The sequence below is a fragment of the Pseudoalteromonas sp. 2CM28B genome, from assembly GCF_023161935.1.
This window is the reverse complement of sequence record NZ_JALNTH010000004.1, coordinates 288,358-346,028: the sequence shown is the minus strand read 5'-3', so window position 1 is coordinate 346,028 and position 57,671 is coordinate 288,358. Positions and strand designations below refer to the sequence as shown.

48 protein-coding genes and 1 pseudogene (2 of these 49 only partly in view) are annotated in these 57,671 nt (G+C 41.8%); 36 read left to right on the top strand and 13 right to left on the bottom strand.

The window, feature by feature from the left end:
- From nqrE to cyoE, 10 genes are all read left to right on the top strand, one after another.
- On the top strand, positions 1 to 220 hold the 3' portion of the coding sequence (gene nqrE, locus MTN96_RS08330; protein ID WP_004587139.1) for an NADH:ubiquinone reductase (Na(+)-transporting) subunit E. 389 nt of this gene lie to the left of the window's left edge; the window shows 220 of its 609 coding nt (coding positions 390–609); its start codon lies off the left edge, out of view; its stop codon occupies positions 218 to 220.
- 18 nt (positions 221 to 238) lie between these two features.
- A complete protein-coding gene (gene nqrF, locus MTN96_RS08325) occupies positions 239 to 1,468 on the top strand; it encodes an NADH:ubiquinone reductase (Na(+)-transporting) subunit F (RefSeq protein WP_004587138.1) in 1,230 nt (409 codons plus the stop codon).
- Positions 1,469 to 1,566: 98 nt separating this feature from the next.
- Positions 1,567 to 2,598: an FAD:protein FMN transferase gene (locus tag MTN96_RS08320; protein ID WP_248531180.1), complete on the top strand. Its 1,032-nt coding sequence runs from the start codon at positions 1,567 to 1,569 to the stop codon at positions 2,596 to 2,598.
- A 162-nt stretch (positions 2,599 to 2,760) separates the two neighbouring features.
- Positions 2,761 to 2,973, top strand: a complete 213-nt coding sequence (nqrM, locus tag MTN96_RS08315; protein ID WP_004587136.1) for a (Na+)-NQR maturation NqrM — start codon at positions 2,761 to 2,763, stop codon at positions 2,971 to 2,973.
- A 1,174-nt stretch (positions 2,974 to 4,147) separates the two neighbouring features.
- Positions 4,148 to 4,567, top strand: a complete 420-nt coding sequence (locus MTN96_RS08310) for a hypothetical protein (protein WP_055016845.1) — start codon at positions 4,148 to 4,150, stop codon at positions 4,565 to 4,567.
- Between the two features lie 310 nt (positions 4,568 to 4,877).
- Positions 4,878 to 5,831, top strand: a complete 954-nt coding sequence (gene cyoA / locus MTN96_RS08305; protein ID WP_154945878.1) for a ubiquinol oxidase subunit II — start codon at positions 4,878 to 4,880, stop codon at positions 5,829 to 5,831.
- A 2-nt stretch (positions 5,832 to 5,833) separates the two neighbouring features.
- Positions 5,834 to 7,822, top strand: coding sequence for a cytochrome o ubiquinol oxidase subunit I (gene cyoB / locus MTN96_RS08300; RefSeq protein WP_004587446.1), 1,989 nt, complete (start codon positions 5,834 to 5,836; stop codon positions 7,820 to 7,822).
- Complete coding sequence (cyoC, locus tag MTN96_RS08295) at positions 7,819 to 8,454, top strand: cytochrome o ubiquinol oxidase subunit III (protein ID WP_248531179.1); 636 nt, start codon at positions 7,819 to 7,821, stop codon at positions 8,452 to 8,454. Before cyoB ends, cyoC begins: the two co-directional genes overlap by 4 nt.
- Positions 8,454 to 8,810, top strand: a complete 357-nt coding sequence (gene cyoD, locus MTN96_RS08290) for a cytochrome o ubiquinol oxidase subunit IV (RefSeq protein ID WP_004587444.1) — start codon at positions 8,454 to 8,456, stop codon at positions 8,808 to 8,810. The genes cyoC and cyoD overlap by 1 nt, the downstream gene beginning before the upstream one ends.
- Before the next feature lie 9 nt (positions 8,811 to 8,819).
- Positions 8,820 to 9,704, top strand: coding sequence for a heme o synthase (gene cyoE / locus MTN96_RS08285; RefSeq protein ID WP_248531178.1), 885 nt, complete (start codon positions 8,820 to 8,822; stop codon positions 9,702 to 9,704).
- A gap of 55 nt (positions 9,705 to 9,759) precedes the next feature.
- Here cyoE and MTN96_RS08280 read toward each other — a convergent pair whose 3' ends face one another.
- Positions 9,760 to 10,353, bottom strand: a complete 594-nt coding sequence (locus MTN96_RS08280) for an FMN-binding negative transcriptional regulator (protein WP_248531177.1) — start codon at positions 10,351 to 10,353, stop codon at positions 9,760 to 9,762.
- Entirely contained in the window at positions 10,353 to 10,928 is a 576-nt protein-coding gene (locus tag MTN96_RS08275) for a GNAT family N-acetyltransferase (protein WP_248531176.1), read from the bottom strand. The genes MTN96_RS08280 and MTN96_RS08275 overlap by 1 nt, the downstream gene beginning before the upstream one ends.
- Positions 10,929 to 11,030: 102 nt before the next feature.
- On the opposite strand from MTN96_RS08275, the gene MTN96_RS08270 reads away from it, so the two are divergent.
- Complete coding sequence (locus MTN96_RS08270) at positions 11,031 to 12,491, top strand: PLP-dependent aminotransferase family protein (RefSeq protein ID WP_248451676.1); 1,461 nt, start codon at positions 11,031 to 11,033, stop codon at positions 12,489 to 12,491.
- Position 12,492: 1 nt separating this feature from the next.
- Here the strand turns inward: MTN96_RS08270 and MTN96_RS08265 are convergent, their stop codons facing one another.
- The 4 genes from MTN96_RS08265 to MTN96_RS08250 form a co-directional block, all read right to left on the bottom strand.
- Entirely contained in the window at positions 12,493 to 13,158 is a 666-nt protein-coding gene (locus MTN96_RS08265; RefSeq protein ID WP_248531175.1) for a hypothetical protein, read from the bottom strand.
- Positions 13,159 to 13,291: 133 nt separating this feature from the next.
- Entirely contained in the window at positions 13,292 to 15,244 is a 1,953-nt protein-coding gene (locus MTN96_RS08260; RefSeq protein WP_248531174.1) for a phytase, read from the bottom strand.
- 11 nt (positions 15,245 to 15,255) lie between these two features.
- Complete coding sequence (locus MTN96_RS08255) at positions 15,256 to 16,230, bottom strand: metallophosphoesterase (protein WP_248531173.1); 975 nt, start codon at positions 16,228 to 16,230, stop codon at positions 15,256 to 15,258.
- Between the two features lie 63 nt (positions 16,231 to 16,293).
- Positions 16,294 to 18,588, bottom strand: coding sequence for a TonB-dependent siderophore receptor (locus MTN96_RS08250; RefSeq protein ID WP_248531172.1), 2,295 nt, complete (start codon positions 18,586 to 18,588; stop codon positions 16,294 to 16,296).
- Positions 18,589 to 18,873: 285 nt separating this feature from the next.
- Here MTN96_RS08250 and MTN96_RS08245 point away from each other — a divergent pair, with 285 nt between their 5' ends.
- Both MTN96_RS08245 and MTN96_RS08240 read left to right on the top strand, forming a co-directional pair.
- Positions 18,874 to 19,791, top strand: a complete 918-nt coding sequence (locus MTN96_RS08245; RefSeq protein WP_248531171.1) for a GGDEF domain-containing protein — start codon at positions 18,874 to 18,876, stop codon at positions 19,789 to 19,791.
- On the top strand, positions 19,775 to 20,773 hold the full coding sequence (locus MTN96_RS08240) for an AraC family transcriptional regulator (protein WP_248531170.1): 999 nt from the start codon (positions 19,775 to 19,777) through the stop codon (positions 20,771 to 20,773). Before MTN96_RS08245 ends, MTN96_RS08240 begins: the two co-directional genes overlap by 17 nt.
- A gap of 22 nt (positions 20,774 to 20,795) precedes the next feature.
- Here MTN96_RS08240 and MTN96_RS08235 read toward each other — a convergent pair whose 3' ends face one another.
- From MTN96_RS08235 to ettA, 3 genes are all read right to left on the bottom strand, one after another.
- On the bottom strand, positions 20,796 to 21,704 hold the full coding sequence (locus MTN96_RS08235) for a histone deacetylase (RefSeq protein WP_096042099.1): 909 nt from the start codon (positions 21,702 to 21,704) through the stop codon (positions 20,796 to 20,798).
- A gap of 62 nt (positions 21,705 to 21,766) precedes the next feature.
- Positions 21,767 to 22,123 (bottom strand): PilZ domain-containing protein, encoded by a 357-nt coding sequence (locus MTN96_RS08230; RefSeq protein ID WP_096739995.1) that lies wholly within the window; start codon positions 22,121 to 22,123, stop codon positions 21,767 to 21,769.
- A gap of 119 nt (positions 22,124 to 22,242) precedes the next feature.
- Positions 22,243 to 23,916 (bottom strand): energy-dependent translational throttle protein EttA, encoded by a 1,674-nt coding sequence (ettA, locus tag MTN96_RS08225; RefSeq protein ID WP_029773845.1) that lies wholly within the window; start codon positions 23,914 to 23,916, stop codon positions 22,243 to 22,245.
- 331 nt (positions 23,917 to 24,247) lie between these two features.
- On the opposite strand from ettA, the gene MTN96_RS08220 reads away from it, so the two are divergent.
- The 9 genes from MTN96_RS08220 to MTN96_RS08180 all read left to right on the top strand — a co-directional run bounded on the left by MTN96_RS08220 (position 24,248) and on the right by MTN96_RS08180 (position 34,805).
- Positions 24,248 to 24,895 carry a porin family protein gene (locus MTN96_RS08220; RefSeq protein ID WP_096739993.1) on the top strand — a complete coding sequence of 216 codons (648 nt, stop codon included), beginning with the start codon at positions 24,248 to 24,250 and terminating at the stop codon, positions 24,893 to 24,895.
- 221 nt (positions 24,896 to 25,116) lie between these two features.
- Positions 25,117 to 26,064, top strand: a complete 948-nt coding sequence (gene metA / locus MTN96_RS08215) for a homoserine O-succinyltransferase (RefSeq protein WP_004587433.1) — start codon at positions 25,117 to 25,119, stop codon at positions 26,062 to 26,064.
- On the top strand, positions 26,054 to 27,127 hold the full coding sequence (locus MTN96_RS08210) for a homocysteine S-methyltransferase family protein (protein ID WP_029773846.1): 1,074 nt from the start codon (positions 26,054 to 26,056) through the stop codon (positions 27,125 to 27,127). The genes metA and MTN96_RS08210 overlap by 11 nt, the downstream gene beginning before the upstream one ends.
- Before the next feature lie 8 nt (positions 27,128 to 27,135).
- Positions 27,136 to 29,766, top strand: coding sequence for a methionine synthase (gene metH, locus MTN96_RS08205; protein ID WP_248531169.1), 2,631 nt, complete (start codon positions 27,136 to 27,138; stop codon positions 29,764 to 29,766).
- A 153-nt stretch (positions 29,767 to 29,919) separates the two neighbouring features.
- Positions 29,920 to 30,588, top strand: a complete 669-nt coding sequence (locus MTN96_RS08200; RefSeq protein WP_248531168.1) for a DUF4238 domain-containing protein — start codon at positions 29,920 to 29,922, stop codon at positions 30,586 to 30,588.
- Between the two features lie 29 nt (positions 30,589 to 30,617).
- Positions 30,618 to 31,058, top strand: coding sequence for a hypothetical protein (locus MTN96_RS08195; protein ID WP_248531167.1), 441 nt, complete (start codon positions 30,618 to 30,620; stop codon positions 31,056 to 31,058).
- A gap of 50 nt (positions 31,059 to 31,108) precedes the next feature.
- Complete coding sequence (locus tag MTN96_RS08190; protein WP_248531166.1) at positions 31,109 to 31,864, top strand: hypothetical protein; 756 nt, start codon at positions 31,109 to 31,111, stop codon at positions 31,862 to 31,864.
- A gap of 185 nt (positions 31,865 to 32,049) precedes the next feature.
- Complete coding sequence (locus tag MTN96_RS08185) at positions 32,050 to 32,547, top strand: (2Fe-2S)-binding protein (RefSeq protein ID WP_064386863.1); 498 nt, start codon at positions 32,050 to 32,052, stop codon at positions 32,545 to 32,547.
- Positions 32,544 to 34,805 (top strand): xanthine dehydrogenase family protein molybdopterin-binding subunit, encoded by a 2,262-nt coding sequence (locus MTN96_RS08180; RefSeq protein ID WP_248531165.1) that lies wholly within the window; start codon positions 32,544 to 32,546, stop codon positions 34,803 to 34,805. The genes MTN96_RS08185 and MTN96_RS08180 overlap by 4 nt, the downstream gene beginning before the upstream one ends.
- A gap of 66 nt (positions 34,806 to 34,871) precedes the next feature.
- On the opposite strand, the gene MTN96_RS08175 is transcribed toward MTN96_RS08180, so the two are convergent.
- On the bottom strand, positions 34,872 to 35,069 hold the full coding sequence (locus MTN96_RS08175) for a CsbD family protein (protein ID WP_002958133.1): 198 nt from the start codon (positions 35,067 to 35,069) through the stop codon (positions 34,872 to 34,874).
- Between the two features lie 272 nt (positions 35,070 to 35,341).
- On the opposite strand from MTN96_RS08175, the gene hrpB reads away from it, so the two are divergent.
- The gene (hrpB, locus tag MTN96_RS08170; RefSeq protein ID WP_248531164.1) at positions 35,342 to 37,768 is read left to right on the top strand and encodes an ATP-dependent helicase HrpB; all 2,427 of its coding nucleotides are present in this window, start codon (positions 35,342 to 35,344) and stop codon (positions 37,766 to 37,768) included.
- A 94-nt stretch (positions 37,769 to 37,862) separates the two neighbouring features.
- Complete coding sequence (locus MTN96_RS08165) at positions 37,863 to 38,327, top strand: nuclear transport factor 2 family protein (RefSeq protein ID WP_248531163.1); 465 nt, start codon at positions 37,863 to 37,865, stop codon at positions 38,325 to 38,327.
- An 82-nt stretch (positions 38,328 to 38,409) separates the two neighbouring features.
- On the opposite strand, the gene MTN96_RS08160 is transcribed toward MTN96_RS08165, so the two are convergent.
- Positions 38,410 to 38,625 carry a hypothetical protein gene (locus tag MTN96_RS08160; protein ID WP_248531162.1) on the bottom strand — a complete coding sequence of 72 codons (216 nt, stop codon included), beginning with the start codon at positions 38,623 to 38,625 and terminating at the stop codon, positions 38,410 to 38,412.
- Positions 38,626 to 39,501: 876 nt separating this feature from the next.
- Here MTN96_RS08160 and MTN96_RS08155 point away from each other — a divergent pair.
- The 8 genes from MTN96_RS08155 to MTN96_RS08120 all read left to right on the top strand — a co-directional run bounded on the left by MTN96_RS08155 (position 39,502) and on the right by MTN96_RS08120 (position 51,474).
- Complete coding sequence (locus MTN96_RS08155) at positions 39,502 to 41,229, top strand: DUF4856 domain-containing protein (RefSeq protein ID WP_248531161.1); 1,728 nt, start codon at positions 39,502 to 39,504, stop codon at positions 41,227 to 41,229.
- Between the two features lie 85 nt (positions 41,230 to 41,314).
- A complete protein-coding gene (locus MTN96_RS08150; protein ID WP_248531160.1) occupies positions 41,315 to 42,589 on the top strand; it encodes an imelysin family protein in 1,275 nt (424 codons plus the stop codon).
- Positions 42,590 to 42,597: 8 nt separating this feature from the next.
- Positions 42,598 to 44,832, top strand: a complete 2,235-nt coding sequence (locus tag MTN96_RS08145; protein WP_248531159.1) for a TonB-dependent receptor domain-containing protein — start codon at positions 42,598 to 42,600, stop codon at positions 44,830 to 44,832.
- 10 nt (positions 44,833 to 44,842) lie between these two features.
- Complete coding sequence (locus tag MTN96_RS08140; RefSeq protein ID WP_096739979.1) at positions 44,843 to 45,883, top strand: sterol desaturase family protein; 1,041 nt, start codon at positions 44,843 to 44,845, stop codon at positions 45,881 to 45,883.
- A 110-nt stretch (positions 45,884 to 45,993) separates the two neighbouring features.
- Positions 45,994 to 47,901, top strand: coding sequence for a DUF1800 family protein (locus tag MTN96_RS08135; protein ID WP_248531158.1), 1,908 nt, complete (start codon positions 45,994 to 45,996; stop codon positions 47,899 to 47,901).
- A gap of 9 nt (positions 47,902 to 47,910) precedes the next feature.
- A complete protein-coding gene (locus MTN96_RS08130; protein ID WP_248531157.1) occupies positions 47,911 to 49,251 on the top strand; it encodes a DUF1501 domain-containing protein in 1,341 nt (446 codons plus the stop codon).
- Between the two features lie 256 nt (positions 49,252 to 49,507).
- Positions 49,508 to 50,221, top strand: a complete 714-nt coding sequence (locus MTN96_RS08125) for a DUF1499 domain-containing protein (RefSeq protein ID WP_055252973.1) — start codon at positions 49,508 to 49,510, stop codon at positions 50,219 to 50,221.
- A gap of 203 nt (positions 50,222 to 50,424) precedes the next feature.
- Positions 50,425 to 51,474 carry an NAD(P)-dependent alcohol dehydrogenase gene (locus MTN96_RS08120; RefSeq protein ID WP_248531156.1) on the top strand — a complete coding sequence of 350 codons (1,050 nt, stop codon included), beginning with the start codon at positions 50,425 to 50,427 and terminating at the stop codon, positions 51,472 to 51,474.
- 69 nt (positions 51,475 to 51,543) lie between these two features.
- Here MTN96_RS08120 and MTN96_RS08115 read toward each other — a convergent pair whose 3' ends face one another.
- A complete protein-coding gene (locus MTN96_RS08115) occupies positions 51,544 to 52,746 on the bottom strand; it encodes an MFS transporter (RefSeq protein ID WP_004587418.1) in 1,203 nt (400 codons plus the stop codon).
- A gap of 370 nt (positions 52,747 to 53,116) precedes the next feature.
- On the opposite strand from MTN96_RS08115, the pseudogene MTN96_RS37280 reads away from it, so the two are divergent.
- The 3 genes and pseudogenes from MTN96_RS37280 to MTN96_RS08100 all read left to right on the top strand — a co-directional run.
- Positions 53,117 to 53,887, top strand: a pseudogene (locus tag MTN96_RS37280) (PAS domain-containing protein); the annotation flags it as partial.
- Positions 53,888 to 53,935: 48 nt separating this feature from the next.
- Positions 53,936 to 54,418, top strand: coding sequence for a methyl-accepting chemotaxis protein (locus tag MTN96_RS37275; protein WP_232510987.1), 483 nt, complete (start codon positions 53,936 to 53,938; stop codon positions 54,416 to 54,418).
- A gap of 98 nt (positions 54,419 to 54,516) precedes the next feature.
- The gene (locus MTN96_RS08100; protein ID WP_248531155.1) at positions 54,517 to 56,646 is read left to right on the top strand and encodes a TonB-dependent siderophore receptor; all 2,130 of its coding nucleotides are present in this window, start codon (positions 54,517 to 54,519) and stop codon (positions 56,644 to 56,646) included.
- 42 nt (positions 56,647 to 56,688) lie between these two features.
- Here MTN96_RS08100 and MTN96_RS08095 read toward each other — a convergent pair whose 3' ends face one another.
- Positions 56,689 to 56,862, bottom strand: a complete 174-nt coding sequence (locus MTN96_RS08095) for a DUF2986 domain-containing protein (protein WP_085065494.1) — start codon at positions 56,860 to 56,862, stop codon at positions 56,689 to 56,691.
- A gap of 215 nt (positions 56,863 to 57,077) precedes the next feature.
- Here MTN96_RS08095 and MTN96_RS08090 point away from each other — a divergent pair, with 215 nt between their 5' ends.
- Positions 57,078 to 57,671, top strand: partial view of a dipeptidase gene (locus MTN96_RS08090; RefSeq protein ID WP_248531154.1) — the 5' portion only. Its footprint extends 894 nt past the window's final position; only the first 594 of its 1,488 coding nucleotides appear in the window; the start codon lies at positions 57,078 to 57,080; its stop codon lies off the right edge, out of view.

Here is a 57,671-nt window from a genome sequence, read left to right as displayed (position 1 = left end):
ATCATTCATGGTTGAGCGTAACTATAACTTCGGCGAGTCTGTTGTTTATGGTGTTGGCGCTGGTGTTGGTTGGGCGCTTGCAATTACATTACTTGCAGGTATCCGTGAGAAAATGAAATATTCAGACGTGCCAGACGGCCTACGTGGTTTAGGTATTACCTTCATCACTGTTGGTTTAATGGGTCTTGGCTTTATGTCATTCTCTGGTATTTCACTGTAAAGGTAGCGAGGATAAATCATGAGTTATGAGATTTTCTTAGGCGTTGGTGTTTTCATCGCTATCGTTGTACTACTAGTTTTAGTTATCATTGGTGCTAAATCTAAGTTAGTTGCAAGCGGTGACATCATCATCGGTATTAATGGCGATCCAGACAAAGCCATTAAAACATCAGCAGGTAGCAAGCTTTTAGGCGCGCTATCTGAATCAGGTATTTTCGTATCATCTGCGTGTGGTGGCGGTGGCTCTTGTGGTCAGTGTCGTGTACACATTAAAGAAGGTGGTGGCGATATCTTACCAACAGAACTTGATCACATTTCTAAAGGTGAAGCCCGTGAAGGCTGTCGTTTAGCGTGTCAGGTAAATGTTAAAAACGACATGGAAATTGAACTTGAAGAGTCAATTTTCGGTGTTAAAAAATGGGATTGTGAAGTTATCTCTAACGATAACAAAGCAACGTTCATTAAAGAGCTTAAGCTACAAATTCCAGATGGCGAATCAGTGCCTTTCCGTGCGGGTGGTTACATCCAAATCGAAGCGCCTGCTCACCATGTTAAATACGCAGATTTCGATATTCCTGAAGAGTATCGTGGCGACTGGAATCACTTTGGTTTCTTCGACCTGGAGTCAAAAGTAGACGACGAAACAATTCGTGCATACTCAATGGCTAACTACCCAGAAGAAGAAGGCATTATCATGCTTAACGTGCGTATTGCTACGCCGCCGCCAAGAAACCTAAGCCTACCATGTGGTAAAATGTCATCGTACATTTGGTCACTTAAAGCAGGCGACAAGGTAACTATTTCAGGTCCATTTGGTGAGTTCTTCGCTAAAGACACCGACGCTGAAATGGTATTCGTAGGTGGTGGTGCAGGTATGGCACCAATGCGTTCACATATCTTTGACCAACTTAAGCGTTTAAACTCTAAGCGTAAGATTAGTTTCTGGTATGGTGCACGCTCTGAGCGTGAAATGTTCTATGTTGAAGATTTCGACGGCCTAGCAGCTGAAAACGATAACTTTGTATGGCATACCGCATTGTCTGATCCACAACCAGAAGATAACTGGGAAGGTTACACAGGCTTTATCCATAACGTACTTTATGAAAACTACTTGAAAGATCATGAAGCGCCAGAAGATTGTGAGTTCTACATGTGTGGTCCTCCAATGATGAACGCGGCTGTTATCGGCATGCTTAAAGACCTAGGTGTAGAAGACGAAAACATCTTACTAGATGACTTCGGTGGCTAACACCCATATCAAAACAGCTTAGTTTTGGTTAAAATACGGGCCTCGTCGCACTTTGTGCTACGGGGCTTTTTTTATTTTATTTTACATGGGCTAATTTAATGAACAGAGTAAGCAGTTCTCAAGGCGCTATCAGTATTTTTTTATTAACTATAATGCTATTTATCTCTGGCTGTGGGGCTGATAAAACACCTCAGGAGGTATTTTTAGAAGGCAAAACGATGGGCACCACCTATCATATTAAATACTTTGCCGACGATAAAAGCGTTGATGCCACTAAATTACAGCAGCAAATAGATACGCAATTGAAAGCGGTTAATCAGTCTATGTCTACGTATATCCCCGATTCTGAAATTAACACATTTAATAAATTACCCGCCAACCAGGTTATGCCAATTAGTGAAGACTTTAGGGCTGTGGTGAGTGAATCGATTCGTTTATGTAAGTCGACCAAAACGCTCGATGTAACGATGGGCCCGTTAATAGATTTATGGGGCTTTGGACCTGATAAAAAACCAACTAAGCGCCCAAGTGATGAAGCACTTGCTGCAATGATTGAAAAAATTGGTGTAGATAAACTTAATCTTACTGAGCAGGGCCTTGCTAAAACAGTTGATGGTTTAGAGCTGTCGTTTTCGGCCACAGCGAAAGGGTATGGCATTGATAAAGTAGCGCAATTACTTGAAAGCCAAAATATTAGTAACTACATGGTAGAAATAGGTGGGGAGCTGCGCATTGGCGGTGAAAAGCCAAATAACCAAGATTGGAAAATCGCGATAGAGCAGCCAGATGCGCCACCAGGCGAGCGAAAAGTTCACCGTGTATTAGCGCCCAGTACGAATGGCATTGCAACATCAGGTGACTACCGTATTTTTTATAAAATGGATGGCGAAACTTACACTCATTTAATTGACCCAGTAACAGGCATGCCAATCAAACATGACTTAGTGTCGGTTACTGTATTACATCCTAGTGCAATGACCGCAGATGGCTTAGCAACCGCATTAACGGTTATGGGAATGGACGATGCTAAAGCATACGCTGAAAAGCACGATTTACCTGTGTACTTAATGGCTAAATCAGACAAAGGCATTGTGACTTACGCGAGCACTGCATTTAAACCTTATTTGTAATATAATGGCGTTTAGCTAAAACTTTATTAGTGCTAAACGCATATTACAACCGATTTTTTGAAATAGACTTCTCTCGCATCTATGTGGGTTTTGGGTGTATAATTTAGCGGTCGCTCAACAATGTTTGAGCATAATTTATTGCTGATCAATAGGGGCTAAGCAATGTCACTTTTTCTTCTTACATTTGGTTTATTAATTTTAATCGTGATAGCTATGGCTGTTGGTATGATCGTGCAAAGAAAATCTATGGCAAGTAGTTGCGGTGGATTAGGCTCGGTAGGTATTGATAAAGCCTGTGATTGTGACGATCCATGTGATAAGCGTAAAAAGCGTATGGCTAAAGAGCAAGCCTGGAAAGAAAACCAAATTATTTAAGCAGTAGCTTAATGATAAAAAGCGCCTTATGGCGCTTTTTTTGTACCTGTATATTTAGTGCTCATATCTTCTTTTAATTAAACACAACCTTAATGTATTAGACCAAGGTCTATAGTTTAGTTTTTTTCACCTATTAGGTTTATTTTTCTCGTTTGTCAAATTGGAGCTAACACTCTAAAGTTTAACCATAGACACAGAGCAAGGCTCCAGTCATAAGCTTGAGGCATAAAAGTTAGCCTCGCTTAAAAGAATCTTTATATTGTGTGTGAAGATGTTGTCAGTGTGAAAGGCAACTCAAGTTCGGTGGATTCACTTCCATAAATAACAGCTTGAGTTGTTTTTATTCTCTACAATTGCCACGCAGTGTAAACCAAGAATCTTTATATTGTGTGTGAAGATGTTGTCAGTGTGAAAGGCAACTCAAGTTCGGTGGTGACTTAGCTTGAGTTGTTTTTATTCTCTACTATTGCCGCGCAGTGTAAACCAAGAATCTTTATATTGTGTGTGAAGATGTTGTCAGTGTGAAAGGCAACTCAAGTTTGGTGGTGACTTAGCTTGAGTTGTTTTTATCTCCTACAATTGCCACGCAGCGTAAACCAAAAATCTTTATATTGTGTGTGAAGATGTTGTCAGTGTGAAAGGCAACTCAAGGTCGGTGGTGACCGGTTTTGAGTTGTTTTTATTCCCTACAATTGCCACGCAGTGTAAACCAAGAATCTTTATATGTGTGTGAAGATGTTGTCAGTGTGAAAGGCGGCTCAAGTTCGGTGGTGACTGAATTTGGGCTGTTTTTGTTTGTGCGGCTTTATTTTTAACTTCATTAATCCCCCTTATCTCTACTCCTCAAGCTTCCTAAATATAAAATATTTATAAACTAAGTCTTTATTTTTATTATGTTATTTTTTATTAACAAAATAGCTGCGAAAGCTTAACGCAAAACTTTATATTTTTTGTTGAACCGAAAACTGTCTTTGTTATACTCAGCATCGAACTTTCAGTAAGTTTTGAAAGTTTGTTTGATACGGATCAATTCTCACTAGGTAAATGTGTGCTAGCCGGTTTGATTGTATTTAGCACCTCGTTTTAGGGCTTACAGCAGCAATGTTTTTTAATTTTTCCGTTGCGCGCTTTATTACTCTAATTTTGTTATTAGTCATTTAGTAGGTTAATGTCTTTGAACACACTTTCTTTGCATCATACAAATACGGCTTTTGCTTCTAGCAAACCGCAAACGTGTGAGCGCTTGAATAAAGCGGGCAAGGGCGTGTGTGTCGCTATAACATTATTAGTGTTTAATACGGTAATGCTGCTAAGTGGTGCATTAGAGGATGCCTTTCAGCTTGAAGCGTTGTTTAGCAATGGCTCTATTGTTGAGCCTGTTTTGCTGCACATTACGCAATTTTTAGCTCATCCGATCATATCTAGTCAGTTACTCATTGGCCTTTGCTGGTTATTGTTCCATATTTTTCCGGCGCGTCGTGCTGGAATAATCCTTCGTAAAGCCGCTTTCGCTTTTCGCGAGGCAAAAGTACACCAACCTGTGTCCGCTGCACATGGTTGTCGTGCTCCACCTAGCTTTACAGGTTGTCTGTAAGGCTTCACTTGTTGCTGGTTTTAATTATTTTTTCTTGCTGTAAATAATTAAAGTTTGCATTAGCAATGTAGCCGCGTGTTTTAAACACGTCAGCCAACCAACACTCACCCAAGTTAACTTTTATTACGTTATATAAATGCGTTTAGAAGCTGGGTTTGTTGCTAGGTATTTTTTGCATCCACTTGCAGCGGGTTCAGTCCCCTTTATTTTTATAATTTAGTTCTAGTTAACTTGGGTTTTTATTGAAAAATCGTTGCTTAATTTTTATTCAAAGCAGCAAATTAAAACTCTAGGTTTGTAGGATACTCCCTTGTTAATTCGTAACCTTTGTAATATTGCTTTAGCTAGTACGGTGCTGGCGTTGTCAGGCTGTAAAGGCGGGATACTCGATCCAAAAGGCCAAATAGGTATTGATGAGAAAAACTTAATCATCATTGCTACTGTCCTTATGCTGCTCGTAGTAATCCCCGTTATTGTGATGACTTTGTATTTCGCATGGAAATACCGAGACACACAAGATCATGAAATTTATGCACCAAAATGGGCTCATTCAAATAAGATTGAAGCCGTTGTTTGGGCTGTTCCTATTGTTATCGTTATTATTTTAGGTGTTATTACCTGGCAGTCTACCCAAGACCTAGACCCCTATAAACCTATTGAAGGTAAAGGCGAGCACCTCACTGTAGAGGTGGTTTCATTAAACTGGAAGTGGCTATTTATTTACCCAGAGCAAGGTATTGCAACGGTAAATGAATTGGTATTTCCGGCAAATGTGCCGGTGGAATACAAAATCACTTCAGAAAGCACAATGAACTCGTTTTTTATTCCTCAGCTAGGTAGTCAAATTTATTCTATGGCAGGCATGGAAACCAAGCTTCATTTAATCGCAAACGAGCCGGGCACATTTAAAGGCTTTTCTGCTAATTACAGTGGCGCAGGTTTTACCGGTATGAAGTTCAATGCCATTGCCACCCCAACACAAGCTGATTTTGACACGTGGGTAACAAGCGTTAAAGCCAATGCTAATAACCTCACTCATGCTAATTACGTTGAGCTTGCAAAAGCCAGTGAAAACAATCCTGTTGCCTATTATGGCAAGGTCGACGACGGCCTATTTCATACCATTGTTATGAAGTATATGCAGGCACATGGCGATATGAACAAAAAACATCAAGCGATGAGCGATCATGGGCAAATGAGCAAAAAGCACCATGAAATGAATGAACACGCAATGCCTTCATCTCACAGCCAGGGCGAGGAATAATAATGTCGTTTTTAGGTAAACTTTCACTCGACGCAATTCCGTTTCATGAGCCAATTATAATGGTTACCATGACGGTGATAGCGATTGCCGGGCTTATTATTGCCGGGCTTATTACTAAATATAAAAAGTGGGGCGTGCTTTGGCACGACTGGATCACCTCTGTTGATCATAAACGCTTAGGCGTAATGTACATCTTTTTAGCATTAATAATGCTGTTTCGTGGTTTTTCTGATGCCATTATGATGCGTGCGCAGTTAGCACTTGCTACTAGCGGTGCACCTGGTTATTTGCCTCCTGAGCATTACGACCAAATATTTACAGCGCACGGCGTTATCATGATCATATTTATGGCTATGCCATTTATGATTGGCCTAATGAACATTGTATTGCCACTGCAAATTGGCGCACGCGATGTCGCTTTTCCATTTTTAAATAACTTAAGTTTTTGGTTTACTGCCAGCGGTGCCATTTTAATTAACTTGTCGCTTGTATTTGGTGAGTTTGCAAAAACAGGTTGGGTGGCGTATCCGCCGCTTTCGGAGCTGACCTTTAGCCCTGGGGTGGGGGTTGATTATTATATTTGGGCCTTGCAAATTTCCGGACTCGGTACGCTTTTAACTGCAGTAAACTTTTTAGCGACTGTGTTTAAAATGCGTGCCCCAGGTATGACCCTAATGAAAATGCCAATTTTTACATGGGCATGTACATGGGCAAATATCTTAATTGCAGCATCTTTCCCTATTTTAACTGCTGTGCTGGGCATGCTAACGCTTGACCGTTACCTTGATTTTCACTTTTTTACCAATGCAGCGGGCGGCAACGCCATGATGTACATCAACCTGTTTTGGGCGTGGGGTCACCCTGAGGTTTATATTTTAGTACTGCCTGCTTTTGGTATATTTTCTGAAATTATCTCAACCTTTGCCGGTAAACGTTTATTTGGTTACAAATCGATGGTGTATGCCAGCGGTGCAATCTCTATTTTAGGTTTTATTGTTTGGCTACACCACTTTTTCACCATGGGGTCGAGCGCCAACGTTAATGCGTTCTTTGGGGTAATGACCATGGTTATTGCCGTCCCTACTGGCGTTAAGCTATTCAACTGGTTGTTTACCATTTACCGCGGCCGTTTACGTATCAGCGTTCCTGTACTTTGGACATTAGGCTTTATGGTTACCTTTACAGTAGGCGGTATGACCGGCGTACTACTGGCTATTCCGGGTGCCGATTACGTGTTGCATAACAGTTTATTCTTAATTGCGCATTTCCATAACACAATTATTGGTGGCGCTGTATTTGGCTACCTTGCAGGTTTTGTATTTTGGTTCCCTAAAGCAATGGGCTTTAAGCTTAGCGAAAAATGGGGTAAAGCGTCTTTTTGGTGTTGGATAGTTGGTTTCTTCGTGGCGTTTATGCCGTTGTATGTACTTGGTTTCTTAGGTATGACACGTCGCTTAAACCACACTAATAACCCAGATTGGAACATGTGGTTATACATTGCAGCAGGCGGTGCTGTCATTATTATGTTTGGTATTATTTTCCAAGTCGTGCAGCTATTTGTCAGCTTTAGAGATCGCGAAGCACTTGACGATACAACCGGCGATCCGTGGAACGGCCATACACTAGAATGGGCAACTAGCTCACCTCCACAAGTGTATAACTTTGCCACTATTCCTCACGTTGATGACATTGATGCCTGGACCGAAGCGAAAGAAAAAGGCCAAGCGTATCAAACAAAAGCAAGCTACAGCCCAATTCATATGCCTAAAAACACAGCATCTGGGGTGTTAATTGCAGCAAGCTTAACTGTATTTAGCTTTGCCATGATCTGGCATATCTGGTGGTTAGCTGCCGTTGGTTTTGTTGGCGCAATTGCCTTATTTATCAAGCGTTGTTACACCAGCGATGTTGATTACTATATACAACCTGATGAAATCGCACGTATTGAAGCTGCGTATAATTCTAGTGGAAATAAGGAGCTAAGCGCGTGAGTACACTATCTGCGAATGTAGAAACTGCCCATTTAGACTCAGTTTCGCACGATGATCATGCACATGAGCATCACGATACCTCTGGCGATACAATCTTTGGCTTTTGGTTATACCTAATGACCGATTGCCTATTATTTGCCTCGTTTTTTGCCACTTACGCCGTGCTGTTTATGAACACAGCCGGTGGTGTATCAGGTAAAGACATTTTTGAACTCGACTTTGTCGCTGTAGAAACAGCGGCGCTACTCATTAGTAGTATTACTTTTGGCTTTGCCATGATTGCCGCACAAGGGCAAAAAAAGGCAGTAACACTCACCTGGTTGTTTATTACCTTTTGTTTAGGTGCTGTGTTTATAGGCATGGAAATTTACGAATTTCACCACCTAATTGTGCATGGTAATGGTCCACAGCAAAGTGCCTTTTTAACCTCATTCTTCTCGTTAGTAGGCTTACATGGTTTACACGTAACTGCGGGTCTAATTTGGATGAGTATTATGATGATAGAAGTGGCTAAACGTGGCTTAGGTAAACAAACAGTGACACGCTTAAGCTGCCTAAGCCTATTTTGGCACTTCTTAGACATTGTTTGGATTTGTGTATTTACCGTTGTTTATTTAATGGGAGCAATGTAATGAGCCACAGCGAAGCGCACGCGTTAAAGCAAATGCAAAACGAGCACCATGATGAGTCTCATGGCAGTGTTAAAACGTACTTAATAGGCTTTGTGCTATCAATAATTTTAACCGCCATACCGTTTTACATGGTAATGGAAGGCGACTTTTCAAAAGTAACTACGCTTTGGAGCATTGTTACTTTAGCTATTGTACAAATTTGGGTGCACTTAAAATACTTTTTACACCTTAATTTTACGACAGAAGATGGTCGTGCAAGTACCTTCTCATTTTTATTCAGTGCCCTAATTATCGTCATGGTTGTTGGGTTATCGGTTTGGATAATTTACGAATCTAACGCAATGATGATGTACTAGGAGTTGAAGATGTTTCGTCGTTATTTATCAGTGACTAAGCCAGGCATTATTATGGGCAACCTTATCAGCGTTGCAGGCGGTTTTTTACTTGCCTCGCGCGGGGTTATAGACCCATGGCTAATGGTTGTTACGCTTATTGGCTTGTCACTTGTGGTTGCATCGGGCTGTGCTATCAACAATGTAATTGATAGGGACATAGATGTAGCCATGGCACGTACTCGTACGCGGGTTACAGTAACAGGCGAAATGTCGGCCTTTGCTGCACTGAGTCACGGGGTCTTATTGGGTGTTGTAGGGTTTGGTTTACTCATTGCTTACACCACACAAGCCGCGGTATTTTTTGCAGCGTTTGGCTATGTCATTTATGTTGGGGTTTATAGCCTTTACATGAAGCGCAACTCTGTTTATGGCACGTTTGTGGGTAGTCTTTCTGGCGCAGTGCCCCCTGTTGTAGGTTACTGCGCTGTAACCGGGCAGTTCGATATAGGTGCATTAATACTATTAGTTATGTTTAGTCTGTGGCAAATGCCGCATTCATATGCCATTGCTATTTTTCGCTTTAAAGATTACCAAGCCGCAGGTATTCCCGTATTACCCGTAGCGCAAGGTATTGATAAAGCGAAGCGCCATATTATACTTTATATTGCTGTGTACGCTTTAGTTGTCATGCTATTACCAATAAGTGGTTACACTGGCGCCGCCTTTATGGCTGTGGCGTGTATTACCAGTTTTTGGTGGTTACTTATGGCACTGCGTGGCTATCGCCGTAATATTAATTTAACGAGCTGGGCACGCCAAGTGTTTGCTTTTTCTATTATAAATATTACAGCACTCAGTATTGCTATGGCCGTTGACTACCACAGCGCAGCGCCACAACTGCTTACACTGATATAATTTTTTAAAGCTTTATATTTCCAAAGTTAATCCAAAGGCTCGAAAGGGCCTTTTTTCATGTTTGAAATAAAGCGGCAATAGAGTGTTTATGAGCTTGCTTTAGGTTTTCTTTTATTTGGGCTCTAATTTCTGCTGATTTATTTTGGCTTAGCTTAAAGTTTCCACTCCAGTGAGTGGGAGTAAACTCTATAAAGCTTAATTGTTGATACATTGCTTGGCGACTGCGTGTAGGCATATCATTAATATTCCACATGGGCTTAAAGGTTTGCTCAAAATGGGTTGTTAATTGACTCATTATCTTTTCTTTCTCGCTGTCGCTTTTAATAATCACTACCTTTGAAGTGACTTGTACTGATGAGTAAAGCCAGCTTGGCAGTGTTTTATTATTACTATACGAGGGAGATAGATAGCAGCTAGCACCATTAAAGTGTAATTTTACAGAGCGTTTATCACATTGTGTTAGCGGGTTATGTTTAGATACGTGTGCAATGAATACATCACGAATGGGATCATATAGTACAGGTACATGGCATATATTATTTAAATCACTTTGCGAGCTGGGCGTTAAAATACTCGCTAGCGGAAATTGCTCAACCAATGCCTGCAAACGTTTAATATCATGCTCTTGAAAATGCGAAGGTGGGTACATTAGAGCTTCTCCTCTAGTTGCAATTTTATGTTCGGCCATTGCTCATCAACTATGCTAAATTTTGCTGTGTTTCTATAGCTACCATTGCTGAGCTTTCTATCTTTATAAGCGAGTCCTTCAAAACGTGCACCTAAACGTGCAATAGCATTACGTGATTTTTGATTATATTCATGAGTATTAAATGTAATTCTCACTAAATTAAGATCATCAAATGCGTATTTGAGCAGTAAAAATTTAGCATGTGTATTTATGTAAGTTCGCTGCCAGTCATTACTAATAAAGGTGTGGCCTATTTCAGCACTCAGGTTGTGTTTATCTAATTTAAATAATCGTGTTGTACCTACTACTTGCTGTGTATTTGTGTCAATAATCGCAAAAACAATCTGTTCGTCTTTATTAAATTGCGCCTGTGTTAAAAACCACTCTTTTAGCGTTTCAGGGGTTTTTGTGTAGTTAACTAGTACCCATTGCCATACTTTAGGGTGCTTACCTGCTTTGTATAATCCATTTAAGTGTCTATGGTTTAGTGGTTCTAAAACAACCTTGTTTGTTTTATGTATATGCTGAGTGAACATTATTCGCTCCATTTTTTGCTATTAAAGAGCAATAAATGTACGCTTATTTGGTTTAGTAAAAACAACCAGAATATAACTTTTACCTATACCAGTTAGAAATACATGCAGCCACTTAATATAGAATTTAATAAGCAATATAAGGCAAAGTATTTGCAGCTAGCGCAAGCTATTCGTACTGCAATTATTGAAGGTGATATTGCGGTTGGCGCTAAGTTAAGTTCAGCTAGAGAGATGGCGAAAGCTTATCAATTAAATCGCCATACAATAATGAATGCTTTACAACTATTAGTGGCTGAGGGATGGTTAGAGTCTCATGAGCGTAGTGGTTATAAGGTAACGCAAACCTTACCTATCCAAGGCAGCGCTAATACTAAGCAAGTGCCAGTCTTAACACCTAAAGCCTATAAATTTGCCAAAGAGTTAGCAGTTCCAGCTCCTGCAATGAATTTAAATAATTATAAGTATAATTTTGCAGGTGGGCTTCCCGATCTTAATAGCTTCCCATATAAAGAATTTAAACGCTCCTTAAGTCATGTTTTTAACCATGTAGATACCAGTAAATTTCATTATGGTGATATAAGCGGTGTGAGTGAGTTAAAAGTGCAAATAAGCAATTACTTATATAAAGCGCGTAACTTAAAAACAAGCGACCTACTCGTGTGTAATGGCTCACAAGAAGCACTATTTTTAATCTCGAAAGCATTTATTAGCACTAACGATTTTGTTGCTGTAGAAACGTTAGGGTATCCACCAGCCCGTAAAGCTTTTGCGGCATGTGGCGCACAATTAGTAGATATAAAACAAGATGAATACGGTTTATGTATTGATGATTTGAAAGCGCAACTTAGCCGCTTCTCAATTAAAATGCTGTACTTAACACCGCTGCATCAGTACCCGACAACTGTGACTTTATCGCCTACACGGCGTATGCAAATTTATCAGTTATGTTACCAACATGGCGTAATGATTATAGAGGATGACTATGACCATGAGTTTCATTACCAATGTCACCCGTTACAACCAATGGCAGCGGATGACCCTGCGGGTATAGTAATTTACCTTTCTACATTCTCTAAAATTATGTTTTCCGCAGCCAGAATCGGTTACATTTGCGCTGCCCCTGCTGTTATCGCACAGCTTAATGCGTGGAAGCAGTTAATGAATCATAAAAATGATGTGGTTATGCAATTAGCTTTAGCGCACTTTATGAAAGAAGGTGCGTTTGAACGTCATTTAAAGCGAATGACTAAGCTATATAAGCATAGGTATGAAGCTATGGATAACTCATTAAGAGCACTGCAGGTGAAAGGTTTACCTATTGAGTATAAAAAGCCCGATGGTGGGATGGCAATGTGGGTTAACTTAAACATAGATACGGCTAATATTAAAAAGCATCTACACAAGCGCAGTATTTATTTGCAAACAGAATCAGAGTTTTATTTCTGCGACTCTTATAGAAGCTTAAAACCTAAACACTTTAGTTACTTGCGTCTAGGCTTTGCTGGCCAGTCAGTGGAAGTCATGCAAGAAGGTATAAACATAATTGCTGAGTATGCTTATTAAGCTATTTATTTAAACTTTCTGCTTCGTAAAACAAAGGTTTTAGGGTGCCGCAGTTTATAAATTTATACGTTAACTCATTCTGGCTAGGAAGGAGCGTTGAGGTTCTAAACTTTTGCATACAGGCATTTACCAAATCTACAAAAATTAAGTGGCTGAAACTAGGTGCTTGGCTAATTTTATGTATGTAAATTCGCTCTGTGCTACCTAGGTCTATCATGTCGTATTCTTGCCACTGGCTAGGTTTAGCTAAATTTTTTAATTGGCGAGCATATAGCTGTTTACTCATTTCTATAGTTCTGTTTGTGTAAATTAGGCTGCCTGCTTTTTTGTAATTGCCCTCGTACACATCTGCGGTAATGGTTATTTCTTCACCGCGCATTAAGCGTTGAATATTAAAAGGTTTGGGCTTTAGCGTTATAAGCTCTGCGTTGCGCACAATATCTAAAAAAGCCACATCGGGGTTTTTAATCCTATACACCACTTGTACATCGTGCGGTAATTTATAGCCAGGTAAGTTAAACGCATAAATTCCTGAACCTTTATTCACCAGTGCTATTGCATGCTCAGCCTTGTATTTGGGGTTGAGCGGGGGCAATTCTGCTGCCTCTTCCTCAGCAAAAGCGTATCCGCTTATAGTAATGAGCAACAAAGTAAGAAGTAAACGCATAATAATCTCAATTAATTTATGAGCTTAAAGTGTAGTATATAGCTTTAATAACTCTAAATTTAATAGGTTTATTTTAAATGCACATAGTAAAAAGGCTCGTAAGAGCCTTATTGCGTTTAAATATGGTAGGTTTTTACTTAATCGCTTTTTTAACTTCACGCCAGTCAATAATTTTAAAATTTTGTGGTTGTAGTGGCATACGGTTGTAGCCGTCTTGCACTATAAGCATGCCTTCAGGATAGCCTGGTAAAGGTTTTGCTGTAACGGTTAAGCCGTCCGTTTCACCTGCGCCGTCAATGCCTTTATCTAGATTAGCAATCACGTTAAATTTACCTGCAAAGCTTAGGCTAGGCTGTGTATCATCTGATATTTTATAGAGCACATAGCTATTATCGCCTTGGCTTGATACCACTAAATAACGAGTATCATCAGCATGATAGATTTCCATGCCTTCAACATCTGCCACAAGTTGCTCATTTACACCTTGTAGCATGAGCGCTTTGTTACCAGCTCTGGGTTCAGCACCGATATACCAAATGCCTTGATCTTCTTCGCCGGCAAATAATTGGCCTAGTTTATCATCGGCACTACAGCCTTCTGGTTGGCTTGGTAGGGTAAACTCTCTAACCAGTTTACCGCTTAAGTTACCTTGCCCACCGGTGAGTTTATATTGCTGGAATAAACCTGATTTATCATTAACAAATACGTATTGACCAGATTCAGACGAATACATACACATACCGTAAATCTCGGCTAGGTTTGTGGCTACTTCTGTTACATGGTTTACTTTGTTCTCGCTATCGACAGTAAACACGCTAATACTGTTAAGCGTGCGGTTGCTGGCTGTGATCCAAGTCTGGGTTTCGTTGTTTATACCCTGATGCTGGCGTACATCAACATTATTTAAACGCCCAACATTAAGTGATTGTACTTTGTTGCCAGCAAGATCATAAACCATTAAGCCGCGGCGTTTATCTGTGCCTAAAATTAAGCTGCTTTTAGCGTCGTGTTCATTTATCCAAATTGCCGGGTCATCCGCTGCATCACCAAATGCTGCAACTGGCGTTGTTTGTGCGCTGGCATAAATGTGAGTCATAGCGACTTGGTTTTGTGAAGTAACTGTTTGCGCTGTGTAGTTAACGTTTGCTTGAGTATAGGCTCCTGTTTCATCATCAATTAAAACTAGCTGCGCTTGATTGTTATTGATCAAACTCGCTGCAACAGATTCAATGGTGTGATCGCCAGAAAGTGACCACTGACTTAGTTTTTCAGTATTTTCGTGGTAAGCATAGATCATATTGCCATCAGTGGCAGTAAGCCATAAAGTACCATCTTGTGATACTGATAATGCCCCGATTTCAGCTTTTAATTCACCGTAAGGCTCAACTAATGCCACTGGCTGTTTATTGGCATCGGATTCAGCATCAGCATTGATAGCCCAAACGCCGAGTTCAGCTTCGCCCACATACAAGGTTTTTGTTTCATCATTAACAGCACAGCCTGAAGCCTCAGTGACTGCAGAGAACTCACGTACTGCAATATTTTTAGCTTGTTTAGTGGCTAAATCATAAATAATGGTTTCGCTGATCAAGCCTCGAACATCCGGCACAAATGCTGAGACAGTCTTGTTATCAGTGTTTTTAAATAAACACACGGCATCAGGCTGAGCTTGAGGCGGGGTAATACGAGAGAGTTCATTTATCTGCCAAGTTTGACCATTTTTTTCAAGCTTAAAGATGGCGACGTTGTCTTGGCTTTTATCAATGCTTGAGAGTAAAAATTGCTGCGCTGATAATTGTTTTAGTGAAATTGACTCAAAGTTACCGGCGAGCAGTACACTGCTTTTCTCATTGTCGGCAATTAATAAACCTTGGCTTTCACTGGCAATAAGCCATTGATTAGTACCAAGTGCAGCGGCTTTTGAGCCTTGCATGTTTTGTTGTGGGCCGAATAATTTAGTTTCAATATATGGCTTTGCCATAGCTGTATTATTTTGCGTATCGTCATTACTTGTACAACCGCTTATTGCAGTTATTAGGAGTGCACTGCCAAGCACCGCTGAAATTGTATTTAGTTTAAAGTTCATTATTTTATCCTTTACTTATCTATGTGCTTTTCAGTGCTAAAACGTACTTCACCAAGGTGATTAATTGCGCTCATTTTTAGCGTTTCACCATTGATAGATACACTTAAAAAGCCAGGTGTTGCTTCTGCGTAGCGGGTAAATTCACGCTGTTTTACAAAACGTGCTTCGCTTCCTCCGCCAGAGACAAAGTGAGCAACCTTGCTATTTTTTGGTTGGTTGTATTGCAAGTCGTGCTCGTGCCCTGCGATATAAGCGTGCACGTTATGACGCTCCAAAATAGGTTCTAAAATGTCGCGAAGCCCTTGGTTACGGCCAAAGCGTTTACCACTTGAATAAAGCGGGTGATGGCCTACCACAATTTTCCATTTTGCTTTACTGCCGGCAAGTTGGGTTTCAAGCCAAGTAAGCTGGGCTTTATAGCCTTGCCCTTGGGTTGAGCGGTATTTATCACGGTCTTTATATTCAGGCTGAATCGGATTGGTATCTAAAAAAACCATTAACACTTGCTCGTTGTTTTCAAGCGCAAATGTTTTACTGTAGTACCTTGCAGGTAACTGCCAACGCTGGCTTTTTTCTGTGTAGTCAATTTGTACTTGGGCGTTACGCAAGTAATCGTGATTACCTAAAACAACATACCAATCTTCAAATGTGTGAGGGCCGTGGTATATGTTCTCAAAGGCTGATTGCCAAAGCGGATCGTTGACGCTTGCTACCCCATTTGGGTAAAAGTTATCGCCAGTTGAGACGATAAAGTCAGCATCGGTTTGGTACATGGCTATTTCTAATTGGTGAGCCACTTCTTTTTGATAAAAGTGGCCGTTGTGCCCCCAATCACCAATTACCATAAAGTTAAGGCTATCAGGTAGCGTATTTAACTTAGCTATTTTTTGCTGTTGATAAAGCTCATCTTTATAAATAACAGGCTCGACAGCACTGAGCGCTGATGAGCTCAGTAGGGCGGCCATTATGAAAGACAATTTAAACATGTTCTAACTCCAAAAGGCACGTAATAGCAAGCGATTACGTGCCTAATATGATGATGCCTGCTATTAAAATGCGTAGCGCAACATTACTTGAATGACTGGGCCTGCTTCTTCAGATTCAAGCTCGTACTCATCAAAGTCACGATTGTTTTGGTCATCAAGTGAGTCAAATTTGTTAAAAACTTCATCTTTACTGGCATCAAGTAAGTTTGAACCCACTAGGCGAAGGGTTACGTCATCCCAGCGCTTTTCAACGAAAAGCTCTAAATCAGCACCGTAAGAGGTTGTTACTTCTTCCCCTACAAAGCGTCCGTATGCATCACCTTGGTTACGGTAAGTTGCGCCAAATGATGCACGCAGTATTGGTAGATCTTGGATAAAGCCAATGTTATAAACATAATCTGATTGGTCGTTAAATTTACGTTTGCCAAAACTGTCTTCAACTTCACTGTCGAGCCAAGAGTAGTTTAAGAAAATACCAGTATTTGGCATGTTGATTGCGCTCAGTGGCGTTGATAAATCAAACTCAATACCTTGTACTGTGCCATCGCCAGTATTTTGTGGTTGCAGTACAAATGTACCTTCGCCTTCTGAGCCTTCAACACCTGTGCTGGCAATTTCAATTAGGTCGCTAACGTCACGGTAAAATACGTTTACACCGACAACGCCACTTTTACCTAAACGGTATTCGTAACCTAAATCGATACCCCAAGAAGATTCTGGCTTAAGATTTGGGTTACCTAAAAAGTCATTATCAGCGAGTTCTTCTTCAAGTAGAGCCGGTGTCATGTAATCAAAATCTGGGCGGCGCAAGCTACGAGCAACAGAGGCGCTGACTCGGCCGTTATCACTTACACTGTAACGAAAGTGAGCTGAAGGTAAGAAAAAGTCATAATCATTTTCGGCAGTAACGCCTTCATTGGTATCGGTAATGCTTGAGTCAGTTGACTCCCAGCGCACACCCATCTCCCATGAGAACACATCTGCTTCGTGTTTGATTAATGCAAATAAGTCAAAACGGTCTTCTTCAAGCGTATTAACGCCTCCGTCTACTGCTTCAAATTCATTGTTAAATTGCGCTAACGACATTGGCGTCTGGTTATATTGATCCCAGCCAGTAAGTGTTTGCTCACTTTCATCTTCAGCTTCAAAAATTGCTGTGTCGCGCTCTTTTCCTTGAACAAAAGCACCAAACTGAACTTCTTTTGAGTCACCTAGCAGTAAGCTATGTTGCCATTGTAATGACCATTCTTTATCGTCAATCTCAACAGTTTCTTCTGCTTCCTCAAAAACCATTGGGAGCTCAGATGTATCAAGCTCAACTTCTTGCTCGTAAACTGACTCTTCAAAGCTGGCATAGCCTACTTTAAACTTGCTGGTACCGCCTAATAACGGTAATTCATAACCTGAGTTTATGTTGTAGTTGGTTTGGTCAATGTAGGAAACATTTGCGTTGTCTGAAAGCAAGTTGCCACCTTCAACAAGCGATCCTGAGGTTGCAGTAGGGTCGTCGTATTCAAAAGAGCGTTCGTCTTCGGTACGGTTTGTATCAACCCACATGGCGCTAATATCAAACTTGCCACCGTTATCAAATACCTTTTCAAAGCTGGCATTTAATGATGTGTCATCGCCATCACGGGTATCAGATTGATCTTCACGGTTATCAAAATCATCAGTTGCGTAATTAGGGTTATTTTCAGGGCTATCGCCATAACGTATGCTTGATTTTTGTTTTGGGTTATAACGACCTTGAAAATTAGCGCCTAGTAGTAAACGTCCACCTGCAAACTCAGTACCGTAAACGCCCGCAAAGCTTTCTTTTAGTTCACCATCATCATAGCGTAAGCCGCCTGCACGAATGTAACCGCCGTCTAAGCTGTAGCCATCGCGAAGTACAATGTTAAGGGTGCCCGCAATTGCATCGGCAGAGCGGTTGGCACTTGATGAACGAATTATTTCTACACGCTCGATTAATTCTGCTGGAATACGGTCAACAAAAAATGAGCGATCAGCACCAGCGCCTGGAACTTCTTCGCCATTGATCAGTACTTTTGTGTAAGCAGGGCTCAAACCGCGCATACGTGCGCCGTCAGACTCAAGCACATCTGATAAAAACGTCACACTCGGTACACGCTTTAGTGCATCACCTGCTGTTAGTGGTTCAAAACGCTGAAAGTACTCTTGTGAGTATTCAAGTGTTGGGGCTAGTTCTTGTGAGCGGTTGCGATAGCCTATTTCGCCATAAACTACTAACTCTTCAGATATTTTTACATCAGTTGTGTGTTCTTCTTGTGCTGCATGTACTGCTAAATTGCAAAGTGATAGCGCTGTTACCAGTGCTTTAAGTTTAAAGTGTGCCATGTAATTTGCTCCTGTTGCTGCTTGGTTTGAAAGCAAACTAATTAAATTAAATGACGCAAATGTGACAACACCCTATTTAGATCAGCAGGTTATTAAGGTTTTAAAAGCTTTACCTTGGCGTGTGAGCTAATCGCACTCCCAAGCAATATAGCGTTAATGGGCCATGTGCAGCTTATAAGTAAGTGCTTATCATTTAGCTGTCACATCATTGAGCTAATATGACCCTGCTACAAAAAATGCACTTCGGGTAGCATAAATACATACGCAATTTAAATAAGACAAACTATGCGATTTAATCCCTTTATTAGCCATCGGCTTTTAACAAACAGTATTATAGCTATGGCGTTATTAGCCATATTTTTATGTGCCTATTTAGGGGAGCTCAAAGAGCTGCAACACATACAATGGCTCGATATTATTGGTGAGGGCGGCATAGTGATTATGACCCTAACTTGGATTGTCGCCTTACTTATTTCGCGCCCGCCGGGCAAAGTTACTCGTTATTTGGTGCTTGGGCTTGGTTTATTTATGTTCTCGGCCACGCTCGATTTGCTCGATGAGTGGTTAATGCAACCTGCGCAGCAGTGGCTAAGCTGGATAGAGTCACTGCCAGCCCCCGTTGGGATGCTACTAACCAGTTTAGGTTTATACCATTGGCACCAAGAACAATATGTTTTAAATAAACAGCTAAGGCGCCGTGAAGCACATTTACGTGAACACGACAAAGTATGCCCCGTTACCGGCGTTTATACAGCCGAATACTTACAAAGCGTTTTAAACACGCAGCTTAAGGCGCCGCAGCCAGTTTTATTAGCCGCTATTGATATACGCGACTTCGCTAGTTTTAATAATGAGTTTGGTTTTAGCGAAGGGGATCGACTGCTACGCGAAATAAGCGAGCTTATACTAATGAACTGTCGGTTAAGCGATGTGGTATGTCGTTATGCGGGAGACTGTTTTATGGTGCTAATGCCAGCCACATCAAAGCAGGAAGGGCAAGAGCTTCTTAGGCAAATAACAGCCGCATTAAAACATTGTGCTTTTAAAGTAGAAGGCTCTGGGCTTGCTAAGTTTCAGTGTGTGACTACCCACATCATACAAGCGCAAAAAAGCGATACAGCTCACATGCTAATGCAACAATTGCACAGCGGCCTACAACTACAAAAACAACAAAGAGCCACCAGCAGTGAACAGTTATGTTAGCTTAACTGACAAGTATTTAACCGCACAGGGGCTTATAACTGCCGTTGTAGAGCTTGCGCAAAGTAGGGGGGTTGCCTTACATAAGTTGTTACGTGGCACCGGGATTTTTGAGCAAGATTTACTCAGCGTTGAGCATTGCTTTAGTTTAGAGCAGCAAGTTAAATTACTAAGTCAATTTAAACGCCTAATGAACACCCCCGACAGCGGTTTTTTACTAGGTAGTCAATTAGTTAACGATTCAAGTAGCGCAGCACAAAGTGTATTGTACAGCGCTAAACTAGGAGCGGCTCTGTTACAAATACAGCGAGCGCGTTTACAGCTTTGCCCTTTGTTTTTTAGTCAGCACTATGTAAGTAATCAGCAATTTTATATTTTTTTAAATGCTGCTACAGGGCTTGATGACGACCTACATAACTACATTTTAGAAATTTACAGTGCTGCGTTTTATAGTTTATTAAAGCGTTTAAGCCCGCACTATCCGCAATGTGAGTTCGACTTTAGCTTTAAGCGACCGCGACATATTCATCAGTACGAGCAACATTTAGGTTTAAAGCTGCGCTTTGAGCAGCCAACGACTCGTTGGGTAATTAGCAAAACATTGCTTCGCCAAGCTAACCCGTACGCCAGCGAATTACGCTTTATGCAAGCACGCGCTCAATTGGCTGTAAAATCACACGAAAAATACACCTTTATAGAGGCTGTTTGGCGCTATCTACACACTTACAACGAGGCAAGTTTAGAGCAAACCGCCCAGTATTTTGCCATGAGCCCAGCCACGTTTAAACGAAAACTAAAATGCCATAATATGCGCTTTTCGAGCTTAGTTGATGAGCAAAATAAACATAAAGCCATTTATTTACTTACCTTGCGCGCTAAGTGCAATGAGCATGTTGCTGAGCGTTTGGCATTTTACGATATTCCTAACTTTAGGCGGGCATTTAAACGTTGGACAGGGCTAACCCCAAGCCAGTTAAAAGTATAAAGCGCACAGGTTAATACTTCTTTTAAAACCCCGCAGCCTGCTCAATTACTATTGCATGGCGCTGCGCTAAACGCGTATGGTCTCTGTCGTAGCCGCCACCAATAACACTGGCAATAGCGGTGTTATGTTCAAGGCAGCGCTTAAATACTAAATGGTCACGCTGTTTAATGCCGTCCCAGCTTATATCTAGTTTGCCTAAGCCATCGTCTTGCCAAATATCTACACCGGCATCGTATAGGACTAAATCGGGGTTGAGCTCTTTTAGTAAAAACTGCAGCGTATCATCCACAACGCCTAAGTATTCTGCGTCTTGCATATTGTTAGCAAGGCCTATGTCTAAATCGCTGGGGGATTTTCTAAACGGGAAGTTTTTTTCGCAGTGTATAGAGCATGTATACGCATACGGCTGATGTGCAAGCATTGCAGCTGTGCCATCGCCTTGGTGTACGTCTAAATCAAAAATGAGCACGTTGGTCACTTCACCGCTTTGTATTAATGTTTGCGCGGTAAAGGCTAAGTCGTTCACCATACAAAAACCTGAGCCAAAATCAGTGTGTGCATGGTGTGTACCGCCTGCTAAATGACAGGCTAAGCCATGCTTTAATGCTAAGCGTGCAGTTTGTAACGTGCCTTGTGGGGCGGTGAATGTACGGTTCATTAGCGGTTGCGACCAAGGTAAGCCAATGCGGCGCATGGCTTTTTCGTCTAGGCGGTTATGCCATAAATCGTGAATGTAGTTTTCGCAGTGTACCAGTTCAAGTGGCTCGGGGGAGCCCAAAATAGGCTCTACTAAATTATTACCTGCAATGCCTAAACCTTTAACCTGCTCATATAAATGAGCAAATTTACTCATTACAAATCGGTGCTTAGGGTCAAAGCTAAACGAATAATTACTGTGATAGACCAAAGGTAAGTGAGGGTTTAGGCGCATAACCGTATCAATAATAAAGTTTGCGCTATGGTAATAAACTTAACTAAGGGAGTCTATTGCCGTTATTCAATCAACGAGGCAAGCTCGCGATGAAGTAATTGTTCATCGGCTAAATTAAGTTCAACTAACCGTTTTAAATAGGTAATGCTGTTTATATCTATATGGTGGCATTTTAGGCCGATGTGTTGATCTTCTATGTGGCAAATAAACACCTCCATTTTTATTTCTATATCGCTTTGTGGCAAGGTAAAGCGCAAGGTGGCTTCGCTATTTTTTGTGCCACTAAACGCCGCGCATTTAGTAATGAGTGCGCCATGTAAAGATACATCGAGTAATTTGCATGGGTAGCTCTCTCCTGCAAATTCTAATTGAGCCGCGGTTGAAAAAAGAATACGCGAGAACTGACGTCGATTTTCCATAAAACGAGTTGCCTTTATTGTAATATTTAAATCAAGCATAGCGGGAAATAGCCCATAGCGATAAAAAATGGCATAAAAAAACCCCGCATAAATGCAGGGTTTGTTATATTAATTAACAATTAACCAATTTTTTTGTACTTAATACGCTTAGGTTGTGCAGCTTCTGCGCCTAAGGTCTTTTTAAGCCACTCTTCGTATTCAGTGTAGTTACCATCGAAGAAGTTAATTTGGCCTTCGTCGCGGTAATCTAAAATGTGCGTTGCAATACGGTCAAGGAACCAACGGTCATGCGATATACACATTACACACCCTGGGAACTCTAAAATAGCGTTCTCAAGGGCGCGAAGTGTTTCAACATCAAGGTCATTGGTTGGCTCATCCAGTAGTACTACGTTACCACCCGCTTTTAAAAGCTTAGCAAGGTGTAAACGGTTACGCTCACCACCTGATAAGTCTTTTACAAACTTTTGCTGATCGTTACCTTTAAAGTTAAAGCGGCTAACGTATGCACGGCTTGGGAACTCAAAGTTACCAATTTTTAGCACGTCTTGTCCGTCAGATATTTCTTGGAATACAGTTTTGCTTTCGTCCATGTTGCCACGGAACTGATCAACTGTTGCAAGCTCTACAGTTTCACCTACGCTAATGCTGCCGCTATCAGGTTGCTCTTCGCCGCTTAGCATTTTAAATAGGGTTGATTTACCCGCGCCATTGGCACCAATAATACCCACAATCGCGCCTTTTGGCATACTAAAGCTTAAATCGTCGATTAATACGCGATCGCCAAAACTCTTACGTAAGTTATTAACTTCAAGCACTTGGTCACCTAAACGCGGACCAGGTGGAATAAATAGCTCGTTAGTTTCGTTACGCTTTTGGTAATCAGACTGCTGTAGCTCGCTAAACTGCGCCATACGCGCTTTAGACTTAGCTTGACGACCTTTAGGGTTTGAACGCACCCACTCAAGCTCTTGAGCAATTGATTTTTGACGTGCTTTTTCAGATTTTTGCTCTTGTTGTAAGCGCGCATCTTTTTGCTCAAGCCAAGAAGAGTAGTTACCTTCCCACGGAATACCTTCACCACGGTCAAGCTCTAGTATCCAGCCAGCTACATTATCAAGGAAGTAACGGTCATGCGTTACCGCCACAACAGTGCCTTCGTAATCATGTAAGAAGCGCTCAAGCCAAGCAACCGACTCAGCATCTAAGTGGTTAGTAGGCTCATCGAGAATAAGCATATCTGGCTTTTCGAGTAATAAACGACAAATAGCAACACGGCGGCGCTCACCACCTGAAAGGTGCTCAATTTTAGCATCCCATTCAGGTAAACGAAGTGCATCAGCAGCGCGTTCTAAAACGTTATCGATGTTGTGGCCATCGTGCGCTTGAATAATCGCTTCAAGCTCGCCTTGCTCTTTTGCTAGGGCGTCAAAGTCAGCGTCTTCCATTGCGTACTCGTTGTACACTTCGTCAAGGCGGTTAAGGGCATGTTTTACTTCGCCAACAGCTTCTTCAACTATTTCGCGTACTGTTTTGCTTTCATCCAGTACTGGCTCTTGCGGTAAGTAACCAATTTTAGTACCAGGTTGAGGGCGAGCTTCACCTTCAAAGTCTTGGTCAACACCGGCCATAATGCGAAGTAATGTAGATTTACCAGCACCATTTAAACCTAGCACACCAATTTTAGCGCCAGGGAAAAAGTGCAACGAAATATCTTTTAAAATTGTGCGCTTAGGTGGCACAACTTTAGATACTCGACTCATCGAGAATATAAACTTATCAGGTAAAACCATGGAGGAAAGCCTTCAAATAATAATAAAAATTTCAATGTTGTATTGTAGTGGCTCACAGGTGAAACAGTCAACGAATGGCGTATAGAACAATACGCTAATCTAAACGGTACTTTATTTTCTTGCCCATTTAAAACACCACTATGACAGGATTTCTATTGTGTAAAATTCTGTAATCTATTGTTTTATATTGTTCAAACACATTTTATTTTTAACAAAAGTGGTACAGTATATTTACAGACTGTAAAGTATAAGCAAATTATACAGGCAGACCACTCTTAGTCGTTGTAAAACATCGCATAATCAAATATTACAAAGGTTTAAAGGAATGAACATGAAAATAGTTACAAAGTTAGGGGCATTACTTTTAGGTTTATACTCATTTTCGAGCCAAGCAGACATACTCCAGGTAAATGGTTATTACCAAGGAGTAGGGGTAGGGTCTACGCAAATTGATGTATACGAGAGTGATAGCATACGATTTACAACACTTTACGGCCAGTTTGGCTATCAGTTTTCGCGATACTTTGCGATAGAAGGTCGTGTAGGTTTTGGTTTAAATGACGAATCAACGCCTCTAAATGGGCTTGTTTATACTCAAAACCCGCTAGATGGTTCGTTAACCTCAGAATCTATTAAGAGCGAAATTGACTCAAGCCTTGATTTGCAAACAAGTATATTTGTGAAAGCTAATTATCCCATTTCAATTCGGGCAGATGTGTTTTTATTTGGTGGCTATGGTAGAAATAAATTAAGTTACAATGAAGGTGAAATAAGAAACCTTGCAGAATCAATAACTGGCTCAGATACAAATTCTACGTTAATCACTGAGCAAAATTATGACGAAGGCGGTGTAACGTACGGTACTGGGATTGACTATAGGTTAACTCAACGCTGGCAAGTAAGCGCTGAATACCAATATTTTGATACAGACGAAGGTGATATTTACGCTCTTAATTTATCTGTAAATTATCGTTTTTAATTGAAATAACGCTACTGGTTTTAGTAGCGCGACCTCAATACAGTTAAACAAAATATTTCAATATAAATGCATTCCTCCTGACCTATAACTTTTTGTAAATCTGATAAAATCATGAATAAATTTCATTTGGACATCTATACATCTAGAGGTTGATATTTTTAGCATACTGTTCATAATGAGAGCGTATTAATTCTCGGTTTTTATGAGCAGGAGCTTAAAAGATGCCCATTACAGTTAAAGACGAACTACCGGCTATTGCCCGTTTACGTGAAGAAAACGTGTTTGTAATGCCAAAAAGTCGCGCAAAAACGCAAGAAATTCGTCCTATGCGTTTGGCTATTTTAAATTTAATGCCTAATAAAGTAGAAACCGAAGTGCAGTTTATTCGTTTGCTTGCCAATTCTCCTTTGCAAGTAAATGTAGAGCTATTGCGCCTAGATACGCACCGCAGCAGTAGCAACTCAGAAGAGCACCTAGATACCTTTTACCGTTATTTTTCAGAAGTGAAAGACAATAACTACGATGCGTTAATTGTTACCGGTGCACCACTCGCACACCTTGAATACGACGATGTAGCCTACTGGGATGAGCTAAAAGTGATTATTGATTGGGCAGAGCAGCACGTTACCTCTACGCTGTTTTCGTGCTGGGCGGCGCATGCAGCGCTGTATCACCGTTACAATTTAAAACGCGATTTAAAAGAAGATAAACTTTGTGGTGTGTTTACTCACCAGTGTTACTTTGATCACGGGGCACTTACTCGTGGCTTCGACGACACCTTTTTAGTGCCGCACTCACGTTATGGCCACATAGATATAAATAAAATAAATGCCTGCGACGATATAGTCGTGCTGGCAGGCTCTGAAAAAGTAGGCGCTTACTTAATGAAAAATAAGTCGGGCAGCCAAGTGTTTATAACCGGCCACCCAGAATACGATGCCGACACACTAAAAGCAGAGTACGAGCGCGATTTACAAAAAAGCCCTGATGCGCCAAAACCCGAAAACTATTTTCCAGATAACGATGCAAGTAAAAAGCCGTCAAAAACGTGGCAAAGCCATGCCTTTTTGCTGTTTTCGAACTGGTTAAATTACTACGTGTACCAAACGACCCCTTATGATATTAATTTAGTTAGCCAAGATGTGAGGACTAACAACTATGCCGAATAACGTGCAAAACAATAATAAACACAGCGAATTAAGCGCTGCATTAAAAGAGCGTATTTTAATTTTAGATGGCGCCATGGGCACCATGATCCAAACTCACAAGCTTGAAGAAGAAGACTACCGAGGCGAGCGCTTTAAAGACTGGCACGTACTAATTAAAGGCAATAACGATTTATTAAGCCTTACAAAACCTGAGTTAATTGCCAATATACACCGCAGCTTTTTAGCCGCCGGTGCAGACATTATTGAAACCAATACCTTTAACTCAACCACCATTTCGATGGAAGATTACGACATGGCAAGCATAAGCCGTGAGGTAAACTTAGAGTCGGCAAAACTCGCACGCGCAATATGTGACGAGTTCACCGCTAAAAACCCAGAAAAACCACGCTACGTAGCCGGTGTGTTAGGGCCAACCTCTAAAACCTGCTCAATTTCGCCAGATGTAAACGACCCAGGCTATCGTAATATTACCTTTGATAAGCTGGTTACTGCGTATGTTGAGTCTACCCTTGCATTAATGGAAGGCGGCGCTGATTTAATACTTATCGAAACCATTTTCGACACCCTAAATGCAAAAGCTGCCTCATTCGCAGTAGAAGAAGCGTTTGAGCAAGCAGGGCGCACATTACCTGTAATGATCTCGGGCACAATTACCGATGCCTCTGGGCGTACGCTTTCGGGGCAAACCACCGAAGCATTTTATAACTCTATTCGCCATATTAAGCCGCTTTCTATAGGCCTTAACTGCGCCCTAGGGCCAGATTTACTTCGCCAATACGTAGAAGAGCTTTCGCGCGTATGCGAAACATTTACCTCAGTACACCCAAATGCAGGTTTACCTAACGAATTTGGTGAGTACGACCTAGAAGCAGAGGACATGGCGAAAGAGATTATAGACTGGGGTAAATCGGGCTTTATAAATATTGTTGGTGGTTGCTGCGGCACCACGCCTGCGCATATTCGTGCGTTTGCCAAAGGGCTTGAAGGGGTAAAACCTCGCGCGTTGCCAGAGCTTGATGTTCGTATGCGTTTATCAGGCCTTGAAGCCTGTAACTTAAACTAGGAGCCAACATGACCCAGCAAATTGCAGTATTTACCAATGTTGGCGAGCGTACCAACGTAACCGGCTCTGCCATGTTTAAACGCTTAATCATGGAAGAAGATTACGAGACCGCCCTGAATGTTGCTCGCGAGCAAGTAGAAAACGGCGCCCAAGTTATTGATATAAACATGGACGAAGCCATGTTGGACTCAAAAGCGGCCATGGTTAAGTTTTTAAACTTAATTGCCTCAGAGCCCGATATTTCTAAAGTGCCCATTATGGTCGACTCCTCTAAATGGGAAGTAATAGAAGCAGGCCTTAAATGTATTCAAGGCAAGGCTATTGTTAACTCAATATCGCTTAAAGAAGGGGAGGAGCCGTTTAAACGCCAAGCTAAAATTATTAAACGCTTTGGTGCAGCTGCTGTTGTAATGGCGTTTGATACCGACGGCCAAGCCGACACCGCAGACCGCAAATACGAAATCTGTGAGCGCAGCTACAAAATATTAGTCGAAGAGATTGGTTTTCCGCCGGAAGATATTATTTTCGACCCTAATATATTTGCCGTAGCCACCGGTATAGAAGAGCACGACAACTACGCCGTAGAATTTATTGAAGGCACACGCCGCATTAAGCAAAACTTACCGCACTGTAAAGTGTCGGGCGGGGTGTCTAATGTCTCGTTTTCGTTTAGGGGTAATAACCCCGTACGTGAAGCCATTCACTCGGTGTTTTTATACCACGCGATAAAAGCGGGTATGGATATGGGTATTGTAAACGCAGGCCAGCTTGCAGTTTACGACGATATCCCCGAGGAACTTCGCAAAGCCGTAGAAGATGTAATTCTTAACACCGACCCAGGTGCAGGTGAGCGCCTTGTAGAAATAGCCCCTAAGTTTTCAGGCATGGCACAAGCCGAACGCGTAGAAGATTTAGAGTGGCGCACATGGCCTGTTGAAAAACGCCTAGAGCACGCCCTTGTAAAAGGCATTACCACCTTTATAGATGAAGACACGGAAGAGTGCCGAGCTGCCGCCGATAAACCTATTCACGTAATTGAAGGGCCATTAATGGATGGCATGAACGTGGTAGGGGATTTATTTGGCGCAGGTAAAATGTTTTTACCGCAAGTTGTTAAATCGGCCCGCGTAATGAAGCGAGCAGTGGCCTACCTAGACCCATTCATAGAAGCTGAAAAAGAAGAAGGCGCCACTAACGGTAAAGTGGTTATGGCCACCGTAAAAGGCGACGTGCACGACATAGGTAAAAACATTGTAGGCGTAGTACTGCAATGTAATAACTACGAAGTAATCGACTTAGGCGTAATGGTACCTGCCGAAAAAATACTGCAAACCGCGATTGACGAAAAAGCCGACATAATCGGCCTTTCGGGTTTAATTACCCCATCGCTTGATGAAATGGTACACGTAGCCAAAGAAATGACCCGCCGAGGCTTTGAGCTCCCACTTATGATTGGCGGCGCAACGACCTCTAAAGCGCATACAGCCGTTAAAATTGAGCCGCAGTACGACAAAGGCGTAGTGTACGTAAATAACGCCAGCCGTGCAGTGGGCGTGGTATCGAGCTTATTATCTAAAGAGCTAAAACCGGCCTTTTTAGAAAAAACTAAAGCCGAGTACGAAAAAGTACGCGAGCAGCAAGCGCGCAAAAAGCCACGTTCAAAACCCGTTACCATACAGCGTGCCCGCGATAACGCCGCCAAGCTTGATTGGGAAAACTACACGCCACCGGTGCCTAAAAAGCTGGGCGTGACCGAATTTAAAAATGTATCAATCGCCACGTTACGTAAATACATAGATTGGACCCCGTACTTTATGACGTGGTCAATCGCTGGTAAATACCCACGCATAATGGATGACGAAGTCGTCGGTGAGCAAGCACGTAGCTTATTTAAAGACGCTAACGACATGCTCGACGACCTTGAAAAGTCAGGTGCTTTGCAACCTTTAGGTGTAATTGGTTTATTCCCTGCAAACCGCGTGGGTGATGACATAGAAATTTACACCGACGAAACCCGCAAAGAGCTGTTAACTACCTCATGCCATTTACGCCAGCAAACCGAAAAAACCGACTTTGCTAACTATTGTTTAGCCGACTACATTGCGCCAAAAGGCACACCTGATTACTTTGGCGCGTTTGCAGTAACGGGCGGCTTAGAAGAAGACGACCTAGCCGACGCGTTCGACGCACAGCAAGACGACTACAATAAAATAATGGTTAAAGCGGTTGCCGACAGGCTCGCAGAAGCCTTTGCCGAATACCTGCACGAACAAGTGCGTAAAGAGTATTGGGGTTATGCAGCCGATGAAAACTTAAGTAACGATGAGCTAATTCGCGAAAACTACCAAGGTATTCGCCCAGCACCGGGTTACCCAGCGTGCCCAGAGCACACTGAGAAAAAGAAAATTTGGCAGTTACTCGATACCGAAAAACGCATTGGCATGCAGCTCACCAGCTCATACGCCATGTGGCCAGGGGCAGCGGTTTCGGGCTGGTATTTCTCACACCCAGAGGCAAAATATTATGCCGTAGCATCTATTCAAAAGGATCAGGTAGAAGACTACGCCAAGCGAACTAATATGACGCTCGAAGAGGCTGAAAGATGGCTATCGCCTAACTTGGGGTATGAGCCGGAGTAAAAGAGCAGCGGTCAGTTTATAGCTGTCAGCTATCAGTAAAAGAAAAACGAGCCTAATTTGGCTCGTTTTTTAATATATTATAGTGGGCTATTTTTATAATTTTCTATTTTTAATGTGGATATAAAAATAGATGCATATAAGGTATAACTTTTAATGCCAGAGAAAAAGAAACAGCATCTAGTTCCAGCTTGCTATCTAAAAAATTTCATAGCTCCTTTATCTGAAGAGCAAAAGTCGATAGGAAGTTTTAAGGCTGGATTATATGTAAATGACAAAACTCTATCTTCTGGTTGGAAATTAAGATCAGTTAGACATACGACTTTCACAGAGTCATATTTTTATAATCTACCTGAAGATGACCCTAGAAATCCAGTCGTTGAAAATTATTTATCAATAGTTGAAGGGGAGTACTCTAAAGCCTTTAAAGAAGTAATAAAAGGTAATCTCACTAATGAAACTATGTCATTTCTATCCTATTTTGTTAGTTTACAATATATGAGAGTAGAGCCCTTTATTAAACAATTTCAGGAAAGTGAGGATAGAGTTGCTGGTTGGATGGATGCTTTTGAAGGGAAGGATAATTATAAAGTAGCATCTCAAAATATAGCTAAAAGGAGTCTGCTTACTGCCGACTTTGGAGACTTGATAGATCAGCATGCTGCTATTATTTATAATTCCACAGGATTCACATTTGTTACCTCTGACAACCCTGTTGTTAAACTCCAAATAAACCTCTCTGACGCTTTAAAAATTATACCAAAAAGATACCTTATAGATTTTCAAAGTGAAAGCCGAGAAGTTATATTATTTTTTTACCGTTAAATCATAAGACTGCGTATGTGTCGTGTGAAATGTTAGATGCTAAAAAGAGTATAGTTTTCAATAATGCAGATTTAGAAAATATCTTTTATTTAAATTATTTTTCGGTACTAAATTCATATAGAAATGTATATTCCACAGTTATAGAGCCTATTAAAGGTGAAGCGCAGCTTTCAAAGTTATTAAGCACAGAGCCGGAGAGCTTAGTAAAGATCTATACATTATCTAAAAGAATAATATCTAAAGGTGTAATTTTAAGCGATACAAGAACACCTGTTTCTGCGAAGTATAAGACTAGAACAAAAGTTACTTTAAAAATCGATGACTTAAGCCAATTAAAACTATTGACGACTGATGAAAGTATAAAGCTTATAGAAGTACTTGATAATGGGGTTAGTATCAGAGGGATGCGTAACTGTAGAATATCAAGAATTGATTATAACATTGGGTCAATTGTCATTGAATCAATATGATGCCTAATTTTAAACCTAGCTTAGGTTATTAAAGGTTGAAAGGGTTATGAATGAAGTATCTAAATTACATATTGCTTTGCCTATCCCTATTTTTCACATCGAACACATTTGCGCTTGAGCAGAAGTATCACGAGAGTGTTTTACCTGTTATTGCTGCTTTTAAAGCGGAGGATAAAACTGCGATTGCTGCGCATATTCGCTACCCTCTAAAAAGGCAATATCCATTGCCCGACATTAAAAATGAAGCTGAGTTTATTAATCGCTTTGATGAAGTGTTTGACGAGGAGCTTGTTACTATTATTGGCAGCTCTAATATTAATACCGATTGGGATAAAGTTGGTTGGCGTGGCATTATGCTAAATAACGGCGTGATGTGGGTTAATACTGACGGTAAAATTATCGGTATAAATAGCCACACAGCTAAAGAGCAGGCATTTGCTAAACGCTTAATTGAACAAGACAATCAATCACTTCATTCAAGTATTAATACGTTTGAAGAGCCAGTGCTGGATTGGAAAACGGCTAGCTACCATATTCGCGTTGATGATTTAGGTGATAGAAATTACCGTTATGTAGTGTGGAGTAGTGATAAAAGGCCAAAGGACAAGCCTGATATGGTTTTATTTAACGGTGATATTACCTTTGAGGGTAGCGGCGGGAATCACTACTATACGTTTAAAAACGGACGTTATAGTTACATATTACACGTTACTATTATTGGCTGCGATACATCGCCACCTGGTTGGCTTGAAGTATATAAAGATGATGAGCAGTTATTAAATGAGCCAGTTATAAGTGCTAAGTAGAATCAGTAAACCCTTCTTATCCCTATCCAATAAAGCTGCCACTTAGTAACTGCTATAGGTTGGCGGTTCGCCGATAAAAATTTCAATAAATCAATCCTAAGTGGTAGGCTAAAAAAGTAGCAATTATTCAAACCGTTCTCGCGCAACAAGGCATTCCTTTAAAGCGCTTTGCCAAGGAGTTAAATATGATCACGCTTACCGTTAATGGTAATAAACATGAGTTTACAGGCGATCCGTCAACGCCGGTGCTTTGGTATCTTCGAGATGAATTAAATTTAACCGGGCCTAAGTTTGGCTGTGGTATGGCGCAATGTGGTGCGTGTACCATACATATTGATGGCGTAGCGCAGCGCTCATGCATATTACCGGTGTCGGCTGTGGCAGGGCGTGCTATTACCTCTATTGAAGGGTTAAGCGAGCAAGGCGACCACCCCGTGCAAAAAGCCTGGGTTGAGCATAAAGTGCCGCAATGTGGGTTTTGTCAGTGCGGGCAAATAATGCAAGCGGCAAGCTTATTAGCCGCTAACCCCAACCCAACTGATGATGAAATAGTGAGTAATATGTCGGGCAATATTTGTCGTTGTGGTACATACCCACGTATTCATAAAGCGATTAAGTCGGCGGCTAAAACCATTGCGGGCGTTGAATACTTTGACCCAAATGAACAAGGGGAACAAGTATGAAAAACGATAATACGTACTTTGACCTAAACCGTCGCCAATTTTTAAAAACCAGCGCAATAGGCGCATTAGTATTAGGCACTTATTTTGTAGGCAGTGCACCAAAAGCGTTTGCAGGCGTGTTAGAGCAACCCTCTGAGCAAGCAAAACGTGCTAACTTATTTATAGCGCTGCGCCCCGATGGCATGGTTGAAATAACCTGTCATCGCTCTGAAATGGGCCAACAAATTCGTACCGCCATTGCCCAAATTGTGGCAGACGAAATGGAAGCTGCGTGGGATAAAGTGGTTGTTATTCAAGGTAAGGGCGACCCTAAATATGGGGATCAAAATACCGATGGATCGCGCAGTATTCGCTACAACATGCAGCGCCTACGCGAAATGGGTGCAAGTGTACGTTATATGATGCAGCATGCAGCTGCTAAATATTGGAACGTTGAGCCGCAAACCTGTACAGCTAATCAGCACGTGGTTACCCACAGCTCGGGTAAAACGGTTGCCTATAAAGACTTAATTGATCTCGCGCTTGGTATTACCCCGCCAGAGCCTGACAAGTTAACACTTAAAACACGCAAAGAATGGCGTTATATAAATACCGGTATGGCGCATATAGATTTAACCGATTTAGTAACCGGTAAAGCCACATTTGCTGCTGATGTTCGCGAGCCAAAAGCGCTGGTGGCTATGATTGAGCGCCCGCCGGTAGTAGGTGGTGTGGTTAAATCGTTTGATGCCAGCGCCGCTAAAGCAATTAATGGCGTAGTTAATATTATTGAAATGCCTGTACCAAAAGGTGCGCCGCAATTTCAGCCCAAAGGCGGCATTGCTATTATTGCTAAAAATACCTGGGCTGCATGGCAGGCGCGTAAAGCACTAAAGGTGGTGTGGGATGATGGTAAAAACGGCGATTATAATTCAGAGAGCTTTAAAAAGTCGTTATTACAAACCGTTAATGAGCCGCAAGCGCATGTACGTGAAATAGGCGATACCGCCAGCGTATTGGCTAAATCGAGCAATAAGTTAGTAGCCGACTATTACGCGCCGCACTTGGCCCAAGCACCTATGGAGCCACCTTGCGCCACTGCAATGTACAATAAAGACAGGGTAGATATTTGGGCTGCAACGCAAAACCCGCAAGCTGATATGAAAACCGTAGCCGCACTACTTGGTATGGAGGAGAGCCAAATTAACGTACATGTCACCATGTTAGGTGGCGGGTTTGGGCGTAAATCAAAACCTGACTTTTCAGCAGAAGCTGCTTACATTTCAATGAAAGTAGGACAACCCATACGCGTTCAATGGACGCGAGAGGATGATATTCAGCACAGTTTTTATCATGCGGTATCGGCTCAACATATTGAAGCTTCACTCAATGAAAAAGGCAATATTGAGGCTTACTTACATCGTACGGCGTTTTCGCCAATTATGTCGACCTTTCAAGAAGGCGCAACGTCGCCAGCAGGTTTTGAGCTGCGCTTAGGCTTTACCGATAACCCTATAAACTCACCTAACTTAAAGCTAGAAAACGGCGAGGCACCCGCTAAAACAAGAGTAGGCTGGATGCGTTCGGTATCAAATATTTTTCATGCTTTTGCTATTCAGTCATTTATTGCTGAAGCGGCGCATAAAGCAGGGCGCGACCAAAAAGACTATTTACTTGAAACCATAGGCCCTGATCGCATTTTAGATGTAACCGAGCAAAATGCGTCTTACGATAACTATGGCGCCGATAAAGACGTTTACCCATTAGATATTGGTAAATTACGCCATGTTATTGAAAAAGTGGCCGATATAAGTAAATGGGGCCGAAAGCTGCCAAAAGGTCGCGGGTTAGGCATTGCTGCGCACCGCAGCTTTTTAACCTATGTGGCTACTGTGGTTGAGGTAGAGGTATCGGACGCTGGTGATTTAAACGTGATTAAATCGTGGGTGGCTATTGATGCAGGTACGGTTGTAAACACCGATACCGTTAAAAACCAAACGCAAGGTGGCTCTATTTACGGTATTACCACTGCAATTAGCGATGGTATAACCTTTGATAAAGGCCGCGTGCAGCAAAGTAATTTTCATGATTACCGCGTACCGCGTATGAGCGATTCACCACTAGAGGTAGAAGTAGAAATCATACAAAGTGATGCACCACCAGCAGGTGTAGGCGAGCCGGCAACACCGGTTTACGCCCCTGCGCTATGTAACGCTATTTTTGCCGCTTGTGGTAAACGCATTAGGCAACTGCCTATAGGTAATCAATTAAAAGCGTAAATAACGTCCTTTTTTAGCCGTTAAACAAAAAAACCGCCAAATGGCGGTTTTTTTAGAAGCTAGCGATTAGTGAGTTTTTTCAAACTCGTCTACTTCGCGCTCTGCTTCTTCTTTAGATTTACCATACTGCTGCTGGATTTTACCCACTAGCTCTGTACGGCTACCTTCAATTTTGTCTAAATCGTCGTCAGTAAGATCGCCCCATTTTTGTTGCGCCTTACCTTTAAGTTCGTTCCAATTACCTTTCATACGATCGCTGTTCATAAGTATCTCCTTACTTAGCTTTAATTAACGTTCAGTATAAAAGGAGCAAAGCGTGTACCAACCAGTCAAATTTTTATTTTGTGTTTATAATCATTAATTTATATATTTAAGCGAGGCGTTACTTTTATTGCAGCGCGTATGTTCTTAAAAAATGTACAGAGCGGTCTGTAATTATTTCTGATTATGGATACGCGTAAACTCATCTGCTTTTGCGGCGCGTTTATTTTTGGTTTTTGTTACAATGCATACAAAGCAATTTTGGGTAAATAGCAGTGCTGCCGGTTCAAAACATATATCAACAACTTCTAACTACATTACAAAGTAACCCCATAACGTTATTACAAGCACCGCCTGGTGCGGGTAAATCAACCTGGTTGCCGCTACAGCTTATGCGCGACGGCCATTTCAAACGTATTGTAATGCTTGAGCCGCGCCGCTTAGCAGCACGTAATATTGCCAATTACTTAGCACAGTGCCAAAACGAAAATGTGGGGCAAAGTGTTGGCCTGCGTGTACGCGGCGAGAGTAAAGTAAGCAGTAATACGCGCCTTGAAATAGTCACCGAGGGTATGCTTACCCGCATGCTACAAAACGACCCCGAATTAAGCGATATAGATTTACTGATATTTGATGAATTTCATGAACGCTCAATTGCGGCCGACACCTCACTGGCCTTTGCTTTAGAGACCCAAAGTGCGCTGCGCGACGATTTAACCATACTACTTATGTCGGCCACCCTTGATACTGAGCGCTATACGCAGTTTTTTGATTGCCCGGTTATACAATCAAGCGGGCGTAGTTACCCCATAGACGAAGTATATATACCAATAAAAGATGAGAGCCGCTGGTTAGATGCCATTCCTAATATCGTTAAGCAAGCGCTCAATGAGCAAAGCGGTAGTGCATTAGTCTTTTTACCTGGGCAATTTGAAATAGTACGTGTGCAGCAGGCCCTTAATGATTTACCAAGTAACTGCTTAGTTGCCACATTATTTGGCGAGCAAGATAAAGCCAATCAGCAAGCGGCGATTGCCCCTGCGGCTAAAGGTATGCGCAAAATTGTGCTTACCACCAATGTAGCCGAAACTAGTTTAACCATTGAAGGCATTCGCATTGTTATTGATAGCGGCAAACGCCGCGCGGCGAGCTATAACTTAAAAACAGGCGTAACTGAGCTTACAACACAAAGTATATCGCGCTCCTCTGCTGTGCAGCGAGCAGGGCGTGCAGGGCGAATAGAACCCGGTGTTGTTTACAGGCTTGGCTCAAAGCAAACCTTTGAGCGACGCAATAGCCACGATAGCCCGGAAATACTCACCTCAGACATAAGCCAACTTATGCTGGAGGCAAAACAGTGGGGCGCAAATATCAGCGAACTCACCTTGCTTGATACGCCAACAGCGCAGCAATGCACGCAAGCGGCAAACTTACTAACCATGCTTGAAGCCATCGACTCTAAAGGTAAGTTAACCAAATTGGGCAGCAACATGCTGGGTTTTGGGGCGGATATTCGCTTAGCGCATATGCTTTTAAAAGCGCAAGCGCTTGAGGCAGAACTCCCTGGTATTTATCGCTTAGCACTTTATTTAGTGGCGCTGCTTGAGAGCCGAATAAACAGCGCCAACGAGCTAAGCTTGGCGCTACATAGCCAACAGCAAAGGCCACACCCAGTATTTAAACAGCAGTTAAAATACTGGCAAAGCCGTTTAAAAGTAACCGACAGTAACAGCGAGCTAAACACCGAGTATTTAGGTTTGCTGGTGGCATTAGCTTACCCCGATCGCATTGCAAAAAAACGCGGCAATGGCTACTTACTTGCCAATGGTGCGGGCGCTGATTTAAACACCGATTACTGGCATAACGATGACTACCTTGCTATTGCAAGCATGGGCGGCCATAAAGGCACGCGTATTTTTGCAGCCACCGCACTTAGCCCATTTGAGCTACAAGATTACTTACCGCACTTGTTTACTACGCTTACCCGCTGTGAGTTTGATGAGAAAACCGCGCGGTTTATCCATCAAGACGAAGTAAAGCTCGGCGCCATTACGCTTACAAGCCAACCAAGTAAGCAAAAGCTTGATAAAACCGAGCGCGCCAAAGCGTGGCTTAATTTATTTACTAAGCACGGCTTTGCATTATTTAATGAACAAGCCGATGCGCAGCAATTATTAATACGCATGAGTTTAGCCAGTCAGTTTATGCCAGATACGTTCCCGGCAATAAGCGAGCAGCAACTTATCGAAACAGCTGATGATTGGTTAGGCGTATATTTACAGGATATAAAAACGCTGGAGCAGCTTAAAAAGTTTAACTACTTTGAAGCACTGCAAAATTGTTTTGACTGGACACAGCAAACAGCCCTAAAAACACTGTTACCGCTTAGGTTAACGGTACCGAGTGGCTCAAATATAAAAATTAATTACCAACTAGATGGCCCCGCAAAACTTAGCGTGCGCATGCAAGAAGTGTATGGTTTAACAAGTACGCCAATGCTTGCAAATGGCAAGCTGCCACTGCTTATGGAATTACTCTCGCCAGGTAAGCGTTCATTACAGCTTACGCAAGATCTTGCGCACTTTTGGGCTAGTAGTTATCGCGATGTACAAAAAGAAATGAAAGGACGTTATCCCAAGCATTTTTGGCCCGACGATCCAGCCAACAGCGTGGCAACCAATAGAGTAAAAAGCAAAATGTAGGTTTATTAACTTAAAAATATTTGTTTTATTTTTGAACATGTGAATATAGTGTACCTATAAATAAATCAATACTTTTAACTACAAGGAAGAAGTGATGAAACGACTATTTACATTAGCTTTGCTATTAGTGAGTACCTTTTCGGTTAATGCTGAAAAGGCACTGGACTTAAACAAATTTGCACAACATTACTACAACACAATGACCGCCACTCAAGCGCCTAACGCAAGTGAAAAAGAGCTTGAAGCCTACCTTAATTTATTAACAGACGATGTAGGCAGCCAGCACATACCGTATCAAGTAGATGACTCTCGCACAGCAGAGGGTAAAAAACTAATGCGTAAGGGCATGCGTTTTTATTTAGGCGCGCATACCTTATACGAAAGCGAGCTGCTTAATACCTTTGTATTTAACGATAGCGGCTTTGCGATTCGTTATAAAAACCACGCTAAGGGCATTCATCCGCAAAGTAAGCAGCCAATCGAGTACACATCAGTAATGATGGAAATAATAGAAGTTGAAAACGGTAAAGTGGCGATGATCCGTAAATATCACGAATAAAACGTAAAGTGATAAAACGCGCTAGCCATTAAAGCAAAGTTAATGGCTAATTGGGCTGTAATAGCTTTTTGTTGTTAAGTGCCTAAACTTCTTTACCACCGTGTTGCTCTGATAAATCATCTAGCTCGGCAGAGGTGTAATCAAACCCGCTTTCATCATACTCGTAAGTGATTTTTACACTGTCGCCGCCATTAAATAGGCGAGTTTTAACTTGGTTTACGGGCCAATCTTTTAGTACATGCACAAAGCGGTTAGCAATTTGCGAGGTTTCAAAGCGGTAGCGAATTTCTGTTTTCATAAAAAGGCTCTGTTATTGTATGGCTTAGCTAAAAGTGAGTAGTAAAATTACACTATTTAATGCATTACCACCTCTCATAATCTCTTGGGTGTGTTGATTTTTGATGGTTGAATTTACAGCCGTATGTTTGGTTTTTAGGCAAGGCAGAGCCTATGAAACTTGGTTATTCCCCATAAATAGGCGTTAACGCAGCATAAAAGCCAAACATGGGCTGCCCACTGGGTTCTTTATAGGGTGATAAGCTCTTGTTTATTGGTTTTTACTTATTCTTACATGGATGTAAGTCATTAAAATAACGCAGGAGCCGTTATCGAGCCTACTAAGTTACAAACCACGCGCTGCGATTTAATCGCCCCTAGATTGAACAAATTTCTATCCGCCAAGGTCAACACGCCCTAGTATACCTTTAATCAATACGCCGATATAAGCCTCTAAAACAGTAAGTGAAGCAAAAAACCACACTTAGACGCTATAAGTGATGCGTTTTTAAAATAAATAATAATTATTACAAATAGCTTTTATATCTAAAAAGTTAATGTGATTTTATTTTTACGTAATGTTCGCATTTTGCTTTAAGGCGCAGTGTTCCTTTCTAAAAATACTGATCTAGTACAAGCAAAGCATTGTTATAAGTTTTTGATAGTTAATTACTTTAATGAGTAGATTTTCTTTATGCAGCGAATGTTTTGCTAAGGGATTTACGCACAGTTTAGCTATATTAAATAGTATTTTTGCCGATCTCCCTTTGTTCTAAAAACTAAAACTATTTTAAAAATAAAACAAAAAAGCAACATTTAGGTTGATTGTTAGGTATTTGTAATTAGAATAGTCGCTATTACAAATAAGAATGATTCACATACAATATTAGGATTCAACATGAATTTGCGTAAATCTCTCCTTGCAAGTGCAGTAATTACTGCAACTATGGGTTTAACTGCGTGTGGTGGCTCAAGCTCCAGCGATAGCACCGAAACACCAACCACTCCAACAGTGACTAATTCGGCACCTACCGCTATTAGCTTATCAACAGCGGCTGTAACAGAAGATGTGGTAGGCGCAGTAGTCGGTACTTTAAGTGCAACCGATGACGATGCAACAGGCATGGTATTTACACTTTCTGATGATGAACAGTATTTTGAAATTAATGACAGCAATGAGCTAACGCTTAAAAGCACGTTAGCGCTTAATGCTGAGCAAGTAGAAACAGTTGATGTAACAGTTACTGCAACCGATGCTGGCGATTTAAGTTTTACACAAACACTGAGCGTATCTGTAACTGATATTGAAGCGCAAGATGGCGTAAACGTTTACGAATTTGCCTCAACAGTTAATGCTAGTATTTCTGCGGTAAGTTACACAGGCCAAGTGGCTCGCCATGCACTTTCGGCGCAAATTAAAGCTTACATTAGCTTATTAAGTGTTGATTACATTGAAAGCGAAGGCTTAACAGGCGATGCCGTTAAAGCGCAGTTAATGGCTTATTGGAGCGATTACGAAGCCGTAAAAGATAACAGCTTTTTGTTTATTGATGGCGCAACTACGTTGCAGCAGTCGTTTGCAGAAATTTCGAATTCAGGCAAAACCTTAACAGGTAAAATTGCCGGTAACGATGCGTCTAAAATGGAAGAAGACTGGCTAACAGAAGGCACATTTGAAGGCTGGAGCGACTTCGGCACTCAAGCAAAAACGCCAGAAGGGCTTATTTTTCATTACTTTGATTTAATTGCCGCCAATGTAGATGCAATTGCAAGCGGTACGCAGTCTGAGGATGTAAACGGTAATGACATTACTGCGGCATACATCACAACAAGTGGCCTTGATTTAAACCAGCTTATTCAAAAGCACACGCTAGGTGCGTTAATGTTCTCGCAAGGCACTGACGATTACCTAGACGAAGGGCTTGATGAAGATAACACCGATGCAGCAGCCGATGGTACTTACAGTACTTTAGAGCATCAATACGATGAAGGTTTTGGTTACTTTGGCGCTGCTCGTCATTATTTAGAATTTAGCGACGAGGCTATTTCAGATGGTAGCGCAAGCGCTGATATTGATGGTGATGGCAAAATTGACTTAGCGAGTGAATACAATTGGGGTAACTCTACCAATGCAGCTAAACGTGATAAAGGCGCGGTAGTGGCGACTGACTTTAGCAGCGCAGCAATGACGGCGTTTATTGCGGGTCGTAAAATTATTAACGATGCTGCACCAAGTGCATTAACTGATGATCAAAAAACGCAGTTATTAGCACAACGTGATATTGCTGTAGCCAATTGGGAAAACGCAATTGCAGCCACCGTTGTACATTACATCAACGACACATTAGCCGACATTGATACAGTACAAGGTACAGAGGCAAGTGCTGACGATTTTGCTAATTTAGCTAAACACTTTAGTGAAATGAAAGGCTTTGCACTGAACTTTCAATTTAACCCATTTTCACCTTTTTACAGCGACGATAACGCAGGTAAATTTGCCGAGCTACATACATTATTCGGTGAAGCGCCACTGCTAACAGATGCATACAAAGCGCAGTTAGTAGAGGCACGTGATTTGATGCAGGAAGTTTACGGCTTTGATGCTCAAAACGTTGAAAACTGGTAATAACCACCCGTTTTAGCACCAAGGAAGGTCAGCCCTCGGGCTGGCCTTTTGCCGTTTAATTTTCAAAGTTTTTAGGGTTGAAATAATGATCAATTATGCAAAAAAAGGGGTTGTGGTTGCAGCTACTGTATTAACCCTTAGTGGGTGTGGTGAAAGTAGCTCAAGTAGCACAGGTAGTGATTTTCAAAGTAGTGATAGCGGGCAAACTACGACGCCTGCGGTTACAGAGTTTGATGAAGCACAACTCGTTGCTAACTTAGTCGATAATGTAATAACACCGACGTTTGTTTTGTTTAATCAACAAGCACAAACACAAACACAGGCCGTTGCAAATTACTGCCAAGCTGAAATACAAAGCGTACAAGAAAGCTCTGAAGAGGCCATTGCGCTGCGTGCTCAAGCACAACAAGCCTGGCTAGATACCATGGCGGGTTGGCAACAAGCCGAAATGATGCAAATGGGGCCGCTTCTTGATAACGCAGGGCAGTTACGTAACCAAATATATTCATGGCCTACTTTTAGCCGCTGTGGGATAGACCAAGACGTGGTGTATAACCAAGACGGTGTTATTAACCAAGATCAAAATCGCCCGTATGCCATTAGCGAAAGAACAGCAACACGCCGCGGCTTATTTGCAATTGGGCATGTGTTGTTTAACGAGCAATTAGCGCATCACTGTAGTGTGGCAAATGATGCTCTTGCAGATTGGAATAACCGCACAGATTTAGCGCGTCGTCAGGCTCGTTGTGAGTTTGCTGAGGTGGCAAGTGAAGATGTTTTAAGTTCGTCAGCGCAGTTATTACAAGCTTGGCAAGGGGATAGCGGTTTTGCTAATGAATTAAAAAATACCGGCCAAAGTGGCTCTCGCTTTAGCACAACTCATGAAGCGCTTAATCATATTAGCGATGCGCTGTTTTATATCGACACAATAGTAAAAGATAAAAAATTAGCAGAGCCGATTGGTATTTTTTCAAATTCGTGTGGCGCATCGGCGTGCCCTGAAGATGTAGAAAGCCTAGATGCGAAAAGCTCTTTAGATAATATTCGTAATAACTTAGCGGCGTTTGAAGCGTTAATTATGGGTAATTTAGACGCTGAGCAAGCAGGCACTGGCTTTGATGACTTTTTAGATGCAGAGCAAGCACAGGCTACTAAAACACGTTTAGTTGAAGGAATAGCAGCCCTCAAAGCCACTTTAAATAGCATTGATAGCTCGCTGGCCGATTTGCTAATTGATAACGAGCAACAGGTACGTGATGTACATGGCCAAGTGAAAGTGTTGACCGATGAGCTAAAAAATGACTTTATTAATGAGCTAGCACTTGAGCTACCTACCACCTCTGCAGGCGATAACGACTAAGGGCGACAATGAAATACAATAAACTTACAATTGCATTGCTTATGGCCGTAAGTTGCCAAGCAGTGGCAGAGCAAAAAAACGAATTAGAACATATTCAAATTATTAGCCATAACGATAAATTGCGCACCGAAGCAGGCTCGGCAACTTTAATTGGCGAAGCGCAACTTGAACAATTTGAGTTTGATGATATTCATCGTATTTTATCGCAGGTGCCTGGGGTAAACATACGCGAAGAAGACGGCTTTGGGCTAAGGCCTAACATTGGTTTTAGGGGCGTAACCCCTGAACGTAGTAAAAAAATAACCATTTTAGAAGACGGTGTTTTAATTGGCCCTGCGCCGTATTCGGCACCGGCGGCTTATTATTTTCCGCTTACTACACGCATGACCGCAGTTGAAGTGTTTAAAGGCCCAGCAGCCATACATTATGGCCCGCAAACGGTGGCGGGTACGCTTAATTTAGTGTCGCGCCAAGTGCCTGATGACGCCAGCGGTATGCTTGATATTTCAGCAGGCTCTGATGGCTATAAAAAAGCGCACGCGTATTATGGTAATCGCCAAGGACAGTTTGGCTTTTTAGTTGAAGGCGTTCACCTAGAAAGTGACGGTTTTAAAGAGCTTGATGGTGGGCAAGATACAGGTTTTGAAAAAGACGATTTATTAGTTAAATTAGATTACACACTTAATAGCGATCAGTTTAAGCAACGCTTTGAGTTAAAGCTGGCCTATTCAGATGAGCTTTCTAACGAAACCTACCTTGGGTTAACCGAAGAAGATTACCAGCAAACACCGTATCGCCGTTATGCCGCCAGTGGCCCTGCAAATATGGACACTAAGCATACACAAGTGATGTTTACCCACCAGCTTAGCAGCGACAATTTTGCCCTTACAACCCGCGCCTATCGCAACGATTTTGAACGTGCGTGGCTTAAACTCAACGCGGTTACTAACAGCAGTGGTAGTTTGTCGGATATTTTGGCAGACCCAACACGCTTTGAGCGTGAATACAGCGTTATTAGTGGCCAAGCAGATTCGGTTCAAAGTGGTGAAAGCAATGTGTTTTTAACCATGGGAACTAACGACAGAGCCTTTTTCTCGCAGGGCATACAGTTTGATGGTGATTGGCAAGTAGCTGCGTTTGGGCTTGAACATTCACTCTCATTTGGGGTGCGTTTTCATCAAGATGAAATAGAGCGCGATCATTTTGAAGACACCTACGCCATGGTTAACGCGGTTAACACCCGTACAGACACCGCGAGTGTATTTACCACACAAAATACCGAATCTACCGATGCGTGGTCGTTATATATTGAGGACAAAGTAACCTTCGATAAGCTAACTCTTGGTTTAGGCGTGCGTGGCGAATTAATGGATATGTCGTATCAAAATGACGCCCCTGGCCAAGAAAACGATTGGCAAGATAAATCGAGCCGTATTTGGTTACCTGGTTTAAGTGGCTTTTACCAATTATCGGCCAATGCAGGGTTACTTTTTGGTGTACACCAAGGGTTTGTGCCCTCGAGCCCATCTAGCCCTGTACGTGAAGGAGATGAAGAGTTTGAAAAAAGCGTAAACTATGAATTTGGTGGCCGTTACAACAACGGTAACAGCCAAGTGGAAATAGTGAGCTTTTTTAATGATTATTCAAACTTAGTAGAAAGCTGTGGCCAGTCAAATTGTGGAATCGAAAACGAAATTGACCGCGAATTTAGTGGTGGGGAAGTGGATGTATGGGGCGTTGAGTCTCAATTTGCACACACTTACGCATTAAATAAGCACATTGATGTGCCGGTACGCTTAACTTATACCTACACGCAAAGTGAGTTTAAAGAAGAGCTATTTAGCGAATTTACGCAGTGGGGGCATATTCGCCCGGGCGATCATTTACCGTACTTGCCTAACCATCAAGCTGCGCTGAGCTTAGGCCTTGCACATAACGATTGGTCGGTTGATGTATTAATAAAATACACCTCAGAAATGCCAGAGGCCGCTGGCGTAGCTTATACCGCTGGCGAGCTTGGTAACACCACAGGGAATGATTTTTCATTACCGTTGGCAGGTGTCGAGGTACCCGCTACAACCGTTGTAGATATTGCTGCGCGCTACGAGCTTGATCAATATGGGCATATTTACGCTAAGGTAGATAATTTGTTTGACCAAGATAACATTGTTAGTCGTCGCCCATATGGCGCGCGCCCGGGTAAACCGCGTAGCGTAGCCGTGGGTTACAAATATCAATTTTAAGAGGTAAGTTATGCTCGAGACTATATGGCAAACGCTTCTTCAAACGCCAAATTATTTGTTTGATGCCAATAAACGTATTTTTATTGGCTATAGCATTGCGGCGTTAGTGATTGCAATGTTGCTGTATTTCTCGGGCCGTGCGCAGCAAAAAAAGCGCACGTGGCGTGGGCTGGGGCGCTATTTATTTAGTAAGCGTATTTGGCTGAGTAAAAGTGCCAAGCTCGACTACCAATTATTAATTATAAACCGCTTACTTAAAGCCGCGCTGTGGGTGCCTATAGTGTTAACTATGGTGCCTGTTGCTATTGGCGTAAGTGATGCCCTGCAATGGCTTTTTGGTGAGCGCGCAGTATGGCAGCTGCCAAGTACTGTGGTGTTAGTTATTTTTACCGTTTTATTGTTTATATTTGATGATTTAACACGGTTTTTATTACATTTAGCGCTGCATAAAGTGCCGTTTTTGTGGCATTTTCATAAGGTACATCATAGTGCGTTAGTGCTCACACCAATGACCATTTATCGCAGCCACCCGTTTGAAAGCTATTTATATGCCTGTCGAATGGCGTTAGCCCAAGGTTTTGTAGTGGGCGTTTGTGTGTATTGCTTTGGCCGAAATTTATCAATGTTAGATATTTTGGGGGCTAATGTATTTGTATTTGCCTTTAACGCTTTAGGCGCTAATTTACGCCACTCACATGTGTGGTGGAGCTTTGGTAAAAAAATAGAAAATTGGTTAATTAGCCCAGCTCAGCACCAAATTCATCACAGTGATAACCCAAAACATTTTGACCGTAACCTAGGCTCAGCGTTAGCCATTTGGGATAGAGCTTGTGGCACGCTGATAAAAGCGCATCAAGTAGGTAAAATTACCGTGGGGGTTGGCAATAACGACCGCGGGCACAACAGTGTAATGGATGCGTATTGGCGGCCAATTTACGAGAACCTACAAACGCCTTGGCAACGTGTGGCTAAAGCCGCTAATAAGGTGAATGTTTTTAATAAAAAAAAGCCCATTATTGAGGTTAATATTAACGACAAAACAGTTAAATAGCGCTCGGTTACAAAAAATAAAAGGTTAAATTGTAAATTTTGTGTTTCAATAATCGTATCAAACTCGGTACATACACGCGTACCTTCTTTAATTTACGATGACGATTTAACATGCATTACAAATCAGTTTTATTAGCAAGTTGTGCTTTATTGCTAAGCGCCTGTGGTGGCTCAGGCGGCGATGACACGCCCACCGTCAATTCAAATAAAATTCCTACCTTGTCGGTTGTCGACATACCCAGCGAATTAACTAAAGGCCAAACCATTGAGCTAATTGCAACAGCAAGCGATGAAGACGGCACAATAAGCAGTGTGGTTTGGCAACAAACCGCGGGCACCACGTTATTGAATGAACCATTAGATGCGTTAAGTACCCGCCTTACTATACCCGCTGCGCAAAGTTATGAGCCTATAACGTACTCATTTAGCGTCACAGCCACCGATAATGAAGGGGCAACAAACACGCAAACCGTTACATTTGAAGCCAAAAACAGCATGGACATACACAGCGCCGCTAGGTTATTACACCAAGCTAGCATGGGGCCAACGCTTGCTGAAATAAACAGTGCTCAAGGTTTAAGTGAGCAGCAATGGCTCGATAACCAAATAGCACTGCCAGTTAGCTACCATCGCAACTACTTGGTAAAACTTGAAGATGACGAAGACTTTAAATATATAAGCCGAATAGATGCATGGTGGAAAGCGGTGCTACAAAGTGACGATCAACTACGCCAACGTGTTGCATTTGCACTGAGTGAAATATTGGTTGTATCGGATGAAAATAGCGATTTACGTGCACAACCAGAGGGGATGGTAACTTACTACGATTTATTACTTAAACATGCGTTTGGCAATTTTAGAGAGTTACTCGAAGAGGTAACGCTTTCGCCAATTATGGGCACGTACCTAAGCCATTTAGGGAACGAAAAAGCCGATGAAGCACTTAATATTCGCCCAGATGAAAATTACGCCCGTGAGGTTATGCAATTATTTACCATTGGCCTAGATGAGTTAAACCTTGATGGCACCGCTAAACTAGATGCAGACGGTAATAGCATAGCAACTTACGGACAGGCTCAAATACAGGGGTTTGCGCGTGTATTTACAGGCTGGACATTTGCCGGCAGCGAAACCTTTAAACGCAAAAGCCGCGATTATATAAACCCTATGCAAGCTTACAGCGAATACCATTCGGATAAAGAAAAAGTACTATTAAATAATGAGGTTATACCGCCTGGTTATGGGCCAGAGGAGTCGCTAAAAATAGCCCTCGATAATTTATTTAATCACGACAACGTAGCGCCGTTTATTTCTAAGCAGCTTATTCAGCGGTTAATTACCTCAAACCCTACAGCGCAATATGTAGAGCGCGTTGCACGTGTATTTAACGATAATGGAAGCGGTGTACGAGGCGATTTAGCCGCAGTTGTTAAAGCTATTTATTTAGATGACGAAGCACGCCATTTTGGCAGTGTACTTAGCTATCAAGGTAAAATTAAAGAACCACTTTTAAAAACTGTGCAGTTTTGGCGAAGCCTTAATGCGAAGTCGCAGCAAGGTTATTATAAAACGTGGAACTTAGTCGATAGCTATGGGCAAGGCCCCATGCAGTCGGGCTCTGTATTTAACTTTTTTAGACCCGATTACCAAAGTGCGGCGTTACGCACCCAAGGTTTGGTAGCGCCTGAATTACAAATAGCCAACGATGCGACTTTAATAGGCACAATGAATGCCTTATTTGCAAGTTTGGTTTGGAGTACAGCCGAAGCGTATACCGAGTTAAACCCTGCAGGAATTTATGTTTATGTTCAAAGCGATATGGATTACTTGGCGCAAAATGGCATTAGCGCACTGATAGAGCAATACAATACCCTGTATTTTGCCGGCAATATGAGCGCTGACACTACACAAGCTTTGCTTGATTTAGATGCCTACTTTGACGAGGATCAGTACCGTGTGAGGGTTTCGTACTTGTTATACATGATTGCTATTTCACCTGAATTTAACGTGCAGTATTAGGAGCGCATAATGAGCCTAAATAGAAGAGACTTTTTGTCATTATGTTTAAAAGGCGGGGTATCGGCAGCCGCTTTAACCAGTTTGCAGCTACAAGCGTTAACGGGGGCAACTAATGCAATAGAACTCGGTGATTATAAAGCCCTAGTGTGTGTATTTTTATATGGCGGAAACGACTCACTTAATATGTTGCTACCCCTTGAGGGAGAGCAGCGTAGTTTATACGAGCAAAGCCGGCAAAACCTCGCAGTAGACAATCCGTTAGCGTTAAGTGTTTCTCAGCAGTTTGCAGGTGGCGTGGGTATTCATCCCTCACTTGCGCCATTACAGAGCGTGTTTGAGTCGGATGATTTAGCCTTTGTTGGTGGCGTAGGCACTTTACTTACTCCCACCACATTAACAGATTACAAAAATAACGCGGTGCCTTTACCTAAGCATTTATTTTCGCATAACGATCAGCAAGCGTCATGGATGTACGGCCGAGAAAAAGCCTCTTTAAACAGTGGGTGGGGCGCACGTATGCTAGAGCGATTAGCTGTAGAGGATCAGTTTGCGGCAAATATCTCTCTTGATGGCACTAATTTATGGCAAACAGGCACAAATACCAGTGCCTTTGCGCTTAACAAAAGTGGCATAAGCACAATTAACGCCTTTGGTGGTTATCAGCCCCGCACTGAGCACGTTACTAACATAATGAACCGCTTGCTAGGCAATGCAAGCCATGTACTAGGGCGTGAATATGCGAATGGCTTAAATAGCGCAATTACCAACACGCAAACGATGAACAGTGCGCTTGAACAAGCCCCAGCGCTTACTACCACCTTTAGCGATACTAGCTTGAGTGAGCAATTAGCCGCGGTGGCCAAAGCTATTAGTGTGCAGTCGTCGTTAAGTACACAGCGCCAAGTATTTTTTGTCTCTATGGGGGGATTTGACACCCACGATGATCAGCTTACTGCGCACCCTGCATTATTAAATACGGTAGCTCAAGGACTCAGCGAGTTTAACAGTGCCATGAAAGAGCTAAACATGAATGATAAAGTCACCACGTTTACTATGTCGGACTTTGGCCGCACGCTCACCTCAAACGGCGATGGCACCGACCATGGCTGGGCGGGTAATCAAATAGTAATGGGCGGCGCGGTAAAAGGCCGCTCTATTTATGGCCAGTTACTTACTCAGCAATTAGAGGGCGAATACGATACCGGAGGCGGGCGGTTAATTCCGCAAGTGGCTAACGAGCAATACTTTGCAACGTTAGCGCAGTGGTTTGGCGTGCCTGTTTCTGAGCTGGTTGATATTTTTCCTAATTTAAGTAACTTTAACAGCGCTACCTTAGACTTTTTTGTGTAATGATACTGACACGCCAGCCTAGGTACGTTAGTTTAAGGTTAAAGCGCCGCTGCTTGATAATAAAAATGCGTTATTTAGTTGTTTTAATTAGCTTATTTTAAGGTTTTTGAACAAAGCTTATTATTTAAAGCACTTAAGTATCACTATACAGTGGCGTGAGCTGTTAATTGTAATCTAAACCCAGTGCTTGGCAGTATAATGTACTGGTTTCAACTACTTAAAATTAAAGATCACACATGATAAAGGAATCATAATAATGAAAATTTTAGTGAGCTTAGTAAGTTTAATCGCTTTTTTACTCGTTTTACTGCCAGGGCCTTTATATAAGTATGGGGTTGTTGAACTAAGTACTGCGTTTGCAGGGTTTAGATTTGGTGTGTATGTGGGTGGCGCTGCATTAGTGCTGCTTGTTATACAGGTTATTTTTATGCGTAAAACGCTTAGCATGGGCAGCACTTTAATGGCGTTGGTGTTTGCAGCCATCGCGATTGCAATGCCACTGAGCATGATGAGCAAGGCTAAAAGCGTACCCGCGATCCATGATATTTCGACCGATTTAATTAACCCGCCAAAATTTGTGGCAATTGTACCGCTGCGGGCGGATGCTAAAAACCCAGCTGAATACGCAGGAGAAGAAACAGCCACGCAGCAACGCAAAGCTTACCCTGAGCTAAAAACACTAAATTATGCACAATCAAAAACAGACTTATTAGCTGCTACCGAGCAAGCGGTTAAAAATTTAGGGTTTGAGCTTGTTAATGTTAATGCGGCTACGGGCATTGTAGAAGCAACGGATACCACCACATGGTTTGGTTTTAAAGACGATGTAGTTGTGCGTATCAATGATGAAGGCAGCCAGCGCTTTGTAGATATACGCAGTAAGTCACGGGTGGGGCGAAGCGATTTAGGAAAAAATGCTGAACGTATACATTCACTCATTGATGAGATAAATACGTTACTGGATAAGTAACCAACATTTAAGTTAAAAAAGCCCAACCTTGTTGGGCTTTTTTGGTCAGGGTGCATTCACAGCGACGGCGTTAGTGTAAACCACATCAAAGTGCATACCAGTATTATTTTTAGAGACAGCCCTTATGGGATTAGTTTTAAAATAAAGCACTTAAATAAGCAAAAAGGTAGACGACTTAAATTTTTACAGACTATGGAGTTGTTATGAAAACAGTAGGATATGCAGCAAAAAGCGAAGGTGCGCAACTAGGTGAATATACTTTTGAGCGCCGCGATTTACGCGATAACGATGTAGAAATTGAAATTTTATATTGTGGCGTATGCCACTCTGATTTACATGCAGTGCGCAATGACTGGGGAGGCAGCCGTTACCCGTTAGTCCCTGGGCACGAAATTGTAGGTAAAGTAAAAGCCATTGGTAGCGCTGTTAAAAACTATGCAAAAGGTGACACGGTAGCGGTAGGTTGCATGGTTGATTCATGCCAAAGCTGCAAACAGTGTGATAACGGCGAAGAGCAATTTTGCCAAGAAGGCATGGTAGGCACATACGCAGGTAAAGACAGAGAAACCGGCGAGATGACCCAAGGTGGCTATTCTAAACATATTGTTGTTCGTGAAGAATTTGTACTATCAGTCCCTGAAAGTCTAGAGCTTTCGCGCGTTGCCCCTTTATTATGTGCAGGTATCACTACTTACTCTCCATTACATAAGTGGGGCGTTACAAAAGGCAGCCGTGTTGCCGTTGTAGGGCTTGGTGGCTTAGGTCACATGGCTGTTAAAAATGCCGTAGCCATGGGCGCGAGTGTAACAGTGGTTGGGCGAAGTGAGTCTAAAAAAGATGACGCAGTAAAACTTGGCGCGCAGCATTATTTAGTGTCGACTGACGAAGATGCAATGAAAGCGTCGCAGTCGGCTTTTGATATTATTATTGACACCGTACCTGTTAAGCACGATTTGTCTATTTACACACCCTTATTAGACATAGATGGGACGCTAGTTATTGTTGGGCAAGTTGGCCCCGTAGAAGAGCTAAACACTGTGCCTCTTTTAATGGGTCGTCGGCGCATCGCAGGCTCACTAATTGGTGGGATAGAAGAAACTCAACAGATGCTAGATTTTTGTGGCAAAAATAACGTATTGCCAGAGTGCGAAATGATTAATATTGACCAAATAAACACCGCGTATGAGCGAATGGAAAAATCAGACGTACGCTATCGTTTTGTTATTGATATGGCGTCGTTAGAGGCCCAGTAAGGTGGGTGATTAAATCCCCTTGTTAAAGTAAAAGAGCGGCTAATTGTATTAGCCGCTCTTTTTATATGCTTAACACGTTTGTGCTGCGGGTTGTTGTTTATTAAGTTGCAAGTAGCTTAAAAACCACATTACTAAGCCGCCTAAAAACAACGCTGCTGCGACATAACCTGTTTGGTTAGGCGCTGCACCTTGTGCAATAACAGCCCCGCCAACCCAAGGGCCGATAGCATTTGCGGTGTTAAATGCGCATTGTACTAATGCACCAATCATTGCATGGCCCTCTGGGGCTACATCCATTAATAAAGATTGAATAAGCGTTGCCAAACCCACACTGCAACCAATAAAAAATATAACCGCATACAGCATCCAAATATTGTAACTTGCGCTAACGTAGGCAATTGCAAATACGATGGTGCACACCAGTGCAAGGCCTGTGGTTTTAATGGCCGATTTATCGGCCGCTTTGCCTAATATGTAATTACCTAACGTACAACCAATACCAAACATCACCATAGCGATAGAAATAGTGTAAGGGGCTGTTTTAGTTACATCTAAAATTGTATCGGCAATGTATGTATAAATACAAAACACGCCGCCAAAGCCAATAATAACAATACCTAAAATAGACCACACTAGTTTATTTTTAAGTACGCCAAACTCGTTAAGTAAGTTAGATGGCTTAGCGTTATCGATATTTGGCACTACTTTGTATACAAATATAAACGCAATAAACGCTAAAACCGCAGCGCCACCTAAGCAATAACGCCAGCTTAGGTTTTGCCCCACCAAGGTAACAATAGGCACGCCTACGATGGTTGCAATGGTTAAGCCCATAAATACTTTTGACATAAAGCTTGCGCGTTTACCCGAAGGGGCAATATCGGAGGCAAGCAAAATAGCGGCACCAAAGTAAGCGCCGTGAGGTAAGCCACTTAAAAAGCGAAAAATAACGAGCTGCTCTAATGAGGTTGCTAATGCACTCAAACCATTAGAAATACACATTAGGCTTAAAAAAATCAGCAAAGCTTTGCGTTTTCGCATATTGGCCGTTGTAAGCATTAATACCGGCGCGCCTACCACAACACCAATAGCATAGGCGCTAATTGCATAGCCACTTTGCGAAGGGGTTGAGCCAAACGTTTCACTGATCAGCGGCAGCATAGGCATCATTGAAAATTCTGATAATCCTAAAATAAACGTACCTAGTGCTAACACTAATAAAATAGCAGCTTTATTTAACTGATTAGATGCCGACGCAACATCTGCACTCATAGAAGATCCTTTAACTTTGATTTTAAAAATAGTGAATAGCCACACATTAACTGTGTGGAGAGTAAACATATACTAGGTGTGGAGTGTGTCAGTGAGATGGCTATTTTAAGTTAAAAAGTGTACTACGTCATGTATAAAAAATAGTATTTTTGGCTTGTTTTACTTTTGTTAATTGCTATAAAGTGTTACTTATTAGATTAATTTATAAAAAGTTTTTACAAAGCAACTCACTAGCAAGCTTTTAATTGCTCGCAGAAAAACTAAAAAACACCTATATTTACAAAGTTATTACATTTATTGCTAGCTTACATATTATTTTTATATTTGTTTGTTATTGTCATCCTATTATTATTCCCTAAAGGTTTAACACATGTTTGGTCTACGAAAAGATAACGCCAAAGTTGAAGAATTGGAACATCAACTCAATGAAAGTAAATCAGTACTATCCGCTATTTATAACCATGTAGCGTATATTGAATTTACACCCGAGGGAAAAATTTTAGACGCTAATGAGCTTTTTTTAGATACCGTAGGCTACAAAAGAGAAGAGGTAATAGGCAAGCACCACCGGATTTTTTGCGATTCAGACTACGCTAAGTCGAGTGAGTACAGCCAATTTTGGCAAGCGCTGCAAGGGGCAAACTCAACAAGTGGTACCTTTATGCGCTTTAACGCTAATGGCGAAAAGCTATGGCTAGAGGCTACTTATTTTCCTGTTGAAGTAAACGGGGTGGTTACTAAGGTTATTAAAATAGCGTCGGATATTACAAAAAATTATGTACAGCGAAAATCTCAAGAAGCGCTCACCGAAGCGCTTGATAAGGCGCTGGCTACAATAGAATTTAACCCCGATGGCACCATAATTAAAGCAAATCAAAACTTTTTATCTACGGTGGGTTATTCACTTGCAGAAATTGTTGGCAAACATCACAAAATGTTTTGTACTGACTCTTTTTATCAAAATAACCCTCGGTTTTGGGAAGAGTTAAGCGATGGGCAGTTTAAGTCGGGTAAGTTTAAACGCATAACCTCTGATGGCTCGCAAATATGGCTAGAGGCAACTTACAACCCAATTTTAGATAATAAAGGCAAAGTGACAAAAATAGTGAAGTTTGCCTCTAATATTACCGATCGCATAAAAGACAACGAAGCCGTTAGTGAGGCTGCACAAATTGCCTATGAATCGGCGGTGTCGAGTGCGCAAACGGCTAAAAGGGGCTCAGATATATTACATGATGCAATTGCAAACTCAGATGCAATTGTAAGCCAAGTACTTAAATCGGTTGATTTAATTAAAAACCTGAATGAGCAATCAGCAGTTATCGGCTCTATTGTGTCGACCATAAGTAGTATTGCCGATCAAACTAATTTATTGGCATTAAATGCAGCCATTGAAGCCGCCCGAGCGGGCGAGTACGGGCGAGGTTTTGCCGTGGTAGCCGATGAAGTTAGGCAGCTTGCAGCAAGCACCAGCAGTTCAACCAACGAAATAGCAACCGTAGTTAAAAACAACCAAGAGCTGACTAACGATATTTCAAAGCAAATCACCTCCGTCTCTGATTCGTCAGAGCAAGGCCGAGAGTTAATAGCGAAAGTCTCAGAAGTAATTCAAGAAATAGAACGCGGCGCAGATGCTGTTTCTGCTACAGTGTCTAAACTTAACGCGAGTTAAGTGGCAGTAAGTTCTCAAAGTGCGACATTTTGTCGCGCTCTAAACTTGTAACTACATTATATAATTTATGCCATATATAACAGTGGCATAAATTATAAATGGCTCATATTCAACATATCCAACACACTTATTTATTCTCTCCTTTAGCACTTTTATTAACTGGCCTTTTATCTCCTGCAGTATTTGCAGATGATAACACTTTAGAAATTATTGAAGTGCATGGGCAGGTATACAATAAGCACTTATCGCTTGGTTCGTCAGAGGCAATGCTTAGTCATTTAGGTGTTGATTTTTCGGCTGCGGGCGGGGTGTCTAACTTACCTATTTTAAATGGTTTAATGGGCGATAGAGTAAAAGTACTGGTTGATGGCGCAGAGGTTACTGCAGCGTGCGCTAATCAGATGAACCCGCCTCTTTCTTACGTATCAGCTAATCAAGTAACGGCTTACAATGTAGTTGCTGGTGTTTCGCCAGTGAGTGCTGGTGGCGATAACATTGCAGGTGTAATAAGCGTTAACTCAATTTCACCACAATACAGCGAAAGTAGTGAGCTAGCATGGCATTCAGGCTATGTCTCGGCTAAGTACAGCAGTGTTGATAACGGTCAAAAACTAGGTGTGGGAGCACGTTTAGCAAGCGATACTGTGAGCCTTAATTACCAAGGCTCGTTTAGCGATGCCAACAGCTACGAAGATGGAAAGGGTAATGTGGTACTTGATACATTATATCGGGCTCAAAACCACAGCCTAACTGGCGCGATACGTGACGATAAACAGCAATTTGTGATAAAGCTTACGCATCAAAAAATACCGTATCAGGGTTTTGCTAATCAGTACATGGATATGACTGATAACACCAGTTATGGCGCTATTGCCCAATATAAGCGCAGTTTTGAAAACAGCGAGCTACAAGGACAAGTTAATTGGCACAGCGTTAAACACGAAATGGGTTTTTTTAGTAAGGAAAAAACCGGCATGATGCCCATGAAAACAGATGCAAAAGATATAAGCACACAGCTTAAATGGCGCCTTACAATTGATCAAAATAGCTCATTACTACTTGGACAAGAATATTATAATTACCGCATTGATGATTGGTGGCCGGCGATTGAAGGCTCAACCATGATGGGGCCAAATGATTATATAAATATTAATAACGGTAAGCGTGAGCGTATTGCCTTATTTGCAGAATATGCAAGCCAAATCAATAATAAGCTCTGGTTAAATACGGGTATAAGGGTTGAGCGTGTTAATACACAGGTTGATGAAGTACAAGCCTATAACGATGGCATGATGAATACGGGCAGTATGAGCGCAATGACAACTGCCAATAATGCGCTAGCTGCCAATAACTTCAACAATGCAGATAGAGACAAAACCGACACCTTAGTTGATGTAAATGTATTAGCTAATTATCAAATTACACTTTATGACGAGCTGCAATTAGGCCTGGCCCGCAAAAACAGAGCCCCTAATTTATATGAGCGTTACAGTTGGGGTGTAAGTAATATGGCAAGCACTATGATTGGCTGGTACGGCGACGCTAATGGTTATATTGGTAACCCAAACCTCAAAGCCGAAACCGCTCATACCATCAGTGCAACGTATTCAAAAACAGCAAAAAATGATGCGTGGCGGGTAAGTGCTAATATGTGGTACACCGATGTAACTGACTACATTGATGCAGATATTGTACGTAGTTTTAATAGTTATGGATTAGCAAATACAACACGTAACATTTTAAGCTTTACTAATGTTGACGCCACACTTTATGGCGCAAAGCTTGATATAAGTAAGGCACTTTATCAATCAAGACAGTTTGGCGAATGGGTATTAACAGCAAACGTTACAAGTACCCGTGGTAAGCGCGACGATACTAACCAGCCGCTATATCAAATTAAGCCATTGCATACAGCGCTCTCATTAAGCCAGCAAATAGGATTATTTGAAAATGCGCTGTCGTGGGAGTGGGTGGATACAAAATCACGCGTTGATGTTAACCGCTTAGAAAACCAAACCGTTAGTTACAGCTTAGTTAATATAAGCTCTAAAGCTTCTTTTGATGCGCTTACGCTGGGTATTGAGGTGGTAAACTTATTTGATACGTTTTATCAATTACCCCTAGGCGGGGTAAGTATTGCAGCGCTTAAGCAAGGTAACAGCACGGGGTTTACTCAATTAGCTGGGCAAGGGCGCTCATTTAATATAAGTGCCAGTTACGCATTTTAAACCCATATAAAGCGTTGAGAATATGCTGCTTGGCGCTTTAGTTTAATCAGGTGTTGGCGTAACTTGCTCGGCGTTGGTTGTTTGCTGCGCCTCTAAAGCTAGTTTTTCACGCTCTGCTTTTGATACATACGCCGGTTTATTACTTTTATGCAATTTAGCATTAGCACGTTTATCTTTTTTCTGAAATTTGGTGACAATTTTTTTGCGGCGGTTCATTAGTACTAATACTCTGATTAATTAAGGTCGCGCATTATACAACCAATGCAATGTAAGCCGCTATCTAAATTTAAAGCGCGATTGTTGTAACTCTGCCGCAAAGGTCTATTTAATACTATTGCTTGGCGGTATAATTTAGCATTAATACCAATTTAATTATTTAAGCGATTTATTATTGCGCATTGGTAGTAATGATTCATACAAAAGGATACGTTTTGAAAAAGTTAGCTTTGCTTTGCAGTGCTTTATTTGCTTTTAGCGCACATGCACAATTACATACAAATATTGATAGTGTTGCCGATTACGCTGTGGATACTTATCAACAATCACAAATTCACACGTTAACTAATTTAGTGGCTTTTCCTACGGTAAATAAAGAGTCGATACCCGCGCCACAAAATCCTGACTTTATTAATTTTAAATCTGTATTAAAAATGAAAGCGGCAGAGCTTGGGTTTGATTACCAAGACCTAGGCTACACCGTGCTTATAGGCATGGGAGATCAAAGCGAAAAGGTTACCGTTGTAACCCACGGAGACGTACAACCTGCCAATGCCAGTAAGTGGAAGCAAAGCCCATTTATTATTGATACCTCAGAGCCTGGCAAATTAGTCGGGCGAGGCACAGAAGACGACAAAGGCGCAATAGCCACCGCACTATACGCCATGAAAGCGATTAAAGATAAAGGCATAGAGCTTAATAACCGCATAGAGCTGATGATTTACCTAGCTGAGGAATCTGACTGGGGCCCGCTTACTGAATTTATGAAAACCTACGAGCAGCCAAAATACGCCGTAACCATTGATGCA

What these genes read in the sequence shown, in the direction of transcription:
- nqrF (WP_004587138.1), top strand. Translation starts at nt 239, where the DNA reads ATGAGTTATGAGATTTTCTTAGGCGTTGGTGTTTTCATCGCTATCGTT.
- MTN96_RS08320 (WP_248531180.1), top strand. Translation starts at nt 1,567, where the DNA reads ATGAACAGAGTAAGCAGTTCTCAAGGCGCTATCAGTATTTTTTTATTA.
- nqrM (WP_004587136.1), top strand. Translation starts at nt 2,761, where the DNA reads ATGTCACTTTTTCTTCTTACATTTGGTTTATTAATTTTAATCGTGATA.
- cyoB (WP_004587446.1), top strand. Translation starts at nt 5,834, where the DNA reads ATGTCGTTTTTAGGTAAACTTTCACTCGACGCAATTCCGTTTCATGAG.
- cyoD (WP_004587444.1), top strand. Translation starts at nt 8,454, where the DNA reads ATGAGCCACAGCGAAGCGCACGCGTTAAAGCAAATGCAAAACGAGCAC.
- cyoE (WP_248531178.1), top strand. Translation starts at nt 8,820, where the DNA reads ATGTTTCGTCGTTATTTATCAGTGACTAAGCCAGGCATTATTATGGGC.
- MTN96_RS08280 (WP_248531177.1), bottom strand. Translation starts at nt 10,353, where the DNA reads ATGTACCCACCTTCGCATTTTCAAGAGCATGATATTAAACGTTTGCAG.
- MTN96_RS08275 (WP_248531176.1), bottom strand. Translation starts at nt 10,928, where the DNA reads ATGTTCACTCAGCATATACATAAAACAAACAAGGTTGTTTTAGAACCA.
- MTN96_RS08270 (WP_248451676.1), top strand. Translation starts at nt 11,031, where the DNA reads ATGCAGCCACTTAATATAGAATTTAATAAGCAATATAAGGCAAAGTAT.
- MTN96_RS08265 (WP_248531175.1), bottom strand. Translation starts at nt 13,158, where the DNA reads ATGCGTTTACTTCTTACTTTGTTGCTCATTACTATAAGCGGATACGCT.
- MTN96_RS08260 (WP_248531174.1), bottom strand. Translation starts at nt 15,244, where the DNA reads ATGAACTTTAAACTAAATACAATTTCAGCGGTGCTTGGCAGTGCACTC.
- MTN96_RS08255 (WP_248531173.1), bottom strand. Translation starts at nt 16,230, where the DNA reads ATGTTTAAATTGTCTTTCATAATGGCCGCCCTACTGAGCTCATCAGCG.
- MTN96_RS08250 (WP_248531172.1), bottom strand. Translation starts at nt 18,588, where the DNA reads ATGGCACACTTTAAACTTAAAGCACTGGTAACAGCGCTATCACTTTGC.
- MTN96_RS08245 (WP_248531171.1), top strand. Translation starts at nt 18,874, where the DNA reads ATGCGATTTAATCCCTTTATTAGCCATCGGCTTTTAACAAACAGTATT.
- MTN96_RS08235 (WP_096042099.1), bottom strand. Translation starts at nt 21,704, where the DNA reads ATGCGCCTAAACCCTCACTTACCTTTGGTCTATCACAGTAATTATTCG.
- MTN96_RS08230 (WP_096739995.1), bottom strand. Translation starts at nt 22,123, where the DNA reads ATGGAAAATCGACGTCAGTTCTCGCGTATTCTTTTTTCAACCGCGGCT.
- ettA (WP_029773845.1), bottom strand. Translation starts at nt 23,916, where the DNA reads ATGGTTTTACCTGATAAGTTTATATTCTCGATGAGTCGAGTATCTAAA.
- MTN96_RS08220 (WP_096739993.1), top strand. Translation starts at nt 24,248, where the DNA reads ATGAAAATAGTTACAAAGTTAGGGGCATTACTTTTAGGTTTATACTCA.
- metA (WP_004587433.1), top strand. Translation starts at nt 25,117, where the DNA reads ATGCCCATTACAGTTAAAGACGAACTACCGGCTATTGCCCGTTTACGT.
- MTN96_RS08210 (WP_029773846.1), top strand. Translation starts at nt 26,054, where the DNA reads ATGCCGAATAACGTGCAAAACAATAATAAACACAGCGAATTAAGCGCT.
- metH (WP_248531169.1), top strand. Translation starts at nt 27,136, where the DNA reads ATGACCCAGCAAATTGCAGTATTTACCAATGTTGGCGAGCGTACCAAC.
- MTN96_RS08200 (WP_248531168.1), top strand. Translation starts at nt 29,920, where the DNA reads ATGCCAGAGAAAAAGAAACAGCATCTAGTTCCAGCTTGCTATCTAAAA.
- MTN96_RS08195 (WP_248531167.1), top strand. Translation starts at nt 30,618, where the DNA reads ATGTTAGATGCTAAAAAGAGTATAGTTTTCAATAATGCAGATTTAGAA.
- MTN96_RS08190 (WP_248531166.1), top strand. Translation starts at nt 31,109, where the DNA reads ATGAAGTATCTAAATTACATATTGCTTTGCCTATCCCTATTTTTCACA.
- MTN96_RS08185 (WP_064386863.1), top strand. Translation starts at nt 32,050, where the DNA reads ATGATCACGCTTACCGTTAATGGTAATAAACATGAGTTTACAGGCGAT.
- MTN96_RS08180 (WP_248531165.1), top strand. Translation starts at nt 32,544, where the DNA reads ATGAAAAACGATAATACGTACTTTGACCTAAACCGTCGCCAATTTTTA.
- MTN96_RS08175 (WP_002958133.1), bottom strand. Translation starts at nt 35,069, where the DNA reads ATGAACAGCGATCGTATGAAAGGTAATTGGAACGAACTTAAAGGTAAG.
- MTN96_RS08165 (WP_248531163.1), top strand. Translation starts at nt 37,863, where the DNA reads ATGAAACGACTATTTACATTAGCTTTGCTATTAGTGAGTACCTTTTCG.
- MTN96_RS08160 (WP_248531162.1), bottom strand. Translation starts at nt 38,625, where the DNA reads ATGAAAACAGAAATTCGCTACCGCTTTGAAACCTCGCAAATTGCTAAC.
- MTN96_RS08155 (WP_248531161.1), top strand. Translation starts at nt 39,502, where the DNA reads ATGAATTTGCGTAAATCTCTCCTTGCAAGTGCAGTAATTACTGCAACT.
- MTN96_RS08150 (WP_248531160.1), top strand. Translation starts at nt 41,315, where the DNA reads ATGATCAATTATGCAAAAAAAGGGGTTGTGGTTGCAGCTACTGTATTA.
- MTN96_RS08145 (WP_248531159.1), top strand. Translation starts at nt 42,598, where the DNA reads ATGAAATACAATAAACTTACAATTGCATTGCTTATGGCCGTAAGTTGC.
- MTN96_RS08140 (WP_096739979.1), top strand. Translation starts at nt 44,843, where the DNA reads ATGCTCGAGACTATATGGCAAACGCTTCTTCAAACGCCAAATTATTTG.
- MTN96_RS08135 (WP_248531158.1), top strand. Translation starts at nt 45,994, where the DNA reads ATGCATTACAAATCAGTTTTATTAGCAAGTTGTGCTTTATTGCTAAGC.
- MTN96_RS08130 (WP_248531157.1), top strand. Translation starts at nt 47,911, where the DNA reads ATGAGCCTAAATAGAAGAGACTTTTTGTCATTATGTTTAAAAGGCGGG.
- MTN96_RS08125 (WP_055252973.1), top strand. Translation starts at nt 49,508, where the DNA reads ATGAAAATTTTAGTGAGCTTAGTAAGTTTAATCGCTTTTTTACTCGTT.
- MTN96_RS08120 (WP_248531156.1), top strand. Translation starts at nt 50,425, where the DNA reads ATGAAAACAGTAGGATATGCAGCAAAAAGCGAAGGTGCGCAACTAGGT.
- MTN96_RS08115 (WP_004587418.1), bottom strand. Translation starts at nt 52,746, where the DNA reads ATGAGTGCAGATGTTGCGTCGGCATCTAATCAGTTAAATAAAGCTGCT.
- MTN96_RS08100 (WP_248531155.1), top strand. Translation starts at nt 54,517, where the DNA reads ATGGCTCATATTCAACATATCCAACACACTTATTTATTCTCTCCTTTA.
- MTN96_RS08095 (WP_085065494.1), bottom strand. Translation starts at nt 56,862, where the DNA reads ATGAACCGCCGCAAAAAAATTGTCACCAAATTTCAGAAAAAAGATAAA.